Raw genomic sequence first — 56,099 nt, forward strand, 5'->3', positions numbered from 1 at the left:
CAAGCAGCCCTCGTCCTCACCCACCACGAACACCACGGACGCTACTGAGAAAACCTCAATGTGGCATTGGGTGCGTGCGATGCACCGAACGCCACATTGGGTGCGTGCGATGCACCCAATGCCACATTGGGTGCGTCAGATGCACCGAACGCCACATTGGGTGCGTCAGATGCACCGAACGCCGCATTGGGTGCGTGCGATGCACCCAATGCCACATTGGGTGCATCGCGATCGCGGCCGTGGGGGCGGTCCGTGAAGGGCTCCTTGAGGGAATCTGGTTCCGTGAGGGGCCCCTTGAGGGAATGCCGGGTCGTGAGGGGAACCCTGAGGGACTCAGAGTCCCTCAGGGTTCCCCTCACGGACGTCTTACCGTCCGGGCAGGTGGCGCAGGAGTTTCATGCTCACCGTCATGAAGCGGGCCCACACGGAACCCGGAACTCCCTTGGGCGGTCGCAGGCCCATTCCTCGTTGTACGGCGATTGACTGGGGTTCTGTGTACTTCAGCAGGCCTTCTGCGCCGTTGCGGCGTCCGGCTCCGGATTCCTTCATGCCGCCCATGGGGACGCCGACTGTTCCGAAGGTCGCTGCGTAGCCCTCGTTGACATTCACGGTGCCTGCCTTCAGGCGTGCGCCGACTTCCCAGCCTGCGCGGCCCCTTCGCGTCCATACGCTCGCGTTCAGGCCGAACGGGGTGTCGTTCGCTCGCTCGATCGCGTCCGTGACATCACTGAAACCGTAGATCGATACCACTGGGCCGAAGGTTTCCGAGGCGAACGGGGTCATTCCGGGGCGGACGTCCGTCAGGACCGTTGGCTCGTAGAACAACGGGCCCAGGTCCGGTCGGGGGCGTCCGCCGGTCAGTACTTGCGCGCCCTTCGTTCGGGCGTCTTCTACATGTGCGGACACTGTTTCCAGCTGGCTTTTGGACGTCAGCGAACCCATGCCGGCGTGGTAGTCCAGCGAGCCGCCCAGTCGGAGAGCGGCTGTTCGCGCCACGAATTCGCGCGTGAACTCTTCGCGGATGCTGTCGTGCACGTAGATCCGCTCGACCGACACGCACAGTTGGCCTGCTGACGAGAAGCACGCTGTTACCGCACCGGCGGCGGTTTTGGGGATGTCTGCGTCCGGCAGCACGATCATCGGGTTCTTGCCGCCCAGCTCTAGCGAGTAGCTGGTGAGCCGCTGTGCGATCCGGCCTGCCAGGTCTTTGCCGGTGGGGGTGGAGCCGGTGAAGCAGAGGTAGTCGCATTCTTCCAGGAGCGCGTCGCCGATTTGCGAGCCTCGGCCCAGCACGATCTGCCACAGGCCTGCGGGCAGTCCGGCTTCCTCGGCCAGTTCTTGCAGCCACAGCGCGGACAGCGCGGTCTGGTTGTCCGGTTTCTGCACAACTGCGTTACCGGCGGCGAGCGCGGGGAAGACGTCCATCGCGGTCAGTGCGAGCGGGTAGTTCCAGGGCGAGATGATGCCGACGACGCCCTTGGGGTGCCGCAGTTCGCCGGCGCGGGTAAGGCCTGGAATCACGCCCGGGGCGCGGCGCGGGGAGAGGATCTTCGCGCTGTGTTTGCCGTAGTAGGCCGCTACCAGGACGGTGGCGCTGACCTCGTCGAACGCGTCGATCCGGGCCTTGCCTGCTTCGACCTGGACCAGATCCAGGACTTCCGCTTGGCGAGCGAGTACCAGGTCGTGCAGGCGCAGGAGGAACTGCTGCCGCCGGGTCACCGGAAGGGCTGCCCATTCGCGCTGGGCCTCGCGGGCGGAGGCGAAGGCGGCGCGTACTTCGGCGTCGTCGGCCTGGGGGAGCGAGGTGATCGGCTGTCCGGTGAAAGGCGCGGTCATGTGCACTGGCGCGTTGTCGGCGCCTCCGGTCACGCGGGCTACCAGTGCGGCCGCGCGGGCCGCGGACGGAGCGCCTGCCACGCCGCCGACGGTCGCGGGCAGGGGCTGGCCGGTGAGGTTCGCCGGGGTCGTACTCGTCATCGAGCGCACCTTCTTCCGTGCGGGGCCGGGTGTTACCGACGAGTACACCATACCGGCGGTATGGAAACTAGTCGCCCGAATACAGCAGCACGGCGATCCGCTTCCACTCTTCCAGCAGCTGACGGCGTCGCCGGGGGTCGCCGCCCAGTTCGGCGTCGAGGGCGAGGCCTCGGGTGAGGTTCACGGTGAGCCAGAACAGCATCTCCGCGCGTTCTTTCGGCAGGTCGCCGGCGACTTCGCTGATGTGTCCCAGCGTCGCTCGGCCCAGTGCACGGTCGACCGGGCGGATCGCCGCGCGCAGTTCCGGGTCGGTGCGGGCGGCGACCCACAGCTCGGTGACCGCGGTGGACAGCGTGCCCGAGTAGCCCTCCCACAGCAGGTCGATCGCCGCCGCGACGCCGGACGCGCCGCCCGGCAGCGAGCCGAGCGAGGCGGCGAGCTGGGTGCGCAGCTTGGTGGTGAGGTGCTCGACCGCGGCCGCCATCAGTTCGGCTTTCGTGGCGAAGTAGTGCTGCACCGCGCCCTTCGAGACGCCCGCGCGGGTGCAGATCTCCTGCACCGACGCCCGCGAGTACCCGATCTCGACCAGGCAGTCGATCGTCGCGTCCAGCAGGGCGGTGCGCGTCTGCTCGCGGCGTTCGGCCTGGGTGCGGTGTCCCCGGGCGACCTCAGTCATCGCGGCTCCTGCTTTACGTACCGGACGGATGGGATGTACATTCCGCTCAGAACTTACCTGCCAAGCGTCATGTTTTCCAGTTCGCGGGAGGCCCAGCCGTGCCGTTGCAGACCCAGAAGAGCTCGTGGAGCACCACCGAACTCGAGGATCTCCGGGAGCTCTCCCGGTCGTTCCTGCAGAAGGAATTCGTGCCGAACCAGGAGCGCTGGGCGGCGGAGAAGAAGCTCGACCGGGAAATCTGGACCAAGGCGGGCGAGCTCGGCCTGCTGTGCCTGTCGATCCCGGAGGAGTACGGCGGGGGCGGCGGCACATTCGCGCACGAGGCCGTGCTGTACGAGGAGCAGGCTCGCGCCGGGGACAGCGCCTGGGGCGTCACCGTCCACAGTGGAATCGTGGCGCACTACATCCTGGCGTACGCGTCGGAGGAAAAGAAGCGCGAGTGGCTGCCGAAGATGGCCACCGGCGAGATGGTCGGCGCGGTCGCGATGACCGAACCGGGCACTGGTTCAGACCTCCAGAACATCAAGACCCGCGCGGTCCGCGACGGCGACCACTACGTCATCAACGGCGCGAAGACCTTCATCACCAACGGCTTTCACTCCGACCTCGTCGTGGTCGCGTGCAAGACCGACCCGGACGCCGGCGCGCAGGGCGTCTCGCTGATCGTGGTCGAGACCGACACCCCGGGCTTCCGCCGCGGCCGCGTGCTCGACAAGGTCGGGCTCAAGGGCCAGGACACCGCCGAGCTGTTCTTCGACGACGTCCGCGTGCCCGCCGCGAACCTGCTCGGCGACGCCGAGGGTCAGGGCTTCATCCAGCTGATGCTGCAGCTCCCGCAGGAACGGCTGATCATCGCCGTGACCGCGGTGGCAGGCTTGGAAGCCGCAGTGAACCTGACCATCGACTACACCAAGGAACGCACGGCGTTCGGCCGCCCAATCTTCAACTTCCAGAACACGAAGTTCAAACTCGCCGAGGCGGCGACGGAAGCAGCGGTGTCGCGCGCGTTCCTCGACCAGTGCATCGAACGGCACCTGCGCGGCGAACTCGACGTGCAGGGCGCGGCGATGGCGAAACTGTGGACGACCGAGCGGGTGAACAAGGTCGTGGACGACTGCCTGCAGCTGTTCGGCGGCTACGGCTACATGACCGAGTACCCGATCGCGCGGGCCTGGGCGGACGTGCGGATCTCGCGGATCTTCGGCGGCACCAGCGAGATCATGAAGGAAATCATCTCCCGCACGCTCTGAAGACCGTTGCTGCGAAAGGACTTACCCGTGAAGCAAGGTCCGCTCGCCGGGCTGCGGGTGGTGGAGTTGGCCGGGCTCGCGCCGGCTCCGTTCGCCTGCATGATCCTGGCCGACCTCGGCGCCGACGTGATCCGCGTCGACCGCGCCACCCCGGGCTCCGACGTGCTCGGCATCCCGAACGACCCGCTCGCCCGCGGCAGGCGCTCGGTCGGCGTGAACACGAAAACGCCCGAGGGCGTCGAATTGGTGCTGAAACTGGCCGAGAGCGCCGATGTGCTGATCGAAGGCTTCCGGCCGGGCGTCGCGGAGCGGATGGGCATCGGGCCGGAGCAGGTGCACGCGCGCAACCCGCGGCTCGTGTACGGCCGGATGACCGGCTGGGGCCAGGACGGTCCGCTCGCGTCGGCGGCCGGGCACGACATCAACTACATCGGCGTCGCCGGCGCGCTCGACCCGATCGGCCGGGCAGGCGAACGTCCGGTGCCGCCGCTCAACCTGGTCGGCGACTTCGGCGGAGGCGGCCTGATGCTCGCGATGGGCGTGCTGGCCGCGCTGCACGAGCGCACGACGTCCGGGCGCGGCCAGGTCGTGGACGCGTCGATGGTGGAAGGCGCGGCGTTGCTCACCACGAGCCTGCACGGGATGCGCGCGGCAGGCGTGTGGCCGGGGGAGCGCGGCGAAAACCTCCTCGACGGCGGCGCCCCGTTCTACGACACCTACGAGACCGCGGACGGCAAGTACGTCGCCATCGGCGCGATCGAGATGCGGTTCTGGGCTGACCTGGTGAAGGTGCTCGGGCTGGAGAACGAGGACCTGCCGATGCACGTCGACCAGAGCCAATGGCCGCGGCTGCGCAAGATCCTGGAGGAAGCGGTCGGCCGGTTCACGCGCGACGAACTGGTCGCGCGGGCGGAAGGCACGGACGCGTGTCTCACCGCGGTGCTGTCGCCGTGGGAGGCCGCCGAGCATCCGCAGAACGCGGCGCGTGGAACGTTCGTGGACATCGGCGGCACGGTGCAGCCCGCGCCGGCGCCGCGGTTCGACCGGACGCCCGCTGCTACGCCGGAAGCGCCGCACGAGAAGGGCTCCGACACTGCGGAAGTGTTGGCGGAGCTGGGTTATGACGACGTTGAGCTCTCGGCGCTGAGAGAGGCGGGCGCGGTGTCGTGAGTGGTGATCACGGTTCTCACCGCGATCACCACTTACAAGTCGGAGCGGATCACCGAGTAGAGGATGTGATCGCGCCACTCCCCGTCGCGAAAGTCGAACCCGCGCAGGATCCCTTCGCGGGTGAATCCGGCCTTCTCCAGCGAACGCTGTCCGGCCCGGTTGCCCACCTCCGTGCTGGCCTCGACGCGGTTGAACTGCGTGTGCGCGAACAGGTAGCGCACGAGCTCCCGCTGCGCCTGCGCGCCGAGGCCGTGCCCGCGCGCCTCCGGCAGCAGGACCATGCCGATGTTCCAGCAGTAGGTGTGCGGGCCGGTCCGCGTGCGATGCCACGACACCAGTCCGAGCGGACGTTCGCCGAGCGTCGGGACGAGCATGCCGTTGTCGGTGGTCAGCATGCCGTTTTCGCGCCAGAGCCGCCGGATGTAGCCGGGGTCGTGCCAGCCGAACCACTGGTGCTCGCCGACCGTCTCCGGGTCGTTGGTCAGCGCCTCCAGCAGACCGAGGTCGGACTCGCGCACGGGGCGGAGAGTCACTGCGCCGTCGTCCATCGGCGGAGCCTACCGGGGCGCCGCCCGGGACTTGATCACCCGTTGGTGACCGGCGTCACCCGGCCGTGAGCTTTCTGGCTGGATCGGGGCCCGCGACGGGCCATTCCGCCGTGTCGTCACTACAGTGGGAGCCGACTCTGCCGAGGCGGGGCCGGCGTTCGACCGGATGCCGGGTGAGCGGAGGGGAACGAAACCATGTCGAGCGGCCTGAAGAAGATCGTCGTCGTCGGAGTCGTCGCGCTCGTGCTGTTCTTCCTGATCACGCAGCCCACCAACTCCGCGGCTTTCGTGCACCGCGTGCTCGGCTGGCTCAAGGACGGCGCCGAAGCGATCGTCACCTTCTTCAAGAGCCTCTTCGCCTGACCCGCTCTTTTCCCTTCGCCGGGACGCCTCCGCGCGTCCGTCCGGCCAACTAGTCACGCATCGTCACCGGATCCCGGGATTCGGGCACTTCGCTCGACCATCCGGGTGGATTGGCCCCTGAAACCGCCTGGTCACCGAATTTCCGGGGTCCGGGGTATGGCGGAGAAAGCAGGTGCCGCCCTACGGTGCTCACATTGCGTGATCAGCCGGTTCTCCGGTCCCCCGGGAACCGGGTCACGGCGGGTATTCGGCCCGGTCACGCGTGGGGTGCCAGTCGTGGACGCGCAACGGGGCAGGCGGTCGAAAGGCCTGCCCGTCGGGGACCGATGAGGAGGCAGGGATGACCGGAGATCCCGGAGTGGACGCGTTGATCCGGCAGTGGTCGGCCGAGCGCGAGAAGACCCCTGAGGAGCAGGAGGTCGATCGCATCGCCTCGGCCTGGCTGGCCGACGCGCCGGCCGCTCCGCCGGGCATTCCCGGCCAGCGCGCCCGGTCCGGACCCGCCCGCTGGGCCCCGGTCGAGGCCGCAGACCCCGGCTACCTCGACGCGATGCGCGCCCGGCTGCCGGAGGTCCCGGAAGAACTGCTCGTCGCCGCCGCGGGCTGGTGGCAGATGGTCGGCGACGTCGCCGAAGCGCAGCAGTGGTGGGACGCCGGCATCAGCCCGCTCGACCAGCGGGCCCTGGACTACCGGGCGGCCGGTCTCGCGCCGTCCGACCTGGCGCGGCGGCTCGGCCCGATGACGGTGCTGCAGCATCTCCGCCGCGGCAGCGCGCCCGCGTGGTGCGTCGCTCGGCTGGCTCGGCAGCAGAAGCCCGCCTGATCGTTCGAGGCGGTTGGTTTTCCGCGCGGCTCGCGCGGCGAAAGAAGAAGCCTGTTTGACAGCTGTGTTGCCTGGCCGGCGAATCGGCCAGGCAGCACGGCGAGACGCCCGTCGCGGTGCGGTGGAAGCACTCCTTTGCTCGGGAGCGCCGAAGCCGCATGCGGCGGACGTTTTTCGTTGGCGGTGTCGACTGGCGGCGGCCGGACATCGCGGCAGCGATCGAAGTGCGGCGAAAGCCTGGTTGGCGAGACCGCGCGGCCGGTGGGCGGATCGCGGGATGCTGCCCGAGCGGCGGCGGGAGTTCCTTGTCGCATGGTCGGCGGGCGGATCACGGTGGTGCTGCTCGGACGGCGACGGACTTTTCTTGCCGCGTGGCTGGTCGGCGAATCGCAATGGTGTCGCCCGGACAGCGGCGGAAGTTGCTTGCCGCGTGGCCCGTTGGCGAACCGTGGTGGTGCTGCTCGGGCGACGGACGTTCTTTGCCGCGTGGCTGGTCGGCGAACCGCGGTGATGCCGCCCGGACGGCGACGGAAGTTCCTTCGGCCGGTCCGCCGAACCCGCCTCGGCATGGGGCTCGCGGGGTTTGTGCGGCGGCGGCCGTCCACCTGACGGAACCCGGATTACCCGGCTGGGTGAACCGGCGTGGCGGGGGCCATGGCGATGCGTGCGTAACGCTAACCTGCGCGGGCTCGTTGAGTGTTGCGAACCCCAAGCCATGCTGGAGGACCGGAGTTTCGTGCCCGCCACCGGACAGACCCCCGACACCGCGCCGACCGGGGACGAGACCGCGGCTCCCGCTGCCGCCCCCTCGCCCGCCCGTCGCGGTCACGGCGCCGCGCTCGCGGTGCGGCTCGCCGTCGTCGTCGCGGTGCTCTCGGTCGCGGGCGGCGGGATCTGGATCGTCACCAGGGCGTCCGCCCCGGCAGCCAGTCCCACCACGACCGACATCCCGGCGCTGAGCGTCAAGGCGGTCGACGTCAAGCCGGGTTCGATCGCGCCGGTCAGCGCCGTCGCCGCGGGCGGGGCGGCGGACCAGGGCACGGCACCGCAGTCGGCGCGCCCGACCGGCGGCGACCCGCTGCAGAGCTGGGCGGACAAGGTCGGGCCTGCCACCGGCATCCCGGCCCGCGCGGTGCGCGCGTACGGAAACGCGGAGCTCGCGATGCGCGAGGTCGACCGCGGCTGCCACATCTCCTGGGCGACGCTCGCCGGCATCGGCCGCATCGAGTCCAACCACGGCCAGTACGGCGGAGCGGTCCTCGGCGCGGACGGCCGCCCGTCGAAGCCGATCATCGGCGTCCCGCTCGACGGTTCCTCCGGCGTCCGCGCGATCAGCGACACCGACGGCGGCCAGCTCGACGGCGACCCGGTCGCCGACCGCGCGGTCGGCCCCATGCAGTTCATCCCGAGCACCTGGCGGAAATGGGCGTCCGACGCCACCGGCGACGGCCGCGCCGACCCGCAGCAAATCGACGACGCCGCCCTCACCGCCGCCCGCTACCTGTGCGCGGGCGGCCGCGACATGGCCAGCCCGGCGGGCTGGTGGGCGGGGATCCTGTCGTACAACAACTCGACGGAGTACGCGCAGAAGGTCTTCGGCCTGGCCGACGGCTACGCGAAGGCGGCGCAAAAGGTGCAAGCGGGCTGACCGCTCGCCACCCTCCCGGCCTGCTTCTCCGACCCTCGTCCGTGAGGGGAACCTTCACGGACTTGGATTCCCGCCCAGCGCACAGCTCCTCGCATCCGGCCAGCCCGACCGCCCAAGCGAGGTCGGCTCAGCATCGCTCGCCCCTGCCGACTAGCCGGGTGCGCGATGCCGAGGTCCGTGAAGGGCTCCTTGAGGGAATCAGATTCCCTCAAGGAGCCCTTCACGGACTTCCGCGGGAGCGAGGGCAGGTGACCCGTCTTGCCAGCCGGTGCCCCGAACCGCCCTGGCGAGCACCGCGACAGCGAAGCCGCCGCACACCGCGCAACAGGGAGAACCCCGATGTGGCATTGGGTGCGCTGGACGCATCCAATGTGGCGTTCGGTGCGTGGGATGCACCGAATGTGGCATTGGGTGCGCTGGACGCATCCAATGTGGCGTTCGGTGCGCGGGATGCACCGAATGTGGCATTGGGGCGTTTGCCCGAGCTGAGAACCCGGGCAAAGCAGCGAAGCCGTCCCGGCGCGCGCAGTGCTCGGGGGATCCGTCCGAAGCCAGCTCCGGCACCTCAGCCGCGGGGAATCCGGCCAGCGAGCGCCGGGTGGGGCCCCGGTCACGACCTCGCCGCCTCTCAGCAACGCTCTTCCCCGCCAGTGCTAGCGTCGATACCGTGCCTGCAGATCCCGGCCCGGCCGTGTCCCCGCTCGGGCGCCGGCTCACGATCGTCGCCACGAGCGTCGTGAGCCTGGCGTTGTGCTGCGGGCTGGCCTGGTGGCAGTGGGACCGGTTCACGTCCGCCACCGGCACCTTCCAGAACCTCGGCTACGTGCTGCAATGGCCGCTTTTCGGGCTCTTCCCGGCGTTCATGTTCTGGCGCATCAAGAAGCTGCGCGAACGCGAAGAGGAAGCCGCCGACCAGGCCGGACCGGCCGCACCGGCGCCGGTTCGCGTGCCCGCGCCGCGACCGGCCGCGGCTCCCGTCGAAGAAGACGACGAACTCGCCGCCTACAACCGCTACCTGCGCGAGCTCAACGCCCGCGACCAGCAGTCCTGAACGCCCGCGGAAGTGAGGACGCTCCCATGACGACCAGCACCGACGGTGCCGCCCCGACCCGCCAGTCGAAGGTGTCCGGCTCGCTGACGCGGTTCCGCGCCAGCGCGTACGTGACCGGCGTCGGCCTGCTCGCGCTCTGCGCCACCATGATCATCGAGTACGGCTTCGGCAACGCGACGCCCGCGCAGGTGTACTCGCCGATCCACGGCGTGCTCTACATGATCTACCTGGTGCTCACCATCGACCTCGCGATCAAGGCCCGCTGGTCGATCAAGAGCACCGTCCTGGTGCTGCTGGCCGGATGCGTCCCGTTCGTGTCGTTCGTCGTCGAGCGCCGGGTGACCCACCGCGTGCAGGCCGGGCGCGACGTCTTCTGAGCACGAAAAAACCGCGGCGCCCGAACGGGTGCCGCGGTTTTTTCGTGCTCAGCGGGTCAAGAGCCGAAGCCGATGCCGGTCAGCGACCGGACCTCCATCTCCGCGTGTTTGGCCGGGTCGCCCTTCGAGCGGCCGACGAACGTGCCGATCGCGCCGCACAGGAACGACACCGGGATCGACACCAGGCCCGGGTTCTTCAGCGGGAACCAGTGGAAGTCGACGCTCGGGAAGATCGAGTCCGCCGCACCCGACACCACCGGCGAGAACAGCACCAGCACGACGCACGCGATGAGCCCGCCGTAGATGCTCCACAGCGTTCCGGTGGTGTTGAACCGCTTCCAGAACAGCGAGTACAGCAGAGTCGACAGGTTCGCCGACGCCGCCACGGCCAGCGCGAGCGCCACGAGGAACGCGATGTTCTGGCCGTTGGCGAGGATGCCGCCGAGGATGGCGAACACGCCGATCACGACCGCGGTCAGCCGGGCGACCCGGACCTCGTCCTCCGGCTCCGCCTTGCCGCGCTTGATGACGTTCGCGTAGACGTCGTGCGCGAACGAGGCGGACGCGGTCAGCGTCAGCCCGGCCACCACGGCGAGGATCGTCGCGAACGCGACCGCCGAGATGATGCCGAGCAGCACCGTCCCGCCCACGTGCAGGGCCAGCAGCGGCGCGGCCGAGTTCTCGCCGCCGGGCGCGGCCTTGATCTCGTCCGGGCCGACGATCGCCGCCGCGCCGAAGCCGATCACCAGCGTGCACAGGTAGAACACGAACATGCACGCGGTCGCCCACACCACCGAGCGGCGCGCCTCGCGGGCGTTCGGCACGGTGTAGAAGCGCATCAGCACGTGCGGCAGCGAAGCGACGCCGAGCACCAGCGCCAGCGACAGCGACACGAAGTCGAGCTTCGTGGTCCCGTTCTTGCCGTAGGAGCCGCCGGGGGAGAGCAGGTCCTTGCCCATCGGGCTGTGGTCGGTGGCCGCGCGGAGCAGGCTCGAGAAGTTGAAGCCGTACTTGCCCATCAGGAACACGGTGATCAGCGAGGCCGCGGTGAGCAGGATGGTGGCCTTGATGATCTGCACCCACGTGGTGCCCTTCATGCCGCCGAGCAGCACGTAGGAGATCATCACCAGCCCGACCACGGTGATCACCAGCGCCTGGCCCCACTTGGAGTGGACGTCCAGCAGCAGCGCGACCAGGCCGCCCGCGCCCGCCATCTGCGCGAGCATGTAGAAGAAGGAGATCACCAGCGTCGACGTGGCCGACGCGGCGCGCACCGGACGCTGCTTCATCCGGAAGCTGAGCACGTCGCCCATGGTGAAGCGGCCGGTGTTGCGCAGCAGTTCCGCGAGCAGCAGCAGGTCGACGAGCCACGCCACGAGGAAGCCGATGGAGTAGAGGAAGCCGTCGTAGCCGTTGATCGCGATCGCGCCGGCGATGCCGAGGAACGACGCGGCGGACAGGAAGTCGCCGGAGAGCGCGACGCCGTTCTGCCGTCCGGTGAAGGCGCTGTCGGCGGTGTAGTAGCCCGAGGTGGAGGATCGGCGGTTGCCCGCGCGGTAGACCACGAACAGGGTGATCGCGACGAACAGCGCGAACACCCCGGTGTTGATCAACGGGTTGCTCGCCGAAGCTCCTTCGGCGAGTGACGTGGTGGTCGCGAGGGTCACTGAGGGGTTCCTTCCGTGACGGCGTTCTGCGCGCGGATCTCGGCCGCGCGCGGGTCCATCTCGCGGTCGGCGAAGCGGACGTACAGCGCGGTGATCGCCGCGGTGGTGACGAACTGGCCGAGGCCGAGCAGCATGCCGACGTTGACCAGGCCGAAGACGGGCGTGCTCATGAAGTCGCTCGCGTAGGCGGCGAGCACGACGTAGACGAGGTACCAGACGAAGAACCCGATGCTCATCGGGAACACGAACCGGCGGAACCGGCTGCGCAGCGAGCGGAACTGGGGGCTGCGCTGGATCTGCTCGTAGTCCGGGCCGCGCTTGCGGCGCCTGCCGCGCGGGGCGGCGTCGCCTCCTTCGCGGTCGAACAGCGCGGGCATCTGACCGGTGTCCTCGGCCGAGGCGGCCGGTCCGGTGGTGCGCGCGACGTTGTGCATGGCTGCCTCCGGCAACTTGCGCGGTGGATGGCGCCGGGCGGCGTTCGAGAAAGCGCCCGGATCGCCCTTGCGGACTGGGAGGCGGCCATAGTAACGACGCCGCCGGAACGCGGAAAAAGCCGGTTCGCGGGGGCACCGGAAATTCCTTTTCGCCCGGGAAATAGCGCGAAACGGCGCGTCCGGGCAGATCACAGGCTGATCACTCGGAATAGTGAGCACCCCTGTCACGGGGAGTTGCCGGGCCGGGTCCGGGTTGCGGCAGATGGCGGAGTGACGGGCCGGTCAAGATCCAATACGGTGACCGGTCGTAGCCGCCGGGCGGGGCGGCCGCTCCGCTTCGGCGGGCAGGTCCGCGGCCGGGCGGGGATTCCCAGGCAGAGAAGGGAGGCTGGCAAAAATCACCGGGTCGAGCGGCGCGTCGCTGCATCTCCACAACATCGGGTTCAACTTACGGGTGCACCCACCCGATGGGGGCACGGAGCGTAGTCCCATCGAGGGTGCCGCTTACCCTGTGTGGGCTAATCGGGTGACGGTCGGACGTCGGAGCCGAGAGCACCGGGTAACCGGAATTCCCGCGCCGGGCGTTCCTTGTCGAATCCGCGCCTCCGGGTTCGCGCGGTCCGACTATTTTCCCAGGTCAGCACCCCGATGTGGAACGCAATAACGCAGGCGGCGATTGGTGTACGATTCTTTGGCCCCAGCCGCCCGCAGCGATCGATAAGGCGCAGACAAGTTGATCTCGACCACCGCCGTGCAGTCCGCAAGTTGCGTCGTGCACGTGCATAGTCCCGGGAAGCCGATCGTCTCCCGGACCGGTGAAGGATCGACCAAGTCGTGCCCGCCCCCGGTCGGACGCGCGGGCAGGCGGACCGCGGGACTCCGCGCCGGGAGCGCTGAGCGCACCGGGAGCGCGGGGAGCCGCGGGAACCGCCGACGGGCCGCCACGACGCCGGACAGGGAGTCACTTTCGTGACCGTTGCAGGAGAAGGCCAAGTGCCTGTGGAGAAGCTGCTCGGCCGCCCGCCCAAGCGGCCGCGCTGGTCGTCGGGCTGGCGGGCGGCGTTGCGCTGGCGGGACTGGAGCCTGCCGGTCAAGCTGTCCGCGGTCACGATCGTCCCCATCGTGCTCGCGCTGGTCCTGGGCATCACCGCGATCGCGGGCCAGGTCTCGCGGTCGAGCGACTACCAGCGGATCGACCGGCTCGTCGGGCTGAGCACCCAGCTGCGCGCGCTCACCGACGGGCTGCAGCGCGAACGCACCCAGACCGCCGCCCAGCTCATCGCGGGCACCTCGGGCGTCACCCCCGAACTGAAGGCCGCCCGCGCGGCCACCGACGCGGCGGTCGCGCCGTTCACCGAGGCGGCCGCGCGGGTCGGGGCCGACGGCTCGAGCGTCTCCGGCGCGGTGAACTCGGCGACCGCGCAGGTCAACGAGATCGCGGTGATCCGCCAGCAGGTCGGGGCCGGCCTGCTGAACGCGGCCGAGGCGGTCGGCGACTACAACGCCGTCACCAGCGCGCTGATCGGAGCCGACACCGCGGTGTCGGCGGGCGCGAGCGCCGACGCGCTCGGCAGCACCCCGAGCGCGCTGCACGACCTCGAGGCCGCCAAAGAACAGGTGTCGGTCACCCAGTCCCTGGTGGGCTACGGCATCTCCGCCGGCACGCTCACCCCGCAGCAGCTGAGCGACGTGCGCGACGCGGAACTGCGTTTCGACGACCGCGTCGCCGACTTCAACGCCGCCGCCACCGCGCCGCAGCGCCTCGACTTCGAGAGCACGATCAAGCCGGACACCTCTTACGACCGCAAGCGGATGCTCGGCACCGTGCTCGGCGGGCAGGGCGTTTCCACCGACGACGCGCTCAAGCGGACTTCGCCGCAGGAGTGGAACAACGCCTCGAACGCGGTGGTCTCGCAGCTGACCGAGGTCTCCGGCCGGATGAGCACCGACCTCACCGCGGCGTCGTCCGGGCTGGTCGAGGACGCGGGCAGCAGCGCCGGTCTGCTGGCCGTGCTGCTGTTCGCGGCGCTCGCCGCCGCCGCCGCGGTAGTGTTCGTCATCGCCCGCCAGCTGCTGCGCTCGCTGAAGGTCCTGCGCCGCAGCGCGCTGGACGTCGCGGAGAAGGACCTGCCCGAGGCGGTCCGCAACATCCAGGAGGGCCGCGCGCAGAGCATCGAGGTCGAGCCGGTCCCGGTCCAGGTGCAGGACGAGGTCGGCGAGGTCGCGCGGGCGTTCGAGAAGGTGCACAGCCAGGCGCTGCGGCTCGCGACCGAACAGGCCGCGATGCGCGCCGGCTACTCCAGCGTGTTCGTCAACCTGTCGCGGCGCAGCCAGAGCCTCGTGCAGCGGCAGCTGCAGCTGATCGAGCGGCTGGAGCGCGACGAGGAAGACGCCGACCAGCTCGCCACGCTGTTCCAGCTCGACCACCTCGCCACCCGGATGCGGCGCAACAACGAGAACCTGATGGTCCTCTCCGGCGCCGAGCCGGGCCGCCGTTCCGGCCAGCCGGTCGCGACGCACGACGTGCTGCGCGCCGCGGTGTCGGAAATCGAGCAGTACCAACGGGTTTCGGTGCAGCACCCGCCCGCGGTGAAGATCGTCGGGTTCGCCGCGAGCGACGTCCAGCGGCTCATCGCGGAGCTGCTGGACAACGCGACCGCGTTCTCCGCGCCGGAAACCCAGGTGACGGTCGCGACGCGGCTCGCCGAGGACGGTTCGCTCAACGTCGACATCCTCGACAAGGGCATCGGCATGAACGAGTACGAGGTGGTGGAGGCCAACGGCCGGCTCACCGACTCGGGCTCGGTCGACCTCGCGACCTCGCGCCGGATGGGCCTGTTCGTGGTCGGCCGCCTCGCCGGCCGCCACCGCATCGGCGTTTCGCTGCACGGCGGCAAGGACATCGTCGGCGTGCGGGCCACCGTGATGGTTCCGCCGGAGCTGGTGATGACCGGCCTGGCCACCGTGTCGGGCGACCGCTCGGAACCCGGCCAGCTGCCCGGCCCCAAGGCGAGCCTCGCCGCCCCGCCCGTCGCGCCGGGCGGGCTGCCCCGCCGCCAGCGTGCGACCAACGGGTCGGCCGTGCCGGGTCTCGTTCCGCAGCAGGGCGGCAACTCCGAGGAAACCCAGCGCTGGCCGTCGGCCGGCGATCTCGCGGGCTTCTCCGGGGACAAGGTCGCGCGTCCGCCGTCCGACCTCGAGGTGTCCGGCACCGCGCTGTTCAGCCCGATCCCGCGCGACGACGACACGCCCGCTCCGCCGCCGCCCGCGCCGAAGCTGCCGCAGACCGTCGACGTCCCGCCGCCGCGCCCGGAGCCCGAACCGGCCACGGAAACCCGCGACGAACGCGACGGCGAACTGCCCTCGGGCAAGGACCTCTTCTCCGCGGCCAACGCGACGACGCTGAGCGACTGGTGGAACCAGGCCGCGCAGCAGGTGCCGGAGGTCCCGCCGCCGTCCGCGGCCGAGACGACGATCGAGAACACGCCGATCTTCGACGAGATGCTGTCGGCTTGGTTCCGTTCGCCCGCACAGCCCCCGCCCGCCGCCGCTCCGGCCGCTTCGCCCGCTTCGTCGGCGCCGGCGCCGGACAAGGCCGCGGAACCGGAAGCGGACGAGGAACAGCAGCAGCGCAACTGGGATTTCGCGAGCGACGAAAACTGGCGGACAGTGCAGGCACTGTCCCAGGTGGAGCCGAACTCGTTCACCAAGTCGGGCCTGCCCCGGCGCCGCCGCGGCGAACAGCTCATGCCGGGCAGCGCCGCGCCGGAACCGGCGGTGCCCCCGGCGGAAGCGCCGGGCAAGGGCCTCCTGGACCTCCCGGTCCGCGACCCGGCGGACGTGCGGGGGCGGCTGAACAGCTTCCAGCGCGGCGTCACGCGCGGTCGGCAGGAAGTTCGCGGGACCGAGCCGGAAACCACTGGCAGCACCGCGGATTCCGGAACCACGGGCGCCTCGGACGCCTCGAGCGCCACGACGTCGCCGGAGCGGGCTCGCGCCCACGACGCGGCGACCCGGCGGCGGCAGACGGTCGCGGGCGCGTTCGGCGTTCCCGCCGACCAGAACCGTCCCGGCGGGATGCCGCAGCGCACCCCGGGTTCGGCCGCTTCGTTCGGCGGCCAGCCCGGTTCCGGCGCGACGGACGCGCCAGCCGGATTCGGCACCCGGCCCGCGGACGCGGACTCGCCGGACGAGACGGCTCCCGTCCCGGCCGTGCCCCCCGCGTTCGACCCGGACGGCGGATGGCCGCGCCAGCCAGCCGCCGAGCGCACGGAACTGCCCGCGCCGCAACCGAACCGGGGCGTCCGGCCGGACAAGCCGGACAACCTGCCGACCCGCCGCAAGGGCGCGAGCAGCCTCCCGCCCGCTCCGCCGACCGCCGACCCGAACCAGGTCCCGGCGGCGGTGGCCGGGCTCGAAGCCGCGGTCTCCGGCACGGGACAGACTCCCGCGTCGCAGGCGGCACAGGCTTCGGCGAACGGCCAGACCGCGGCGCCGGAGAAGACGGACAGCCCCTCGGCGAACGGGCAGGCTTCCGCGCCCGCCGCACCGGCTGCGTCCGCTTCGCCTGCTTCGCCGCAGGGCACGGAGCAGACCTCGCTGTGGGGCACGCCCGCGGAGAACCCGGTGCCGGGCAAGGCTTCGCCGTTGACGACGTGGCGCAGTGCCACGCAGTCTCGGGCCGCCGCGCCGAACCAGCCGACGGAGAACGCGGCGCAGTCCGGCACGACGGCGGACCAGGCTCCGGCGGCTCCGGCTCCGGCGCAGGGGCTGGCCGGGGGACTGGGCCAGACCCGGGTGCCGGGGCAGAACCTTCCGGCACAGCCCGGAACGACTGGGCCGACCGCGTCGCCGAGCCAGGCGGGAACGTCCGGACAGACCGCGTCGCCGAGTCAGTCCGGAATGCCGAGCCAGGCCGGAACGCCGAGCCAAGCCGGAGCGCCGGGACCGGCCGCGACACCGGCCAAGACCGGGTTGTGGGGTCAGCCGCTGGTGCCGGGACAGGCTCCGTCGCGGCAGTCCTCCGCCGGACAGGACGCCCCGCAGCCGCCCTCGGCGCCGACCGGGCCGGCCGGTTCCGACGGTTCGGCGAGCCCCGCCCCAGATCCTGCCGAAACTACCGCTGAGTGGAATTTCGGTTCCGACGAAGGGTGGCGGACAGTCCAGTCGGTGTCCCAGTCGACGCCCGCTTCCTTCACTTCGGCAGGATTGCCTCGGCGCCGCCGGGGCGAACAACTGCTTCCCGGCAGCGCACCGCCGCCCGCCGGGTCGGCGAGCCCCCGTCCGTCCCGCGACGCGCACGACGTGCGCGGTCGCCTGAGCAGTTTCCAGCAGGGGATCCAGCGCGGCAGGCACCGCACCGCGCAGGCCGCTGAGACGAACCACGAAACATTGGAGGGTGAATGACCTCGCCGAATGCGGCCCAGCCGCAGCAGAACCAGTTCGGCTGGCTGGTGAACGACTTCGCCGACCGCGTCCCGGGCGTCGCGCACGCGGTCGTCGTGTCGGCCGACGGTCTTCTGCTGACGGCCTCCAACCGGCTGCCGCTCGACCGCGCCGACCAGCTCGCCGCCGTGGCGTCCGGGCTCGTCAGCCTCACCCAGGGCGCCGCCCGGTGCTTCGAGGCGGGCTCGGTGCGCGAGACCGTCGTCGAGATGGAACTCGGCATCATGGTGCTGATGTCCATCAGCGACGGCTCCTGCCTGGCGATCCTCGCCGCGCCCAACTGCGACATCGGGCAGGTCGCCTACGAGATGACCATGCTCGTCGACCGCGTCGGCCAGATCCTGACCCCCGAGCTGCGCGCGCAGCTGCAGGGCGCCGGGGGCTCGCTGATCGGCGAACCGGTGGGATGATGGCGCGATGAGCCAGGGGTCCGGATTGTTCGGCGAAGAGCCCGGTACCGGCGGCGAACCCCCGCGCGGGGAGGAGCCCGCCGCCGGGGACGACGGCACGTTCGCCGACGTCCTCAACGGGTTCAGCCTTGATTCGGGCCGCTCGCGCAGAAAACGGAAGAAGAGCGGCAAAGAAACGAAGGAATCCCAGTCCCCAGCGCCGCCCGCCGCGGGAGCGCACGCGGCAGCGGACCCGCCGCCGGCACCTGTGCCGCCGGCCGACCAAGGAGATGGTGTGACCTCTCTCGTCTCTCCACCGGGCAGTACGGACTCCGACGGCCCCAGACCAGGCGGGCTCTTCGACCCGGGACCGCCGAGCGGCGAGTTCTCGATGCCGTCGGCGATCGTCCGTCCCGAGCGCCACGATCGGGTGGACCCGGCCGAGGAGACGTCGATCGTGCGCCCGTACGCTCTCACCGGCGGGCGCACCCGGGCGAACTACGCGCTCGAACTGGAGACCCTGATCTCCACCAAAGACCATGTCGCCGCGGGGGGCTTCCCCCAGGCGGCGGCGGAACAGATCGAGAGCATCTCGATCATGGAATCGTGCCGGACCCCGCGTTCGGTGGCGGAGATCGCCGCGGTGCTGTCAGTGCCGCTGGGGGTGGCACGGGTGCTGATCAGCGACGCGGCCGACGCCGGCCTCGTCACCGTGCACCGGACGATCTCGGGCCAGGACGGCGCCGAAGCACACTTGATGTTGATGGAAAGGGTTTTGAGTGGACTCCGTCGGCTTTAAGGCACCGCGGGAAACCGCGCCCCCGACCATGACATCAGCGAAGATCGTGGTGGCGGGCGGCTTCGGAGCGGGCAAGACGACCTTCGTGGGTTCGGTGTCGGAAATCGTTCCGCTCACCACCGAGGCGATGATGACCGACGCCAGCCGCGGCATCGACAACCTCGACCAGACCCCGTACAAGACGACCACCACGGTCGCCATGGACTTCGGCCGCGTCTCGCTCGACGCGGACCTGATCCTCTACCTGTTCGGCACGCCCGGCCAGCAGCGGTTCTGGTTCATGTGGGACGACCTGGTGCGCGGCGCGATCGGGGCGGTCGTGCTCGCGGATACCCGGAGGTTGGCGGACTCGTTCGCGCCGATCGACTTCTTCGAGGATCGCGGGTTGCCGTACATCGTGGGTGTGAACACGTTTGACGGCGTGCTGGAGCACGACATCAATGATGTGCGCGAGGCGCTGTCCATTGATCCGAGCATTCCGATTGTGCGGTGTGATGCTCGGGATCGGGAATCTACCAAGCAGACGCTGATCACGTTGGTGGAGTATGCGATGCGGCAGTGGATCGCGTTGCGGGCGGCTAAGGCGCATCAGTAATTTTGGCGCCGACTCCGCCGTCGCGGCGGGATCGCCTTTAAGTCGGCGTGTGGAGGGGCAGTGCACCCGGCCTGGGGGCCGTGCGCACTGCCCCTCCACACGCCGACGCGATCCCGCGTTGTGGTTGGGTCAGCGCTTGGCCCGGTAGCGGAGCAGCACGACCGTGTTGTCGAAGGTGCGGGTTTCTACGAGCTGCAGTTCTGCGCGGTCGGCACCTTCAGTGAAGGGGCGTTTGTTGCCGCCCAGGATTACTGGGTGGACGCAGACCAGGTACTCGTCGATGAGGCCTCGGCGGCCTAGTTCGGCGGCTAGGGCGTAGCCGCCCATGAGGATTATGTCGCCGGTTGCGGTGGCTTTGTGGTTGGCGACTTCTTCGGTCAGGTCGCCGTTGGTGACTGTGGTTTTCCAGTCGGCCTTGGTCAGGGTGCGGGAGAAGACCAGTTTCGGTTTTTCTCGCCAGATCGGGGCGAAGGCCAGGTCGTGGGGGTGGGTTGAGATGGACTCCACGTCGGGCCAGTAGCTCGACATCATTTCCCATACTCGGCGGCCGTAGGCGAACATGGCTGCGCGGTTCGACAGTTCGTTCGCGTAGTCCGAGAGTTCCGGGCCCATGTGGGGCCAGTCGAATTCTCCGGCGGGGCCTTCGATGCAGCCGTCCAGTGAGGTGTGGACGAGGTAGACCAGGTCGGCCATGACGGGCTCGCTTCCGGTGGTGAGGGGTGGTCACCAGGAGGTCGGAGTCGTCATGGCCGACTGGACATCAGTGCGCGACAAAGTTTTCAGTATTCGTCGTGGCGGCGCCACCACCAGCTGCCGGGGGCGTCCGTGCCGCGGGGCTCTTCTTCCCAGGCCTCCTGTCGTCCTAGCGGGGTGACGTCCAGGTATCGCAGCGTGCTGATGAACTGGTCGCCGCCGCGGCCGTCGGTGAAGTAGGTGCGGTAGACGTCGTCGCCGTCGCGGAGGAAGACGCTCACGCCGAAGCCGCCGTCGATGCCGCAGTCTGCGGGGAAATCCGTGCCTGCCGCGGAAACCCAGGGGATCGTCCAGCCCATCCTGGTCCAGTAGCGTTCGATCTCCGGTGCGGTCGCGGGGGCTACGACCTTGAGGGTTACGTCGCGGGCGTTCAGGTGGGCTGGGTGGCTCATGTTGTCTACTAGCAGCGAGCAGCCGGGGCAGCCTGCTTCGTCGCCGGGGTACAGCATGAAGTGGTAGACGATCAGCTGGCGGCGGTCGTCGAAGAGATCCAGCAGGGTTTGGGTGCCAGCCGGGCCGGTAAATGCGTACTGCTTCGCGAAGGGGACCATGGGCATTCGGCGGCGTTCGGCGGCCAGTCGGTCGGCTGCGCGGGTGTGTTCTTTTTCCTTGCGCAGCAAGGATTCGCGGGCGGTGGCCCATTCTTCCGGGGAGACGATGCGGGGGAGTGCGGTGGTCATTCCATTTCCTCCAGAGTATGGGTGAGATCTTCGAAGCTGGATTGCCAGCCGTCGACGTGGCCGTCGCGCTCGGCTGCGTTCGGGAACGGGGCTTGGTGGAACGTCATCGAGGTTTTGCCTGCCAGCGCTGTGTCCTTGGCGCCGGCTCCGCCGTCGCAGGCGGGATCGCCTTCAAGTCGGCGTCTGGACGGAGCGGCGCACCCGGCCTGGGGGCCGGTCACGCCGCTCCGTCCAGACGCCGACGCGATCCCGCGGGGTACTTGGCTGGGGTGATCCGGCTGTGCCAGGTGCCGCCGGGGCGTGGGTCGGTGCGGGTTTCGGACGCGACGACGCCGTGCGGGCCGAACCAGGCGGCCAGGTGTGCCGGGTCGGTCCAGGCTTGGAACACCAGTTCTCGCGGGGCGTCGAAGACCCGCACGATGGTCAGTTCGGTCATTCCGTCCCCTCCTGAAGCTGCCGCAGGTGTTCGTCCAAGCGGTCGAAGCCGGTTTCCCAGAAGCGGCGGTACTCCGCGACCCAGCCCGCGACGTCCGCCAGCGGTGCGGCTTCCAGGCGGCACGGGCGCCACTGGCGGGTGCGGCCGCGGCTGATCAGCCCGGCTTGTTCCAGCACTTTCAGGTGTTTCGACACTGCTTGCAGGCTCACCTCGAACGGGGCGGCCAACTCGTTGACGGTGGCCTCGCCGCGAGTCAGGCGGGCGAGGATCGCGCGGCGGGTCGGGTCCGCCAGTGCGGCGAAGGTGGTGCTCAGCTGGTCAGTCGGCATCGGTGCTCAATCGCTTGGTTAATTAACTAGTAGGTTGAATATAGCGCGCACGTCAACCCTTGAGAGCCGGGTCACCTTGGGCTCGGGTTTCCAATAGTAGGAAGTCCTAGTAAATTGGGAGGATGAGCGGCAGCGACCTGTACCGTCCCGCGAACCCGGTCCGGTTCGTCACGGCGTCCAGCTTGTTCGACGGCCACGACGCCTCGATCAACATCATGCGCCGGATCCTGCAGTCCCAGGGCGCGGAGGTGGTCCACCTCGGCCACAACCGCTCCGTCGACGAGGTGGCCACGGCCGCGATCGCCGAGGACGTCCAGGGCGTCGCCATCTCCGCTTACCAGGGCGGGCACGTCGAGTACTTCAGCTACCTCGTCGAGCTGCTGAACGAGCGCGGCGCCGGGCACATCAAGGTGTTCGGCGGCGGCGGTGGCGTCATCGTGCGCGAGGAGATCGACCTGCTGCACTCGCGCGGCGTGGCGCGGATCTTCTCGCCGGAAGACGGCTACGAGATGGGCCTGCCGGGCATGATCAACATGATGATCAAGGCGTGCGACAGCGACCTGTCCGCGCAGCCGCCCGCCTCGGTCGACAAGCTGCTGTCCGGCGACGTCCAGGCGCTTGCCCGGGTGATCACCCAGCTGCAGCGCGAAAACCTGCCCGCCGAATGGTTGTCGGCGATCACCGAGGCCGCGGGGCAGAAGCACGTGCCGGTTCTCGGCATCACCGGCACCGGCGGGTCCGGCAAATCCTCGCTGACCGACGAGCTGATCCGCCGCTTCCGCCTCGACCAGGAAGACAAGCTGCGCATCGCGGTGCTCGCGGTCGACCCGTCGCGGCGCAAAGGCGGCGGCGCGCTGCTCGGCGACCGGATCCGGATGAATTGCCTCGACGGTTCGCCGGTGTACTTCCGCTCGCTCGCCACCCGTACTACCAGCGGGGAGATTCCGGCCGGGCTGAGCGAATCGATCCTGGCTTGCAAGGCGGCCGGGTTCGACCTGGTGATCGTCGAGACGCCGGGTATCGGCCAGGGCGACGCGGGCATCGTCGACTACGTGGACGAGTCGCTGTACGTGATGACGCCGGAGTTCGGCGCCGCGTCGCAGCTGGAGAAGATCGACATGCTCGACTTCGCCGACGCGGTCGCGATCAACAAGTTCGAGCGTCGCGGCGCCGAGGACGCGCGTCGCGACGTCGCGCGCCAGATGGTGCGCAACCGCGAGGCGTTCGGCTCCGCGCCCGAGGAAATGCCGGTGTACGGCACGAGCGCGGCGAAGTTCAACGACGACGGCGTGACCGCGCTGTACCAGCACCTGCGCGACATGCTCGCCGACCGCGGGCTGTCGGTGTCGGCCGGTACGCTGCCGACGGTGTCGGGCAAGGTCTCGACGGACGCCAGCACGATCATCCCGGGCAACCGGGCGCGCTACCTCGCCGACATTTCCGAAACCGTGCGCGGGTACCACGAGCAGACCGAGAAGCAGGTCGCCGCGGTCCGCAAGCACGAGCACCTGGCCGAGGCCAAGGCCGCGCTGTCCGAAGTGGACGCCAGCACGGACGCGCTGGACGGCCTCATCGCCGCCGCGGAGTCCGATGTGGACGGCGAGTCGACAAAGCTTCTCGAACGGTTCCAGGCGCTCGCCGCGGAGTACCGGCAGGACGAGCTGGTGGTGAAGATCCGGGACAAGGAGCTGCACACCCAGCTGTGGCGGGAAACCCTTTCCGGCAACCGGATCCCGCGCGTCGCGCTGCCGCGCTACACCGAGTCCGGCGAGCTGCTTTCCTTCCTGCGCCGGGAAAACCTGCCCGGCTACTTCCCGTACACCGCGGGCGTCTTCCCGTTCAAGCGCGAGGGCGAGGACCCGGCACGGATGTTCGCCGGCGAGGGCGACGCGTTCCGCACCAACCGCCGGTTCAAGCTGCTGTCGGCCGATTCCGAGGCCAAGCGGCTGTCGACGGCGTTCGACTCGGTCACGCTGTACGGCCACGACCCGGACACCCGCCCGGACATCTACGGCAAGGTCGGCACCTCCGGCGTCTCCATCGCGACGCTGGACGACATGAAGGCGCTCTACGACGGCTTCGACCTGACCGCGCCGAACACCTCGGTGTCGATGACGATCAACGGCCCCGCGCCGACGATCCTCGCGTTCTTCCTCAACACCGCGATCGACCAGAAGTTCGCCGCGTTCCGCGAGGAGCACGGGCGCGAGCCGTCGGAGGCCGAGGCCGCGCAGGTGCGCGAATGGGCGCTGAAGAACGTCCGCGGCACCGTGCAGGCGGACATCCTCAAGGAAGACCAGGGCCAGAACACCTGCATCTTCTCCACCGAGTTCAGTCTCCGGATGATGGCCGACATCCAGGAATGGTTCATCTCCCACGGGGTGCGCAACTTCTACTCGGTGTCGATTTCCGGCTACCACATCGCCGAGGCCGGGGCAAACCCGATCTCGCAGCTGGCCTTCACGCTCGCCAACGGGTTCACCTACGTGGAGTCGTACCTGGCGCGCGGCATGGACATCGACGATTTCGCGCCGAACCTGTCGTTCTTCTTCTCCAACGGGATGGACGCGGAGTACTCGGTGCTCGGCCGGGTCGCGCGGCGGATCTGGGCCGTGGCGATGCGCGAGCGCTACGGCGCGAACGACCGGTCGCAGAAGCTCAAGTACCACGTGCAGACCTCCGGCCGGTCGCTGCACGCGCAAGAGATGAGCTTCAACGACATCCGCACGACGCTGCAGGCGCTGTGCGCGCTCTATGACAACGCGAACTCCTTGCACACCAACGCGTTCGACGAAGCGATCACCACGCCTTCGGAGTCCTCGGTGCGGCGCGCGATGGCCATCCAGATGATCATCAACAAGGAGTGGGGCCTGTCGAAGAACGAGAACCCGCTGCAGGGTTCGTTCGTGATCGACGAGCTGACCGACCTGGTCGAGGAGGCCGTGCTCACCGAGTTCGACCGGATCTCCGAACGCGGCGGCGTGCTCGGCGCGATGGAGACCGGCTACCAGCGCGGGCGGATCCAGGACGAATCGCTGCTGTACGAACGCAAGAAGCACGACGGTTCGCTGCCGATCATCGGCGTCAACACCTTCCGCAACCCGAAGGCGGGGGAGGACGACGTCGAGGTGGAGCTGGCCCGCGCGACCGAGGACGAGAAGCAGTCCCAGCTTCGCCGGCTCGCCGATTACCAGCAGGGGCACCGCGAGGAGGCCCAGCAGGCGCTCAAGGCGCTGCGCGACGCGGCCACCCGCGGCGGCAACCTGTTCGACGTGCTCATGGATGCCGCGCGGGTGTGCTCGCTCGGTCAGATCACCGAGGCGTTCTTCGAGGTCGGCGGCCAGTACCGGCGCAACGTCTGACCCGTCAGGCCCGGGTGGCGGCCAGCCGCCATACCGGGGCGAGGACCCGGCCCTGCTCGTCGACGTCCAACGCGTCGAGCGCGGTCGGGTCCGGCGGTTCGCCCGCCGAGACGGCGGCGACCGCGGCGATCAAGCCCTCGCGGCTCATCGCGGTGGTGTAGACGGCGGGTTCGAGCACGCTGATCGTCCAGCCGTTGCCGACCGTTTCGCGCAGATTCTGCTCGGTGATCCGGTACGGGATCGGGAAGTTCTCCGGTACCTCGTCGGAGAAGCAGAAGATGTTCAGCTGCGCGCCTGGCTTGGTCGCGCGCACGAGCGCCGCTACGTACGCGTGCCGCTGTTCTTCGTCGAGACAGTGGTAGAGCGCGCTGTCGAGGACCGCGTCGAAGCGGCCTTCGTACCCCTCGAGCCGGGTTGCGTCGGCCTGGGCGAAGGTGATGTCCAGGCCGCGCTTCGCGGCGGTTTCGCGGGCTCGCCCGAGCGCGGTCGGCGCGCCGTCGAGACCGGTCACGCGGTGTCCGCGAGACGCGAGGAACATAGCGTTTTCGCCGAGGCCGCAACCGATGTCGAGCACGTCGCCGTGGAATCCGCCGCCCGCTTCGAGCGCGACCACCGCGGGCTGCGGGCCTGCGATGTCCCACGGGATCTTCTCCCCGATCGGGGTCTTGCCTTGGTACATCTCCTCGAAGTCGACGTCCGTCACGTCCATCCGGAGCCTCCTATTCAACGTGTGATGATTTAACGCTAGCGGACGGGGCCGGTGATCTGTCAACAGCCCGCGGGAATACTTGCCCGTTCCCCGAAGTAGAAGGAGGCATGGATTTCGGCATCTCGACGTTCGTGACCGACGAAGGCATCCGGCCCGACGTGCTCGGCGAGGCGGCGGAGGAGCGCGGTTTCGCGTCCCTCTTCCTCGCGGAGCACTCGCACATCCCGGCGAGCCGCGAAACGCCGTACCCCAGCGGGGGCGAGCTGCCGCGGGTCTACTACCGCACGCTTGACCCGTTCGTGGCATTGACCGCGGCCGCGGTGAACACCTCGAACCTGGTGCTGGGCACCGGCGTCGTGCTGCTGATCCAGCGCGACATCATCCACACCGCGAAGGAGGTGGCGTCGCTCGACCTGATCTCGCGCGGCCGGTTCGCCTTCGGTGTCGGGGCAGGCTGGAACCGGGAGGAGATGGTCAACCACGGCACCGATCCGAAGACCCGGGGCGCGCTGCTGAACGAGCAGATCGCCGCGCTGAAGGCGATCTGGACGCAGGAGCAGGCCGAGTTCCACGGCAAGCACCTCGACTTCGACCCGATCTTCGCGTGGCCGAAGCCGGTGCAGACGCCGCACCCGCCGATCCTGGTCGGCGGCTCGAGCGACGCGGCCCTGAAGCGCCTGATCGAGCACGGCGACGGCTGGATCCCGAACCCCGCGGTGACGCCGGACGAGGTGCGCCGCGTGCGCCAGCAGCTGGCTGAGGCCGGCCGCGGGGACATGCCGTCGACGCTGTTCGGCGGACCGGCTGACGCGGACGCGATCAAGCAGTACGCCGACGCCGGGCTGAACCGGTACGGGTTCATGCTGCCGACGCTGCCGGAGGCGGAAACGCTGGCGCTGCTGGACGAATACGCCCGCCTCGCCGCTGCTTTCCGGGCTGAGTGACGTTCCGTGGAGGGCTCCTTGGGGGAATCTGATTCCCTCAAGGAGCCCTTCACGGACGTTTAGCGCGGCAGGCCGAGCACGCGTTCGGCGGCGGCGGACAGCAGGACTTGTGTGGTTCCGCCCGCGATGGACAGGCAGCGGGTGAGCAGGAACTCTTGCGCCGCTGGGGTTTCCGCGGTCAGTTCCGGGGCGAGGTCGAGGGCGAATTCGGCGGTTTCCTGTCGGTGCCGTACTCCGAGCAGCTTCGCCACCGACGATTCCGCACCTGGCCCTAGGCCGTCGAGTCGTCGTAGTGTCGCTCGCAGGTCGAGCACCGAGCACGCGCTGCCTTGGCCGATCAACGCGCCGAGCCGGTCGCGGTCCACGTCCGCAGGTGCCGATTCCAGCAGCGCTTCGACGTTCTCGCCCACTGCCGAGCCGCGACCGAGTGCGACGCGTTCGTTCGCCAGCGTCGTGCGTGCCAGTTTCCAGCCCGCGCCGGGTTCGCCGACGACGTCCGCGTCCGGAACGAAGACGTCGTCCAGGAAGACCTCGTTGAACACGCTCCGCCCGGTGATCTCGCGCAGCGGCCGCGTGGTGATCCCGTCGGCGCGCATGTCGACCAGGAAGTACGTGATCCCCTTGTGCTTCGGCACTTCCGGGTCGGTGCGCGCGAGGCAGATCGCCCAATCCGCTTCGTGGGCGAGCGACGTCCACACCTTCTGCCCGGTCAGCAGCCAGCCGCCGTCCGTCCGGCGCGCCACGGTGCGCAGCGACGCGAGATCCGAGCCAGCGCCGGGTTCGGAGAACAGCTGACACCACGTCACCTCGCCGCGCAGCGTCGGCTTGGCGAAGCGTTCGCGCTGGTCGTCGGTGCCGTGCGCGAGAATCGTCGGCACTGCCCAGCCGCCGATCACCATGTCCGGCCGGCGGACGTCAGCCGTCGTCAGCGCGGCGTCGATCCGCAGTTGCGTCGCCGCGTCCGCGCCCATGCCGTACGGCTGCGGCCAGTGCGGGGCCAGCAAGCCCGAGTCCGCGAGCGCGGTACGACGGTTTTCCTCAGGCAGTGCAGCGATTTCCGCGACCAGCCGGGTCACCTCGGCGTCCTCGCCGACGTTCACTCCGAGAGTCCGCCGCTTCCCGGCCAACGCCAGGTCCGCGGCCCGCTTGCGCCACCGCTGCGAACCGCCGAGCCATTGCCGCAACGCCAACGCGCGACGCAGGTACAGGTGCGCCTCGTGCTCCCAGGTGAACCCGATCCCGCCGAGTACCTGGATGCAGTCCTTCGCGTTCTCGACGGCAGCGTCCAGCGCCACCGCCGCGGCGCTCGCGACGGCCAGCGGATCCCCGACCGACGAAGCCGCGTCCCAAGCCAGCGCCTCGGCGGCTTCGGTGCGGCACAACATCTCCGCGCAAAGGTGTTTCACTGCCTGGAAAGCGCCGATCACCTGTCCGAACTGCTCCCGGACCTTGGCGTACTCGACGGCCGTCGTCAGGCACCAGCGCGCGACGCCCGCCGCCTCCGCGACCGCGAGCGTCGCCGCGAGATCGCGGACGTCCGGCAGATCGAGGACCTCGCCCGGCAGCTCGGGCTTGACGCGGCCCAGCGAGCGGGAAAAGTCGAAGGGGGCCAACGGTTCCACTGCGTTCCCAGGCGGTACCAGGACGTACTGCTCGCCCCGACGCGCGAGCAGCCAGGACCCAGCGTCCGCGCCGGGTACGGTCGCCGATTCGTCCAGTTGCACCGCGACCTGGGCGGTTCCGTCGGCGATCTCGGCGGCGAGTTCCTTCGCGTGCTCGGCGAGCAGGAGCCCGGCCAGCGCGGTGCTCAGCAACGGCCCGGGCACCAGCGCTTCCGCCGCGGCGGCGAGCCCGGCCGCGAGATCCGCGACGGTTCCGTCCGCGCCGTTCACCGACGCGGGCAACGCGATGCCGGTGAGGCCCAGCGCGGCGAACCCGTCCGGCAGGCCGGCGCCGACGGTTTCGGCCGCACGCACAGCGGCGACCGGATCGTGTGCCGCCGCCCAGGCCTGCACGGCGGCAGCGAGCGCGGTTTGTTCCTCGGTGAGCGCGACCGGCATCGGTCTCCTCCTCGCGGGGTACAGAGCTACTGGCGAGTGTAGAACGTGTTACAGTTTTTCCGCCAGGTGGTCGAGAGTTGAACCTTTCTCCAGGGCAGGTACGCTTAGCCGGAAACTGGAACGAGTTCCGCAAAGGCAGAGGGGAATGCGATGCCGGGGAAGGCGAAGACGCCGGCGGCGAAAACGCGGGCGAACGGCCTCGGCGCGATGGGCGAGGAACTGGGCTCCGCGGCCCAGCGGGACCGCCGCCGCCGCATCATCGACGCGACGCTCTCGCTCGCCTCCAAGGGCGGCTACGACGCGGTGCAGATGCGCGCGGTCGCCGAGAAGGCCGACGTCGCGCTGGGCACGCTGTACCGGTATTTCCCGTCGAAGATTCACCTGCTCGTGTCAGGTCTGGCGCAGCAGTTCGAGGCCGCGCACGAGAAGATCCAGCGCAGCGCGATCCCCGGCGAAACCCCCGCCGAGCGGCTGATGTTCGTCCTGGGCCGCAACACCCGCCTGATGCAGCGCGATCCGCACCTCACCGAGGCGATGGTGCGCGCGTTCATGTTCGCCGACACGTCCGCGGCCGCCGAGGTCGAACTGGTCGGCAGGCTGATGGAGGACATGTTCGCGAGCGCGATGGGCATCGACGACCCGACCGAGGCGGACCGCGACATCTTCCACGTGGTGGCCGACGTCTGGATGGCGAACCTGGTCGCCTGGGTGACCCGCCGCGCCTCGGCCGCGGATGTGGCCAGCCGCCTGGAGCTTTCGGTCCACCTGCTCCTGGACAAGTAGCCGTACGTGAGGGGAACCCTGAGGGACTCAGAGTCCCTCAGGGTTCCCCTCACGTACTTTGCGGCCCCCGCCCCCGCCCCCGCCGCCGGCCCAGCCGCTGCCGCCGGTGCGCCCCAATGCCACATTGGGTGCGTCAGACGCACCGAACGCCACATTGGGTGCGTCGCATGCACCCAATGCCACATTGGGGCGCTGGGCCCGCCGCCAACCGCACCGGCGCATCCGGCTGACCGCGCACCCGCGCGACCCCCGAACGCGATGTCGCCGCCAGGCGACGAGCAGAACTGTCGGACCCACGCGTTACCGTGCCCAGGTGGAGTTCGACCAGACCACCCAAGCCACCTACCTCCCCTCGGATCCCCCGCGAGAGGGAGTTCTGGCGCTGTGGGGCGACGAGATCGAGGGGGACACCCCGATCCAGCTCGTCCTGCCCGGCGGCGGGAAGTTCGCCCGCACCGAGGTAGTGGCGCGGCTGGTGCCGCTGGCGAACGCCATCCCGCGGCTGCTCGTCGTGCCGGACGAGACGAGTCCGGCGCTGGCCGCGTGGTCGGCTGTGGTCAACGCGGGGGTGAATCTCGTGGCGCGCGGGCGGTTGCGTCCGGCGTCCACTCCGAGCGGGCTGGGGACCTGGCGAGTGGGTCCGCTCGACGCCGCCGACGAGGAACTCCTGCGCGGGCTCGCGGCCGCGTTGCCGCCCGAAGCGCATGCGTTGCCGTTGTCCGGAGTCAAGCGAATCCGGCTGCACTCGCCGGAATCGCTGGTTCGCGCGGTGTGGGACGCGGCGGCGGACGTGCTGGTGCGCAGTCCCGCGGCGGCGGTCGGATCCGGCGGGGCGGCGTTCGCGGAATCGCAGCCCACGCTGCTGGATCCGGACGGCGCGGCGTGGCTCACCGAGCTCGAAGCCCGACGTCCGGACGGGGCACAACTGCTGTTGCGGATCGAAGCGACTGACGAGGAATTCGCCGGGGTCCTCGCCGTTCGCTCCACTCTCGAGCCGAGCCTGGTGGTCGAAGCGGCCACGCTCTGGGACGCTCCAGAAGCAGTTCTGCACCGGCTCGGCGACCAGGTGGAAACGCAGCTTCTGCTGGGGCTCAGGCGGGGTGCGCGGGCCTGGCCGCCGCTGGGTCGAGTCCTGTCCGAACCTGCGCCGACCACGCTTCCGTTGTCTGACGACGACGTAGTCGACCTGCTCGGCGCCGGTGCTCGAGATCTGGGCGGCGCGGGCATCGAAGTCTTGTGGCCCAAGGATCTTTTCGCTGGCGAAGTCCGGGCGAAGGCGAGCGTGACGCAGGCCCCGGCGAGCGAATCCGGTCCGGCGTTCCCGCTCAACGGCCTGCTGGAATTCCGCTGGCGGCTCAGTCTCGGCGGCAGTGAACTCACCGACGAGGAGGTCGCGGCGCTCGCCGAGGCGAAACGTCCGCTGGTCCGGTTGCGCGGCCAGTGGGTGAAGCTCGATCCCGCCCTGCTGGCGCGGATGCGGGCCCGGCGTTCGCGCCTGACGGGTGCCGAAGCGCTGGCCGCCGCGCTCACCGGCGAGCTGGAGGTGGACGGAGAACGAGTCGAGTTCGCCCCGCAGCCAGCGTTGTCCGGGCTCGCCGAACGGCTGCGCGAAAGGGATCCCGCGCCCGTCGAGGAACCGGCGGGACTCACCGCGACGCTGCGTCCGTACCAACGGGCCGGGCTGGGCTGGCTCATCGCCATGACCGAACTCGGTCTTGGCGCCTGTCTCGCCGACGATATGGGGCTAGGCAAGACAATCCAGCTCATCGCACTGCACCTGCACCGACGCGCGCAGGCCGCGGGGCCGACGCTCGTGCTGTGCCCGACGTCGCTGCTGGGCAACTGGGAACGAGAGTTCGGCAAGTTCGCGCCGGACGTGCCGGTGCGCCGGTTCCACGGCGGCGGCCGGCATCTCGACGACCTGGCCCCGGACGAGGTCGTGCTCGCCACGTACGGAGTGCTGCGCCGCGACCGAGAGCTGTTGTCCGAAGTGGACTGGGGCATGGTCGCCGCGGACGAGGCGCAGCACGTCAAGAACCCGTTGTCCGCCACGGCGAAAGAACTGCGACAGGTGCCGGCGGCGGCCCGCGTGGCGCTCACCGGCACGCCGGTGGAGAACCGGCTCACCGAACTGTGGTCGCTGCTCGACTGGACCACGCCGGGGCTGCTCGGCCCGCTGGAGAAGTTCCGGCGCACCGTCGCGCGGCCGATCGAACGGGACCGGGACGAGACGGTCACCGGACGGCTGGCCGCGACGGTCCGGCCGTTTCTGTTGCGCCGCCGCAAAACCGACCCGGACATCGCGCCGGAACTGCCGCGCAAGACCGAGACGGACCGGTACGTCCCGCTCACCGCCGAGCAGACCACGCTGTACGAGGCGGTGGTGCGGGAGAACCTCGCGCAGATCCGCGAGGCGCAAGGGGTGCAGCGGCGCGGCCAGGTGCTGAAGCTGCTCACCGAACTCAAGCAGATCTGCAACCACCCGGCGCACTACCTCAAGGAAAGCACCGGGGCGCTGAGCGGACGGTCGGGCAAGCTCGCCGCGTTCGAGGAGCTGCTCGACGTCATCCTCGACGAGGGCGAGAGCGTGCTGGTGTTCAGCCAGTACGTGCGGCTGTGCCGGCTGCTGGAGCGGCGCCTCGCCGAGCGCGGCCTGCCGACCGCGCTGCTGTCCGGCGAGGTCGGGCCGAACCAGCGCGACGAGATGGTGGCGGCGTTCCAGTCCGGCGAGGTGCCGGTGTTCCTGCTGTCGCTCAAGGCGGGCGGCGTCGGGCTCAACCTCACCCAGGCCACGCACGTGATCCACTACGACCGCTGGTGGAACCCGGCGGTGGAGGACCAGGCCACCGACCGCGCGTACCGGATCGGCCAGGACCGGCCGGTGCAGGTGCACCGGCTCATCGCGGAGGGCACGCTGGAGGAACGCGTCGCCGCGGTGCTGGAGACCAAGCGCGGGCTGGCCGACGCGGTCGTCGGCGCGGGGGAGGACTGGATCACCGAGCTGTCCGACGACCAGCTCGCCGATCTCGTCCGGCTCGGGAGCGGCTGATGCCGCCGCGGCGGACGTTCGGGCGCCGGTGGTGGGGCCGGGCGTGGGTGGAAGCGCTGGAGCAGCGCGCCAAGCTGGACCCGAACCGGCTGCCGCGCGGGCGGACGTACGCGCGCAAGGGCGTCGTGGACCAGCTGGCGATCAGCGCGGGCGAGATCACCGCGTGGGTGCGGGGAAGCAGGCCGGACCCGTATCGCGTCGCCATCCGGATGCGCGAGTTCAGCGCGGGGGAATGGGACAAGCTGCTCGACGTCGCCGGTCGCCGGCTCGGGCACGCCGCCGCCCTGCTCGACGGGGAACTGCCGGAGGAGCTGGCCGTCCAGTCGCGCGAGGCCGGTGCCGACCTGCTGCCCGGCCCCGGCGATCTTCGGCCGCGCTGTTCCTGTCCGGACAGCGCGAATCCGTGCAAACACGTGGCGGCGGTGTACTACCTGGTCGCCGACGAGGTGGACGCCGATCCGTTCGTGCTGTTCACCCTGCGCGGGCGCGGCCGGGACGAGGTTTTGGCTCAGCTGCGCGAATTGCGGACCCCCAACGCCGCCCGCCCGGCTCGCGCGCCGGACGTCGGGCTGACGCCGAAGAAGGCATACGCGCGGCGGATCGCCCCGCTGCCGCCGTTGCCCGCGATCCCCGGCGAACCCGGCCCGCCCGCCGTGCTCGACCTCGACCCGCCCGCTCGCACCGGCCTGACGTCCGCCGCGCTCACTGCGCTGGCGGCGGACGCCGCGTCGCTCGCGTTCGGCCTGTTGCACACCCGGGATGCCTTGGCGGACTTGACTTTCGCCGAAGACCTGGCCCGTCGTGCCGCCCGGCCGGGGGCGGACGTGTTCGGGCTGGCCGCTGCCGCCGAGGTCGCGCCGTCGGAGCTGATCGTGTCCGCACAGGCGTGGCGGGAAGCGGGCCGGAGCGGGCTGGCGGCGCTGCGGGACGTGTGGAGTCCAGGCCCCGGCCCGTTGGCGGTAGCGCGGGCGGAACTGGCGGAATTGCCGGGGGAGGTGAAGGTGTGGCGTAACCGGGTGACGGTCGGGCCGGTGCAGCTCCGGTACGGGCGCGACAGCCGGTGGTACCGCTTCGTGCGAGTCGCGGGCCAATGGTGGCCGGACGGGCCTCCGGCCGAGCAGCCGGTCGATCTCGCCTACCCGGCGGAGGGCTGAAGCACGTGCGCTCAGCGAAACGAGACGGTCCGTCTCGTTTCGTGCTACCGTCTGCGGCATGACGAGAACCTGGGTGATCACCGGAACAAGCCGCGGCCTGGGCCGGGCGCTGGCGATTGCCGCCGCGGAAACGGGCGACCGGGTGCTGGCGACGGTTCGGACGCCGGGGAGTGCGCCGGAGCACCGGAATGTCGTCGAGCACGTGCTCGACGTGCGTAACCGGGCCGCGGCGCGGGAAACCGTGGAACGGGCAGTGGCCGAGTCCGGCCGGTTGGACGTGGTGGTGAACAACGCCGGGTACGGGCTGGTCGGCATGGCCGAGGAGGTAAGCGAGGACGAAGCGCGAGACATCCTGGAGACGAACGTGCTGGGCGCGCTGTGGCTGACCCAAGCCGCGCTGCCGGTGCTGCGTGAACAGCGGTCGGGTCACGTCGTGCAGATCTCCTCGGTCGGAGGTGCCGGTTCCGTGCCGGGATTCGGGCTTTACAGCGCGAGCAAATGGGGGCTGGAGGGAATGAGCGAGGCGATCGCGCAAGAGGTCGCGGAGTTCGGCGTGCGGGTGAGCATCGTCGAGCCGGGCGGGATGGACACCGAATGGGCGACCGGCAGCATGCGGTTCGCCACCCCGAACCCGGCGTACGACGGGCTGCGCGAGCGAATGTTCGGCACGACTACCGTTCCGTGGGCCACCACCGGCACCGGCGGCGGCACCCCGCCCGCGGACATCGCCGCTGAAATCCTGCAGCACATCAACGACCCGTCTGACCAACGACTGCGAGTCCTCGCCGGAGCCGATGCCCCCGCGATGGTCGCGACCGCACTGTCGAGACGGCTGACGGATTACCGTCAGGACAAGCGTTTCTCCGACGCGGAGATCTGACGTGGCCCGCGCCAGCACTCGAGCCCGCGTGCACGCCGCGGTGCTCTCCCTCGCCGCCGAGGCCGGTTTCGGCGGCCTGACCATGGAGGGCATCGCGGCCCGGGCGGGCGCCGGGAAGCAAACGCTGTACCGCACGTGGTCTTCGCCCGCCGCGGTTCTGCTGGATGCGCTGCTGGAACAAAGCCTCGACGCCTCCGGCGAAGTCGCCATCCCGGACACCGGCGACCTGCGGGCAGACTTGGAAACCTTGGTCCACGGCATGATCGCCGAGTTGACCGATCCCGCGACCGACCGCCTGCTCCGCGCGGTGACCGCCGAACTGCAGACCGACCCGGCGATCGGCTCCGAAGTCCTGGACCGCCTGCTGGGCCCGCAACTGCGCGCGATCGGCGACCGCCTGGCCCGGGCTGGGGTCGACTGCCCGGCGGACGGCGCGGAACTGTTGCTGGGCCCGGTTTTCCACCGCTGGCTGCTGCGCACCCGGCCGTTCACGGAGGACTGGCCCGCCGCCCACGTGGAGCGGGTGCTGCGCGCGGTTTCGTTCGGCTAGCTTCGCGAACGTGGCAAGAAAGACAGTGCGACCCGACCCCGGCAGCTGGGCGCGGCAACGCCCGCTCATGCTCGACCGCTGCCAAGCCTGGAACGCCGAGCTGGAAGCCCGCTTCCCGGCGCGAAACGTCGTCGTGGAGCTGCACCCGGAGTCCGCACCAGCGCCGACCACCCCGTGGAACTGGTTCCTCGCCTTCGACATCGACGGCACCGAATTCGAAGCGCTGGTCGTCCCCGACCTCTCGGCGGCCGTCTTCGAAGACAGCACCGGCGTCTTCGACGATCACGTCAAGTTCGAAGACATCCCCGCCTACCTCGCCCGCCGGCTGAACCAAACCCGGTCAGCTACCGGCTGACTCAGTCCCCCGAAGCTCCACACAGCACCCGCCGTCCCGAGGCGCGACCCGGGCCGTCGACACCCCGGGCACCTCCAGTCCCTCCACGACCCCGGTCAGGAACCGGTCCGTCATCCCGCACACCAGGTCCGGCGCGCGAGCGGCCAGCGGCTGGAACGGGCAGTTGCGCATCCGCAGGCACACCGGCGTCTCGCGGTTCGGCTCGAAACCGTGCCGGGCCAGGACCGTGCTCGTCAGCGTCAGCCCGCGTTCCGTGCCAAGGCGGCCCGGGCGGGAGCGTTCGCGTTCGGCGGCACCGGCCGCGGAGCCGTGCGCTCCGGCCTCGCGCAGGGCGGCGTCCCGGGCCGGTTCCCCGGGGGCCGCTGAGGCGACCGCGTCCACCAGGATCGCGGCCAGGACGTCCGGGTGCCGGGGCGGGATGGTGATCGCGAAGTCGGTCGCGGCGGGCTCGTAGACCTTCGGGGCGCGGCCCACCTTGCGGACGCCGCCGACGGTCTCGTAGCGGGCGCGCAGGAGGCCGGCCGTCACGAGTTTGTCCAGGTGGAACGCCGCCAGCTTGCGCGAGATGCCGACCGCCGAGGCCGCCTCCTCGCGCGTCACCGGGCGGCAGGCGTCGCGGATGAACGCGTACATCCCCCGGCGCAGGTCCTCGTCCAGCGCCGCTACCGCGCGGATGGTCGCCAGGTCACTCGTCACACACCCACGATAACGCCCAGCGAGGTTCTCCGAACCCGCTACCCGGCTTGTTCACCTGGTCACATTGACTCCGCGAGGTGATAAGACCAAGATTTATCGGCGAAACCACGTCCTGCCAGCCCCGACCGCCCGAGGATCGCCCATGCAGTCGTCCGGAACCGCCCTCCGCGTCGTCCACGAGCCCGATCCCGGCCTTGACCTGGCCGCTGCCGAAACCGCGGCGGGGGACTTCCTGCGCGCGCTCGGCGTCAGCCTCGACTCGGAGAGCCTGCGCGGCACCCCGGGCCGGATGGCGCGCGCGTACGCCGAGCTGTTCACGCCCCGCGAGTTCGACCTCACCACGTTCCCCAACGACGAGGGCTACGACGAGCTGGTGCTGGCCCGCGACATCCCGGTCCGGTCGGTCTGCGAACACCACCTGCTGCCGTTCATCGGCGTCGCGCACGTCGGGTACCTGCCGGGCGAGCGGATCCTCGGGCTGTCGAAGCTCGCGCGGATCGTCGAGTACTTCGCGTGCCGTCCGCAGGTGCAGGAGCGGCTGACGAAGCAGATCGCGGGCTGGCTCGGCGACCAGCTGTCGCCGAAGGGCGTCGGCGTGGTGATCGAGGCCGAGCACACCTGCATGACCCTGCGCGGCGTGCAGGCGACCGGCTCGTCCACGGTCACGTCCACCCTGATGGGCACGCTCCGCGAGGACGCCCGGTCGCGTCAGGAGTTCTTTTCGCTGACCGGCGTCAACGCCTGAGCGCGAGCCCAGTCGAGGAAGTGTTCGACGCCGCGCACCACGTGCGTGCTGCGGATTGACGGGAACACGTCGAACGCGTGCTGCGCGCCGGCGAGTTCCGCGTACGCCACCGGATGGGCGGATTTGGCGCGCAGCCGGGCGACGAACTCCCGAGCCTCCGCGACCGGCACGAGCGAATCGTGCTTGCCGTGGATCACGAAGAACGGCGGCGCGTCCTCGGCGACCCGGTCCAGCGGGGACGCCGCGAGGTAGTCGTCCAGCCGGTGCTCCGGCGCGAACACCCGCCGCGCCATCAGGCTTTCCAGCCGGTACCGGCTTTCCTCCTCGCCGGTCGACGCCGCGATGTCGTACACGCCGTAGTGCGGCACGCAGGCCTGCACGCTCGTGTCCGCCTCCTCGAAACCGGGCTGCAGCGCCGGGTCGTTCTGGGTCAGCGCGAGCAGCGCGGCCAGGTGCCCGCCCGCCGAACCGCCGGTGACCGCGACGAACCGAGGATCGCCGCCGTACTCCGCGATGTGCTCGCGGATCCAGGCGAGCGCTTGCTTGGCGGCGACGATGTGCGCGGGCCAGCGCGACGCGGGGGAGAGCGGGTAGTTGATCGCCACGCAGACCCAGCCTCGGCGGGCGAGGTGGCGCATCAGCGGGAGGCCCTGCTGTTCCTTGTTGCCGATCGTCCACGCGCCGCCGTGGATCTGCAGCAGCACCGGCGCGTCGCGGACGGTTTCGCGCGGACGGTAGACGTCCAGCAGGAAGCGTTTGCCGCCAGGGGCGTAAGCGACATTCCGGTCGCGCACGACGTCCGGTTCGTGGATCCGGAACGGCATCAGCAGCCGTCCCCACGGCGTCGAGAAGTCCGACGGGTTCGCGAGCTGCGCGGCGTAGTCCTCGCCGAGCGCTTCGACGAGCGCGGACTCGACCTCGATGCGCGCCTTCTGCGAGGTGGCGATCAGCGAAGCGAAACCGGCCGCGGACAGCGCCGCCAACGCCAGCCCGGCGCGGTCGCTGCGGCGGCGCAACCCGTGGCGCGCGACGTGCTGCACGGTGTCGGCCGCGGTGAGGGCGAGCAGGTGCGGCGCGAGTTCGCCGGTGAGCCAGCCGGCGAAGAACACCGGGATCGAGGTCGGCCGCGGTTTCGGCGGCCGCAGCGCGAGGGCGGAGAGGCCGAGCTGCGCCGCCCGGCGGGTCACGAAGTCCGGTTTCACCTGCCCGATGCTACCTCCGCCGAGCGCCCCGGCCAGGGTTCTGCCTTACGCTGGCAGGCATGCAGCGACTGAGCGGGCTGGACGCGAGCTTCCTCTACCTGGAGACGCCCTCGCAGGTCCTGCACATCTGCGGCCTGCTGACGCTGGACGGTTCGACCATGCCCGGCGGCTACGCGTTCCCCGAGTTCAAGCGCCGCCTCGCCGAACGCGTCGCGGTGATCCCGGCGTTCCGCCGCAAACTCCACAATCCACTCTGGAACCTGAACCACCCGGTGTGGGTCGAGGACGAGGATTTCGACCTCGACAACCACGTGCACCGGATCGGCCTGCCCGCGCCGGGCGACGACCGCGAGCTCGCCGAGATGTGCGCGCACATCGCCGGGCAGCGGCTCGACCGCGCGCATCCGCTGTGGCAGTGCTACGTCATCGAGGGCCTGTCGGACGGACGCCTGGCGGTGCTGCTGAAAATGCACCACGCGAGCGTCGACGGCGTGGGCGGGGCGAGCTTGATCGGCTACCTCGCCGGGCTCGAACCCGACGCGCCGCTGCCCGAGCTGCCCGCCGGCGAGCGGCACAACGACGGCCTGCCCACCCGGTTGCGGCTGCTGCGCGAGAGCGCCGATTCGCTGCTGCACCGGCCGTTCGAGATCGCCCGCTTGCTGCCGGAGCTGCTGGGGCTGGTGCCGAAGTGGGCGATGAAAACTGTGCGCGGCAAGGGAATGCCGGTGCCGTTCACCGCGCCGCGGACCTCGCTGAACGGGACCATCACCGGACACCGTTCGGTCGCGTTCGCGCAGCTGGACCTTGATGCGGTGAAGCAGGTGAAGGACGCTTTCGGCGTCACCGTGAACGACGTGGTGCTCGCGCTGGTTTCCGGCGCACTGCGGCAATTCCTGCTCGGCCGCGGCGAGCTGCCGGGCGATCCGCTGGTGGCGACCGTTCCGGTGTCGGTGCACGAACGCACGGAACGCGAGCACGGCAGCAATCGCGTGTCCGCCTTTTTCGCTTCGCTGCCAACGCATGTGCCCGACCCGGCGGCGCGCGTGTTCTTCCTGGCCGAGGCGAACCGGCGGGCGAAGGACCACCATTACGACATCGACGCGGACATGCTCGCCGACTGGGCTCAATTCTCCCCGGCGACGGTGTTCGGGCTGGGCGTGCGCGCGTATTCGGCGCTGCGCCTGGCCGAACGGCATCCGGTGGTGCACAACCTGATCATTTCGAACGTTCCCGGTCCGCCGACGCCGCTGTATTTGCTGGGGGCGCGGATCACCGGGTTGTATCCGCTGGGGCCGGTTTTTCACGGGGCGGGGCTCAACATCACGGTGTTGTCCAATGACGGCAAGGTGGGTGTGGGGTTGCTGGGGGCCAAGGAATTGGTGAAGGATTTGTGGCCGCTGGCGGACGCGTTGCCGGAGGCACTGGACGAGTTGAGCAAGGCCGCTCCGGCTTAGCGTCGCTTCTTCTTCGCCGTGTAAGGGATGTCGGCGAACTTCAACGTCGCGCGCAGGCTCCGGACCGCTCGGTCCAGCCGCAGCAACGCGACCTGCGAGAGAGTGAACAGCTGGTCCACCTCCCATGCTCGGCCCGCGGCAGCGAGCACGACAGTGTCCGGCGCGCCGCCCAGCGCCCGGCCAGGGTCCAATGTGGACACCTTGTCGGCCAGTTGCGCCAACGCGTCCGGCTCGTCATGCAGAGCCTCCGCGGACACCAGTGCCTGCGTGTAGAGATGGCTGGCCGCCGTCGCGCGGCCTAGCCATTTGACGTGGATCAGCTCGTCCTCAGGTCCCAGCAAGTCGCACAGCTCGAATCGCGGATGCAGGGGTGTGCTCGCGAAATCCTTGTCCAGGCACAGATACCCCGGCGCAAGCGCGGCGACCCGCTGGCAATACCGGTGTTCGTCATCAGGCTGACCGCTCGGCTTCCACGTGATGTCCGGCCAGATGTGCTTGCGTGCCAGCAGATCGCGTACCTGATCCCGCATCTGCGCCACGTAAGTCTCGCCGATCCGGTACCAGCGCGCCTGATGGAAGACGTACCGCGTGTGCTCGACAGTCGTCTCGAACACCAGCCAGCGAGCGGCGGGCAGCGGCGCTCCGGTGGGTTCCGCGCCCGCCTCGTCGGCGCAGGTCGTGATGCGGCCCGCGCGCAGGGCTTTCAGCCGCCGCTCAACGGGAATCGCCGCGAGGCGCGTGGTCAGGTGGTCCAGTTCCAGGCGGCCGGGCACGTGGATCGGGCCGCCGGGGCCGAGAGCGGCGATGCGGAACGAACCGGCGTTCTCCGCGTCGTTCGCGGCGCTCGACGGCCACGCCAGGCCGAGTGCGTCGCTGCCGCCGAGCGCTTCGGCGAGTTGCCGTTCCAGCTCGGGGACGAGCGGGTGGTGCCGGTCCATCGGGCGGGTCTGGGCGATGAAGCGCAGTGCGGAATCCGCGTCCGGTTGGGCGACGACGGCGCCGACGGCGTCGAGATCGGCCAGGAACGCTTCGGGATCCTTGGCGAGCGGTGCCCACAGCGAGGTGCCGACGCGGATGCGGTAGCGCTTGCCGGTCACCCGGCCGTAGGTGAGGTCGGTCAGGTCCGCTGAACCGGCGAGCCGGTGGACGAGATCGCCGTAGGGTTCGAGCCGGAACGCGGACAGTTCGCCGCCGCCCGGGATCGAGATTTGCGTGGCCCGCGCGGAAACGTCCAGCGCGGCGCTCGCGACGAGCCCGAGGTCGAACGGGTCGAGACGGCGGATTCCGAAGCGCAGCCCGAAACCCTGCTCGACGTGTTCGTCGTTGAGCACGAGATGTCCCGCGCCCCAGGTGACCGCGTAGGTCCACGGCGGGCGCGGCACGAGGAGCACGGCGAACGGCAGCGTCGAGGGCAGGTCGAGCGGGCCGCCGCCGAGGGCTTCGGCGTGCTGCAGCCATTGCGGGGCCTCGGTGCGGAACGCGCCCGCGACCAGTCGCGCGCGGGCGCCGGGCAGGTCGACCGGGCGGTCGGCGCTGATCTGCTCGGGGGACAACGGGGTCAGCAGGTCGGTTTCCGCCGCGGAACCGTCGAGGCGGAAGAGGGACGCCGGGCGGCTGGGGGCAGGCATGACCACCACCGGAGGACGTAATTCGAGGACGTCCGTTCAGCCTAGGCGGCGCAGCGGTCCAGCTGGTTAATCACGGAGCGCGAATGGCGTGCGAAATGGTGAAATTCCGCTGAATCACCCATTCACGGGACGCGGGCACGGCTGATGATAGGGTTTCCTTTCGGGATGCGCCACAGCGGGTTTTTCGAGGCCAGGCAACGGGTGGGTAATCCCGTGATGGCCGTTTACTGGACACGGAATTGCGGTTTCGATAAATCATCCGGATTCCGCGAAAGAACCTGTTCGCTGGGCACGGCTGCGCTGTCCGGGGCGGTATCCCCGCGTTTCGGTGACCCACGGTGAGCGATTCGGCGGACGAGCCCCGCGGCGAATGGGCTAGCCGGGTCGGCGGCCCGCCGAGGGACGGTTCGCGCTGCCGCGCGTGCCCGACTACCCTGGCTGAGTCGTTTCCGGTCGGCCCGCCTGCGGGGGCAGCATGATGACAGTCCCGATGTTCGCGCACGGCGACCGTCTCACGCGTCGGGACCTGGAGACGATCTCGGATGAACGCCGCCGGTACGAACTGGTGGACGGGACGCTTCTGGTGAGCCCGTCCCCGCGTCCGCTGCACCAGCGGGTGGTCGCGCGCCTTCTCGCCGCGCTCACCCCGGTGTGCCCTGCCGACTGCGAGGTCCTCCCCGCGCCGGTGGACGTGGTGCTCGACGAGTTCACCGTGATGATCCCGGACGTCGTGGTCGGGCGGCGCGAGACGTTCACCGAACGCGCGCTGGTCGGCGTCCCGGTGCTGGCGGTCGAGGTGGTGTCGCCGTCGAGCAGGCACATCGACCGGTTCCTGAAGCCCGCCCGGCTCGCGCTCGCGGGCTGCCCCTACTACTGGGTGATCGAGCCGAACGAGCCGACGCTGAGCTGCTACCGGCTGGCGGACGGCGAGTACGTGCTCGACGGCGAGGCGACGGGCGACGACGTGGTGCGGCTGGAGGCGCCGTACCGGCTGGAGCTTCGGCCGGCGGATCTCGTCTCGACGTACTGAGGCGGTCGTGCGTGGCAATCGCGGTTCTCACCGGGATCGCCGCGCACGAGACGCAACCCTAAGCCGAGTCCGCGATCCGCTCCTGCCCCGAGACAGCGGCCTGCACCGAAGTGCAAGCCGCCATCAACGCCGCCACGAACTGATCCGCCGCGAACACGCACGCGGTATGCCCAGCCGGAATCTCATAAGTCGCCGCCCCCGGGATCCGCCGCGCCAGACTCCGCTGATGTGCGGGCGCGATGAACCCGTCCCGCGAAGTCACCACAACCGCCGCGGGCAGGTCGAGCGTGTGCAGCCACGGGGTCGAATCGAAGCGCCCGATCTCGTCCAAAGCCACCGCGATCGCCCACGGGCTCGTCGAGCGGAATTCCTCCAGCGCCCATCGGTGGTCCTCCAGCCGGGCGAGGCGTTCGCGGCGGGGTTCGCCCGGGACCAGGCCGATGCGGGCCTGGTCGCGCAGCAGGTGCAGGGTGCGGCCGAACAGGTCCAGTGCCACGCGTTGCCGGATGCCCCGGCGGAAGTTGCTCGCCGTCGAGCACAGCACCAGGCCGGTGACGCGGTCCGGGTAGCGGTGGGCGGTCAGCTGGCCGACCATGCCGCCCATCGAGTAGCCCGCGACCAGGAACTCGTCGATCCCCAGCGCGTCCGCGACCGCCGCCACGTCGTCCGCGCAGTCGTCGAGGCTGAACTCGTGGGTGCGGATGCCCTGGCCGTGCCAGCGCTGGTCGAACACGACGACCCGGTGGTTCTTGGACAGCCGCTCCAGCGCGGGGTACCAGGTGAGCAGGCCGGTGCACGCCACCGAGTGCAGCAGGATCACCGCGGGCGCGTGCCGCGGGCCGACGTCCACCACGACGGTCTGGCCGCGGCCGGGCAGGGACAGCGGCTTCGGGTCGGGCACGCCCGCGGTGGGCGGGATGGTCGCGAGCTTCCTCGTTGCCTGCCAGCCGACGTCGCCCAGCGCTGATTTGAGAACTTGTTCCGCACCCACGTCGGCGTGCCGCCCCTCTCCGCTCCGCGGTCGATCTGCTGCCCGGACCCCGGTCCTGGGGGTTGCCGAGCCAGCCCATACCGGCTAAAAATAGAACGTGTTCCACCTAGGTGGAGGGAGACCGGAGTGGACTTCACCCCCGACGATACGCAGGGCGAGATCAGCTCGCTCGCCGCGCAAGTGCTCGGGAAGGCCGACGAGCCCGCCGACCAGTGGCGAGCGCTGGCCGACGCGGGACTGCTCGCGCTGCCCTTGCCCGCCGACCTCGGCGGAGACGGGCTCGGCGTCGACCACGTCGCCCCGGTGCTCACCGAGGTGGGCCGGGCCGCGGCGGCCGTGCCCGCGTACGCGGTGCTGGCGCTCGGCATCCTGCCGATCGAGGCGCTCGGCACCCCGGAGCAGCGTGCGGAGTTCCTGCCGCCCGCAGCGGCGGGGGAGAGCATTCTCACTGCCGCCTTGCACGAGCCGTCCGCACCGCTGACCTCCATCCCCGGGACCAGCGGTGCGGCGGCGGACGGCGCATGGGAAGTGACCGGCGTCAAGACACACGTGCCGTACGCCGCTGAGGCGACACGGATCCTCACGCCGATCGCGCTGCCGGGAGGTACCGGCGTCGCGCTCGTGGATCCGCGAGCTGACGGTGTCGAAGTGCTGCCCGCGTACAACGCGGCCGGGACGCCCGAATACACGGTGCGATTCGATGGCGCGAAGGTGAGCGAAGCCGATTTCCTGCGTGACCGCACGGCGGGCCATGCGTTGCAAACGCTGCACCGCTACGCGTTGGCAGGCGCGCTCGCGCTAGGCGACGGATTGCTCGCCGGAGCGTTGGCGCTGACCGCCAAACATGTCGGCGAGCGCACGCAGTTCGGCCGTCCGCTTGCGACTTTCCAGGCGGTGGCCCAGCAAATCGCGGACGTCTACGTCGCTTCCCGCACCGTGCATCTGGCCGCGCTGTCGGCGGTCTGGCGGCTGGCGTCCGGATTGGACGCGGACACCGAGCTGGACATCGCGGCGTACTGGCTGACCGAGGAAGCGCCGTCCGCGCTGGCGATCTGTCATCACTTGCACGGCGGCGTCGGCGTCGACCGCACCTATCCGCTACATCGGTATTCCTCGGCGGTGAAGGACCTCGGCCGCGCGGTCGGGGGAGCGGCGCACCGGCTCGGCCGGCTGGGCGAACGAGTGGCGGGATGAACATGCACATCGAACTGACGGCCGCGCAACAAGAACTGCGGGCGCAGCTGCGCGAGTACTTCGCGGGCCTGCTGACCGCCGACGAGCGCCGGGCGTTGCTGCGCGAGCGGCACGGCCAGGTGTACCGCGACGTCGTGCGCCGGATGGGCCGCGACGGGAAGCTCGGCGTGGGCTGGCCCAAGGAGTACGGCGGCGGCGGTTTCGGCGAGATCGAGCAGCACATCTTCGTGGACGAAGCCGCTCGCGCGGATGTCCAGCTGCCATCGGTGACCCTGCAGACGGTCGGGCCGACCTTGCAGGCCTTCGGTACTGAGGAACAGAAAGCGATGTTCCTGCCGAAGATCCTGGCTGGAGAAGTGCACTTCGCCATCGGCTACACCGAGCCGGAAGCCGGGACGGACCTCGCCTCGCTGCGCACGCGTGCGGTGCGCGACGGCGACGATTACGTGATCAACGGCCAGAAAACCTTCACCACCGGCGGCCACGACGCGGACTACGTGTGGCTCGCCGTGCGCACCGACCCGGACGCGCCGAAGCACAAGGGCATCTCGATCCTCATCGTCGACACCCGCGACCCCGGCTATTCGTGGACGCCGATCATCACCTGCGACGGCGCGCACCACGTCAACGCGACGTTCTACGAGAACGTCCGCGTGCCGGCGAACATGCTGGTGGGCGAGGAAAACCGCGGCTGGCGGCTGATCACCACGCAGCTCAACCACGAGCGCGTGATGCTCGGTCCGGCCGGGCGCATCGGCGGCCTGCACGACCGCGTGTGGGCGTGGGCGGCGGCGCGCCGGACCCCGGACGGCGCGGCGCTGCTCGACCTTCCGGACGTGCGCGCGGTGCTGGCCGAGACGTTCGCGGTCGCGCGGGTCAACGAACTGCTGAACTGGCAGGTCGCGGCGGCCGCGGCGCACGGGTCGGTCGAGATCGCCGACGCCTCGGCGACGAAAGTGTTCGCCTCCGAGCGAATCCAGCGGATCGGGCGGCTGCTGGAGGAGCTGGTCGGGCGGCACGGCGACCTCGCCGACCCGGACACCGCCGAACTCGCCGAATGGCTCGACGTGCTGGCGAAACGGAACCTGGTGCTGACGTTCGGCGGAGGCGTCAGCGAGATCCAGCGCGAATTGATCGCCTCCGCCGGACTGAAACTGCCGAGGGTGCCGCGATGACGATCGAGGAAGCCGCCGCGAAAATCGCCGCACAGGGCGAAAGCGCACTGAGGTACGCGCGCGATCCGGTGAACCAGGCGATGGTGAACAACTGGGTCGAGGCGATCGGCGACGCCAATCCGGTCTACACCGACGAGGAGTTCGCCGAGACCAGCGTCCACAAGGGACTCGTCGCGCCGCCGGCGATGGCGCAGGTGTGGACGATGCCGGGGCTGCACGGCGTGCGCGGCGACGACGACCCGCTCGGCGCGATCCTGCAGGTGCTCGACGACGCCGGGTACACGTCCATTGTGGCCACCAACTCCGAGCAGACCTATCACCGGTATCTCCGGCCCGGCGAACACGTTTCGACCACGAACGTGCTGGAGGACGTCACCGGCCCGAAGCGCACCGGGCTCGGCGAGGGCTGGTTCGTGACCACCCGGACGAATTGGTACGTCGACGGGGAACTGGTGGCGGACATGGTGTTCCGCGTGCTGAAGTTCCGCCCGCGCGAACCGGAGCCGCCGCCGTCGCCGGTGCTGCGGCCGGTGATCAGCCACGACACCCAGTTCTTCTGGGACGGTCTGCGCGAGGGCGAACTGCGCATCCAGCGCTGGGGCGAGGTGCTGCGGCATCCGCCCGGCCCGATGCCGCCGGACGGATCGCTCGACACGACGCCGGACTACGTCGTCGCCAGCGGGCGCGGAACGGTCTACAGCTTCGTCGTGCACCACCATCCGGCGGTTCCGGGCAAGCGGCTGCCGTTCGTGGTCGCGCTCGTGGAACTGGAGGAAGGCGTGCGGGTGATGGCCGAACTGCTGGACGCCGAACCGGACGAGGTCCACATCGGACTTCCGGTGACCGCCGCGTTCGTGCGCGTCGACGACGACCTGACCCTGCCCGCGTGGAAGGTGGCGCGATGACTGCCGCAGTCGGGGCCGAACTGCCGCCGATGGTGCTCGAGGCGACGCCGACGTTCGTGATCAGCACGGCATTGGCGACCCGGGACTTCCAGGACGTGCACCACGACCGGGACGCCGCGGTCGCGCGCGGGTCGAAGGACATCTTCCTCAACATCCTTACCGACACCGGCCTGGTGCAGCGGTACGTGAGCGAATGGGCCGGTCCGCGGGCGCTCATCCGCTCGATCAAGATCCGGCTCGGCGTGCCGTGCTACGCCGGGGACACGCTCGCCTTTTCCGGCCGGGTCACCGCCCGCGAGGGCAACGACGTCGAGCTCGAAGTGTCCGCTGTGGACAGTTTAGGCGCGCACGTGACCGGCACGGTTTCGCTGACGCTGCCGGAGGAGGGCGCATGACGTTCACCGGAACCACCGCCATCGCCGGGATCGGCGCGACGGAGTTCTCCAAGGATTCCGGACGCAGCGAACTGCGGCTGGCGGCCGAATGCGTGAGCCACGCACTGGCCGACGCCGGACTGAAACCGTCCGATGTGGACGGAATGGTGTCGTTCACCATGGACGGCAACGCGGAAATCGCGCTCGCCCGCGAACTGGGCATCCCGGAGCTGACGTTCTTCAGCCGCGTCCATTACGGCGGCGGCGCGGCGGCGGCGACCGTGCAGCAGGCGGCTATGGCAGTCTCCAGCGGGATCGCCGACGTCGTGGTCGCGTACCGGGCGTTCAACGAGCGCTCCGGAATGCGGTTCGGTCGTGTGTCGGCGGCTGCGGCCCAGCAGGTGAATACGTCCGGTGTGGACAATGCGTTCCACTACCCGATGGGCATCGCGACCCCGGCCGCGACGGTGGCCATGGTCGCGCAGCGGTATCTGCACGAATACGGGGCCACCAGCGAGGATTTCGGCAAGATCGCGGTCATCGACCGGGCGCACGCGGCGACCAATCCGAACGCCTGGTTCCACGGCCGCCCGATCACGCTGGAGGAGCATCAAGCTTCGCGTTGGGTCGCGGAACCGTTGCACCTGCTCGATTGCTGCCAGGAAAGCGACGGCGGCGTCGCGCTGGTGATCACCAGCCTCGAACGCGCGCGCGACCTGCGGCAGGCACCGGTGACGGTGGCCGCGGCGGCGCAGGGGAGCGGGCCGGACCAGTACGTGATGACCAGCTACTACCGCGACGATCTCGCCGCGCTGCCGGAAATGGGCGTGGTCGGACGGCAGCTGTGGGGCCAGTCCGGGATCGGACCGTCCGATGTGGACGTCGCGGTGCTGTACGACCACTTCACCCCGTATGTGCTGATGCAGCTGGAGGAACTGGGGTTCTGCGGCCGCGGCGAGGCGAAGGACTTCATCGCGGGCGACACGCTGACCATCGAGGGGAAGCTGCCGCTCAACCCGCACGGCGGCCAGCTTGGCGAGGCCTACATCCACGGCATGAACGGCATCGCCGAGGCGGTCCGGCAGCTGCGCGGCACAGCGGCGAATCAGGTCGCCAACGCCGGTACCGCGGTGGTCACGGCCGGAACCGGCGTCCCGACGAGTGGGCTGGTCTTGACTCAGGCTCGCTGAGGAGGCTTCGGTTCATAGCGCATCGCCACCGCTCCGGAGGAGAACTCCTTCCGGTCCACGAGCTTCAGGTCGAGGTGCTCCGGCAGCCCGGCGAACAAGGTCGGCCCGCGTCCCGCGATCCGGGGGTGCACGATGAACTCGTACTCGTCGATCAGCCCCATCGCGGCCAACGCGAGCGGCAGGTGCCGGCCGCCGGTGTACAACCCCTTGCCGGGCTGGTCTTTGAGCCGCAGCACCGCTTCCCGCAGATCGCCGCGCACGAGTTCGGCGTTCCAGTCGACGCGCTCGAGCTTGCTGGACACGACGTACTTCTTGGCCGCGTCGATCGTCCGGCCGAACGGCTCCATCCAGTCCGGCCGTTCGGCGGACTGCCCGGACGGCCGCCACGCCGCCTCCATCATTTCGTAGATCACGCGGCCGAAGAGGAGAGCGTCGGCGCGGGCGATGATTTCGGTCGAATGCCGGTGCATCTCCTCGTCCGGCGCGATGCCGGCGAGGTGGTCGCAGCAGCCGTCCAGCGTGACGTTGATGGAGTACCGAAGCGGGCGCATCGGCCGAATATAGCGGCCTGAGCTGGGCTTGTCGGCCCGCGCATAGTCCTTGTGGGTCAACGCGGATCACCTCATTGCTGGCTGGTGCCTCCGGCCTCGCGCGTGTCACGGTGGTAAGGCCCGTGTGACGCAGCGTGTCCGGATGAGTGAGGTGCCGAGGTGAGTGTGCCGCTGGCCTGGCTGTTCACCGCGCTGTTCGCGTTGCTGGCGCTGCCGTGCGTGCTGCGGCTGGTGAAGCTCGACTACGTCAGCCTCGGCCATCGAGTGCGCAACGGCGACCTCGCCGAGCTGCTGCTGGTGGTGGCGATGGTCGCGATGCTGTCCCCGGTCGGCGGTCCGATCCCGGCCGCGGGCTGGCAGGCCGTGCTGGTGCTGACCGCGGGCTGGTTCGCTTTCTCCGCCTGGCGAGGGCGCGCCGAGGGACACAGCTGTGTGCACCACGCGCTGTCGGCGGCGGCGATGCTGTACATGGTCACCGCGATGCCGCACGGCGGCATGGTGCACGGGCCGTGGATGACGATGTCCACAATGGACACCAGGCTGGCGTGGCCGGTGGTCGCGCTCGGCGCGGCGGCCTACTTCGCGGTGGACGCGGTCCGCTCGGGCGTGGTGGCGATGCGGTCGCGCGGCACGACGGTGCCGGGGCACGCGTCGCGCACGCTGTGCCGTGCGGCGATGGGCGCGGGCATGGGAGTCATGCTTCTCGCCGCGGTCTGACTCAACCTGGCGGGAATCGGCGCGGCTGCTCGAATCGGGTGCAGTCAGCGTGAATCAGCCCGGCGAACCAGCCAGTGTGAATCAAACCCGGCGGGATCAGCCTCGGTGGACTAGTCCCGGCGGATTAGTCCGGCGGAATTAGCCCAGCCGCTGAGCTTCGCCGTTCCGGCGGGGATTCTTGCACGCGGAGGGTGCTCGGCCAGCTTTGGCAGGGCGTCAGCAGGCATGGGTGTCGTGCTGCTCGCCGCCGTGCGAATCAAACCCGGCGGGATCAGCCAGCGTGAATCAGCTCGGCCAGCGAACCCCGGCGAGTCAGCCCGGCGGGCGAGCCCCGGCGAATCAGCCGAGCCGCTGGACTTCGCCGTCCGGCGGCAGTTCCGCCAGCGTCGGCAGCGTGTCCGCCGGATGCGCGGCGACCCACTCGCGAGCGGCGGCCACGTCCCGGCCCAGCGCGTCGATCAGCTCCTGCGCGGAACCGAACCCCTGCTGCTCCCGCAGGTGCTTGCCGAGCCAGACGGTGAGGCGTTCGCCGTACAGGTCGCCCTCGAAGTCGAGCAGGAAGGCCTCGACCAGCCGGTAGCCGTCGGCCCCGTAGTAGGTCGGGCGGCGGCCCACGGACACCGCGGCGGCCACGCGCGTGCCGTCCGCGCGCTCCGCCCAGCCGGCCCACACCCCGTCGCCGAGTTCGCCGCGCTGGTCGCGCAGCGCGATGTTCGCGGTGGGGAAGCCCAGCTCGCGGCCGCGCTTGTCGCCCGGCTCGACTGGCCCGCGCACCACGAAGAAGGTGCCGTCTCGCTCGTCCGCCATGGGACAACCGTATAACGGTCCCGATGGTCAGCGGGGCGTGAGCACTGTGTCGGCCAGCACAGGCGCGTCGCCGCGTTCCGGCGCGGTGGTCGTGACCAGCAGACGTCCGGTTTCGCGCCACACGCGCACGCGCAGGTTTTCGCCGGGGAACACGACGCCGGCGAACTTCGTCCCGAATGCCGAGACGCGCTCGGGATCGCCGTCGAGGAACGCGTCGACCACGGCCTTCGCGACCACGCCGTACGTGCACAGCCCGTGCAGGATCGGCCGGTCGAACCCGGCGGCCTCGGCGAACGCCGGGTCGGCGTGGAGCGGGTTGCGGTCGCCGCACAGCCGGTACAAAAGCGCCTGCTGCGGCAGGGTCGGCACGTCGAGCACGGCGTCCGGTTCGCGGTCGGGCCACTCGATCTTGTCCGACGGCCCGCGTTCGCCGCCGAAGCCGCCCTCGCCGCGGGCGAAGATGCTGGACCGGGCTGTCCACAATGGAGCGCCGGACTCGTCGGCGACCTCGGTCTCCTGCACCAGCACCGCGGCCTTGCCCTTGTCGAAGACGTCGGCGATCCGGGTCCGCGCGACCGCCTTGCCCTCGACCGGGATCGGCCGGTGCAGTTCGACCTCCTGCTTGCCGTGCAGCACTTTCGCCAGGTCGACGTCGACGCCGGGGAACTTCAGCGCGGGCGGCTCGAAGGTGCGCAGATTGGCCGCGACGGTGGCGAAAGTCGGCAGCACGCGCAGGTCGCGCTCGTAGGTGTAGCGCAGTTCGCGCTCGGCCACCGGATCCGCGCCCGCGCCGACGGCCAGGTGGTACAGCAGCACGTCGGACGGCGTCCAGGCGAAGTTGACCTCGCCGAGATCGGCTCCGATCGCGACCGCGGGGTCGATGGGCACGGGTTCTCCACTCACTCGTAGCTGACGGACACCTCGTCGGTCAACGGTACCGACTGGCAGGCCAGCACGATCCCGTCGGCGATGTCGTCGGCGTCCAGCACCTCGTTGTTCAGCATTTTGACCTCGCCGGAGACGATGCGGCACGCGCACGCGCTGCACTGGCCCTCGCGGCAGGAATACGGCGCGTCGAGCCCCTCGGCGAGCAGGTGGTCGAGCAGCTTCCGCTGCCGCGGCCAGGTGACCTGCCGGGTCTCGCCGTCGAGGTCGACGGTGAGCGCGGTGGTCTCGCCGCCGGTGTCTTCCTCAGGTTCCGGCTCGCTCTCGAAGGGATTCCCGGTGAGCGAATGGAACTTCTCCACGTGCACGCGTTCCCGTGGCGCGCCGAGTTCGCGCAACGCGTCCTGTGCGGCGGCCATGAACGGAGCCGGGCCGCAGAGGAACGCTTCATGCTCCGCGTAAGGCTTGGCGAGCGCCCGCAACGCGGTGACAGTCGGCAGGCCCTGCAGGCTTTCCAGCCAATGCACCACAGTGAGCCGGTCGCCGAACCACTCGGCCAGTTCACGCAGTTCCGCGGCGAAGATCACCGACTGCTCGTCGCGGTTCGCGTAAACCAGCACCACCTGACCGTCGCCCTTTTCCAGCGCGGACTTGAGAATCGACATCACCGGCGTGATCCCGCTGCCCGCGGCGAACAACAGGAAGTCCGAGTCCAAAGAGGACGGACAGAACACGCCGGACGGCCGTAGCACCTCGATCGTCGCGCCCGCCCGAAGCTCGTCGCAAACCCAATTCGAGCCGTAGCCGTCGACGGTTCGCTTCACCGTGACCTGGACCCGGCCCTCGTGCGGCGCACTCGAAAGCGAGTAGCACCGCGCGACGGAACCCGTTTGGTCGCTGGGAATCCGCAGGGTGAGGAATTGCCCGGGGGAGTAGGCGAACCGCTCGAGATGCTCGTCCGGAACCGTGAACACAATGGACCGGGCGTCCGCGGTTTCCTCGATCACCTCGGTGACGGTGAGCGTGACGACGTCATTCATTGCGCACCTGCCCGAAATTGCCGTCCCGCACCGCGGTGTCGATGCTGTCCGCGAGTTTCTCGCAGGTGTCCAGCAACGCGGTATTGCCGCCGGAAGCGGCGTGCGCGGCGAACACCGGGCAGCTGGTCGCGGCGTCGGTGGTCCACTGGATGCTGGTGTGCTTCAGGCTGTTCTTCTTGACCAGCACACAGGTTCCGCAGCTGCGGCACTCGTGCGGCCGCAGCCCGGAGGTGAGGAATTCGGTGGCTTCGGCCGTCACACCCCAGCCTCCTCCGACTGAGCCGCCGCCTCGGCCTCCGCCCGCTGGCGCGCGAGATTCTCCTGCACCTCGGCGGCCCACACCTCGTTCGCCTTCGTGGTGTCCACTTCGAACTCGAACCGGCGCGTCATGTCCTCGGTGACGTCCGCAGCGTCCACGTAGAACTGGTCGTACCAGCGGCGCAGCTGGTAGACCGGGCCGTCCTCCTCGCACAGCAGCGGGTTGTCGATCTTGGTCTTGTTCTTCCAGATCTCCACGTCCTGCAGGAATCCGACGCCGATGCCCTTCGCGAGCTTCCCGGCGATCTTGTCCGCGTGCTCGTCGGAAATGCCGGGCATCTTCTTGACCATGATGCCCCACTGCAGCACGAACGACGTCGGCGAAACCGGGTAGTGGCAGTTGATCAGCACGTTCTCGATTTCGAAGCCCTGGAAGGAGTTCGCGAGCCAGTTGATCATGTAGGAGGGGCCGAAGTACGACGCCTCCGAGCGGAGCAGGTTCTCCTCGCCGCCGTAATTGGACGCCATGCCCATGTCCGGGCGGCCCTTGGTGTTGAGGTACTGGGTCGCGATGTGGCCCTCGAACACGTTCTTGAAATACGTCGGGAAGGCGTAGTGGATGTAGAAGAAGTGCGCCATGTCCACCACGTTGTCGATGATCTCGCGGCAGTTGGCGTTCTCGATGAGGATCGAGTCCCAGGTCCAGTTGCTCCACTCGTCGCTGTACGCGCCCTCGACGCGCGGGATCACGACGTTCTCCGGCGGCGGGTTGCCCTCCGGGTCGTGCCAGACGAACAGCTGCTTGTTCTCCTCCAGCACCTGCCACGCCCGCGTGCGCGCCCGCAGCGGAACTCGCTTGGCGTAGGGGATCGACTTGCACTTGCCGTTGCCGCCCCAGCGCCAGTCGTGGAACGGGCAGGCGATCTCGTCGCCCTTCACCGAACCCTGCGTCAGGTCGCCGCCCATGTGCCGGCAGTACCCGTCGAGCACGTTCAGCTTCCCGGCGGTGTCCGCGAACACGACGAGCTTCGTGCCGAACGCCTGGACCGCGTGCGGCTTGCCGTCGCGGAAGTGCTCGGCGAGCCCGAGGCAGTGCCAGCCGCGGGCGTACCGCGCCGGGGGCGCCCCGGCGTCGATCGTGCGGATCTCGGATCCATCGGTCTTCGGCGTCACTGCCTGCCTCCCGTGCCGGTCTGATCTTCGTTCGCCAGCGCCTGTGCCGCAAGGTAGCCGAACACCATCGCCGGGCCGATGGTCGCGCCCGGTCCGGCGTAGGTCCGGCCCATCACCGGCGCGCCGGTGTTGCCCGCCGCGTAGAGGCCGGGCACGACTGTGCCGTCCTCTCGCAGGACGCGGGCGTTTTCGTCAATCCGCAGCCCGCCCTTGGTGCCCAGGTCGCCGGGCACCACGCGGACCGCGTAGTACGGGGCCTTGGCGAGTTCGCCGAGGCTCGGGTTGGGGCGGTTGCGCGGGTCGCCGTAGTAGTGGTCGTAGGCGCTGAGCCCGCGTTGGAAGTCGTCGTCCACGCCCTTGCGCGCGAAGCCGTTGAACCGCGTGACGGTCTGCTCCAGGGCATCGGCGGGCACGTCGATCTTCTCGGCGAGCCCGGCCAGCGTCGCGGACTTCGCCACGATCCCGGCTTTGTACCAGCGCCCGGGCAGCGGCTGCCGCGGGCCGAGGCCGGTGAACAGGTAGCGGTCGCGGTAGCGCTGGTCGAACACCAGCCACGCGGGGACGTGCTTGCCGGGGCCGTCGCCGTCGCCGTACATCGCGTGCACGGCCTCGACGTACGGTGCGGATTCGTTGACGAACCGCGTGCCGCCGGCGTCGACCATCAGGCATCCGGGCCGGGAGCGCTCGGCGAGCGCGAACCACGGGCCGCCGGTGAGCGGGAACGACGGGCCCCACCAGGCGTCGTCCATCAGGTCGGTGGCCGCGCCGAGCTTGAGCCCGGCGTTGATGCCGTCGCCGGTGTTCGCCTCCGCGCCGACGGTCCATTCGGTGCCGATCGGCGCGCGCTGGTACTTGGTGCGCATCTCTTCGTTGTGCTCGAAGCCGCCGCAGGCCAGCACCACTCCGCGACGCGCGCGGAACAGCGTCTCTTCGCCGTCGCGACGCGCCACGATGCCGGTGACGACGTCGTTTTCCACCTGCAGATCGACCAGCGGAGTGTCCAGCAGAACTTCGACGCCAGCGTCCCGCAGGCCCTTCCGCAGCCCGGCCGCAAGCGCTTGCCCCATGGACAGCGGCTGCTGTCCGCGGACCCGCCCGACCAGCCATTTCATCCCGAGCGACAGCATCCGGGCGAACCCGCGCGGATGCCGGGCGATCAGGCTCAGCCAGCGGTAGTCCGACTGGGTGATCGGCACGCCGAGCGGCGGCGCGCTGTACGGCGGTTCGAGCTGCGCGAGGTCCGCGCCGAGCAGCTTGCCGTCGAGCGCCTTCGGCTCCACGGACCGGCCGCCGGGACGTCCGCCGGGCGCCTCGGGGTGGTAGTCGCTGTACCCGGGAACCCACTGGAACTCCAGCGGCGTGTTCCGCGTGACGAACTCCAGCACCTCAGGACCGTGGTCGAGGAAGGTCGTGCGCAACCGCTCCGGCACGACGTCGCCGACGATCGATTCCAGGTACTGCCTCGCGCGTTCGGGCGGTTCTTCGATGCCCGCGGCCCGCAGCGCGTGGTTGCCGGGCAGCCAGACGCCCCCGCCGGAGCGGGCGGTCGAACCGCCGAAGCAGGCTGCCTTTTCCAGCACCACCACGGAAAGGCCGCGATGGGCGGCGGCGAGCGCGGCGGTCATCCCGGCGGCGCCGCTGCCGGCCACCACCACGTCGTACTCGTCCGACATGCCACCTCACATGCAACGTGTTATCGGATAAAGCTGGCCTGCTCGGGGCCACTTCCGTCACCATAGACGAGAACGTGTTCCAGTTCTAGGGTGGCGGACTATGGACGAGCTCGGGGCGGACGTCGTGATCATCGGAGCCGGCGCGGCCGGCGTGTGCGCGGCCATCGAAGCGGCCGACGCGGGCGCCGAGGTGCTGCTGGTCGACCGGTTCTCCGGCGGCGGGGCCAGTCGCGTGAGCGGCGGCGTGGTCTACGCCGGGGGAGGGACGCCGCAGCAGCGCGCGGCGGGCGTCGACGACAGCGTGGACGCGATGTACGCGTACCTGCGGATGGAAACCGGCGACGTCGTGTCGGAACGGACGTTGCGGCGGTTCTGCGAGGAAAGCGTCGACATGGTGTCGTGGCTGGAGCGGCAAGGCGTGCCGTTCGAGGGCAGCATGTGCGACTACAAGACGTCGTATCCCAGCAACAAGCATTACCTGTATTACTCCGGCAGCGAACTGTCCGGCGGCTTCCGCGACGTGGCGAAACCCGCACCGCGCGGACACCGGGTCAAGGGGCCGGGCACGTCCGGGAAGCTGCTGATGAAGCAGTTGCTGGCGGCGGCTCGCGAGCGCGGGGTGCAGGTGCTGCCGCAGACGCAGGCGACGAACCTGATCACTGACGACTCCGGCACGGTCACCGGAGTGCTCACGCGCAGTCTGCGGGACGCGCCTTCGTGGGTGCGGGCGCGGCATGCGCGGCTCGCGGATTGGGCGGCCAAGCCGGGCATTTACGTGCCTCCGCTGCGTCGGTCGCTGCATCAGCGGGTGGAGCGGATTGAGCGCAAGCACGCGCGTGAGCTGCGGATTAGTGCGCGGCGGGGCGTGGTGCTGGCGGCTGGCGGGTTCATCGTGAACCGGGCGATGGTGCGCGAGCACGCGCCCGCGTATCGCGGCGGGCTGGATCTCGGGACCTCCGCCGACGACGGTTCCGGTATCCAGATGGGGGTCGAGGTCGGCGGGCGCACGGCGGAGCTGGACCGGGTGTCGGCGTGGCGGTTTCTGACGCCGCCGTCGGCGTTTCTCGGCGGGCTGCTGGTCGGCGCGGACGGACGGCGGATCATCGACGAATCCCGGTACGGCGCGGCGATCGGCGAGCGCATGATCGCCGAGCA

General features: G+C 70.0%; 52 protein-coding genes (1 of these 52 running past the window's edge). 29 read left to right on the plus strand and 23 right to left on the minus strand.

Going from position 1 to position 56,099, the window contains the following annotated elements:
* Window positions 1-366 precede the first annotated feature (366 nt).
* Together ACFORO_RS45665 and ACFORO_RS45670 are read right to left on the minus strand one after the other, a co-directional pair.
* Window positions 367-1,977, minus strand: a complete 1,611-nt coding sequence (locus tag ACFORO_RS45665) for a succinic semialdehyde dehydrogenase (RefSeq protein ID WP_377870751.1) — start codon at window positions 1,975-1,977, stop codon at window positions 367-369.
* Window positions 1,978-2,044: 67 nt separating this feature from the next.
* Entirely contained in the window at window positions 2,045-2,653 is a 609-nt protein-coding gene (locus ACFORO_RS45670; RefSeq protein ID WP_354751179.1) for a TetR/AcrR family transcriptional regulator, read from the minus strand.
* 98 nt (window positions 2,654-2,751) lie between these two features.
* Here ACFORO_RS45670 and ACFORO_RS45675 point away from each other — a divergent pair, with 98 nt between their 5' ends.
* Window positions 2,752-3,903, plus strand: a complete 1,152-nt coding sequence (locus ACFORO_RS45675) for an acyl-CoA dehydrogenase family protein (RefSeq protein WP_116206670.1) — start codon at window positions 2,752-2,754, stop codon at window positions 3,901-3,903.
* 27 nt (window positions 3,904-3,930) lie between these two features.
* On the plus strand, window positions 3,931-5,073 hold the full coding sequence (locus ACFORO_RS45680; protein WP_377870750.1) for a CaiB/BaiF CoA transferase family protein: 1,143 nt from the start codon (window positions 3,931-3,933) through the stop codon (window positions 5,071-5,073).
* A gap of 32 nt (window positions 5,074-5,105) precedes the next feature.
* On the opposite strand, the gene ACFORO_RS45685 is transcribed toward ACFORO_RS45680, so the two are convergent.
* Window positions 5,106-5,621: a GNAT family N-acetyltransferase gene (locus ACFORO_RS45685; RefSeq protein WP_377870749.1), complete on the minus strand. Its 516-nt coding sequence runs from the start codon at window positions 5,619-5,621 to the stop codon at window positions 5,106-5,108.
* A gap of 195 nt (window positions 5,622-5,816) precedes the next feature.
* Here ACFORO_RS45685 and ACFORO_RS45690 point away from each other — a divergent pair, with 195 nt between their 5' ends.
* The 5 genes from ACFORO_RS45690 (at window position 5,817) to ACFORO_RS45710 (ending at window position 9,883) form a co-directional block, all read left to right on the plus strand.
* Window positions 5,817-5,984 carry a hypothetical protein gene (locus ACFORO_RS45690; protein WP_162836029.1) on the plus strand — a complete coding sequence of 56 codons (168 nt, stop codon included), beginning with the start codon at window positions 5,817-5,819 and terminating at the stop codon, window positions 5,982-5,984.
* A gap of 340 nt (window positions 5,985-6,324) precedes the next feature.
* Window positions 6,325-6,807: a hypothetical protein gene (locus tag ACFORO_RS45695; protein WP_037713183.1), complete on the plus strand. Its 483-nt coding sequence runs from the start codon at window positions 6,325-6,327 to the stop codon at window positions 6,805-6,807.
* A 715-nt stretch (window positions 6,808-7,522) separates the two neighbouring features.
* Window positions 7,523-8,455 (plus strand): lytic transglycosylase domain-containing protein, encoded by a 933-nt coding sequence (locus tag ACFORO_RS45700; protein WP_377870747.1) that lies wholly within the window; start codon window positions 7,523-7,525, stop codon window positions 8,453-8,455.
* A 667-nt stretch (window positions 8,456-9,122) separates the two neighbouring features.
* The gene (locus ACFORO_RS45705) at window positions 9,123-9,506 is read left to right on the plus strand and encodes a hypothetical protein (RefSeq protein WP_377870746.1); all 384 of its coding nucleotides are present in this window, start codon (window positions 9,123-9,125) and stop codon (window positions 9,504-9,506) included.
* 26 nt (window positions 9,507-9,532) lie between these two features.
* On the plus strand, window positions 9,533-9,883 hold the full coding sequence (locus ACFORO_RS45710; RefSeq protein ID WP_344267793.1) for a DUF3817 domain-containing protein: 351 nt from the start codon (window positions 9,533-9,535) through the stop codon (window positions 9,881-9,883).
* A 56-nt stretch (window positions 9,884-9,939) separates the two neighbouring features.
* Here the strand turns inward: ACFORO_RS45710 and ACFORO_RS45715 are convergent, their stop codons facing one another.
* Entirely contained in the window at window positions 9,940-11,550 is a 1,611-nt protein-coding gene (locus ACFORO_RS45715) for a solute symporter family protein (RefSeq protein WP_377870745.1), read from the minus strand.
* Window positions 11,547-11,984, minus strand: a complete 438-nt coding sequence (locus ACFORO_RS45720; RefSeq protein WP_354751130.1) for a DUF485 domain-containing protein — start codon at window positions 11,982-11,984, stop codon at window positions 11,547-11,549. Before ACFORO_RS45720 ends, ACFORO_RS45715 begins: the two co-directional genes overlap by 4 nt.
* A 993-nt stretch (window positions 11,985-12,977) precedes the next feature.
* On the opposite strand from ACFORO_RS45720, the gene ACFORO_RS45725 reads away from it, so the two are divergent.
* Genes ACFORO_RS45725 through ACFORO_RS45740 form a run of 4 tightly spaced genes read left to right on the plus strand, consistent with a single transcriptional unit; the run spans window position 12,978 to window position 19,212 of the window.
* A complete protein-coding gene (locus ACFORO_RS45725; RefSeq protein ID WP_449224230.1) occupies window positions 12,978-17,390 on the plus strand; it encodes a nitrate- and nitrite sensing domain-containing protein in 4,413 nt (1,470 codons plus the stop codon).
* Window positions 17,387-17,839 (plus strand): roadblock/LC7 domain-containing protein, encoded by a 453-nt coding sequence (locus ACFORO_RS45730; RefSeq protein WP_037809909.1) that lies wholly within the window; start codon window positions 17,387-17,389, stop codon window positions 17,837-17,839. The genes ACFORO_RS45725 and ACFORO_RS45730 overlap by 4 nt, the downstream gene beginning before the upstream one ends.
* A gap of 7 nt (window positions 17,840-17,846) precedes the next feature.
* Window positions 17,847-18,617 (plus strand): DUF742 domain-containing protein, encoded by a 771-nt coding sequence (locus tag ACFORO_RS45735; RefSeq protein WP_344267783.1) that lies wholly within the window; start codon window positions 17,847-17,849, stop codon window positions 18,615-18,617.
* Complete coding sequence (locus ACFORO_RS45740) at window positions 18,598-19,212, plus strand: GTP-binding protein (protein ID WP_354751128.1); 615 nt, start codon at window positions 18,598-18,600, stop codon at window positions 19,210-19,212. The genes ACFORO_RS45735 and ACFORO_RS45740 overlap by 20 nt, the downstream gene beginning before the upstream one ends.
* A gap of 129 nt (window positions 19,213-19,341) precedes the next feature.
* On the opposite strand, the gene ACFORO_RS45745 is transcribed toward ACFORO_RS45740, so the two are convergent.
* The 5 genes from ACFORO_RS45745 to ACFORO_RS45760 all read right to left on the minus strand — a co-directional run bounded on the left by ACFORO_RS45745 (window position 19,342) and on the right by ACFORO_RS45760 (window position 21,410).
* The gene (locus tag ACFORO_RS45745; protein WP_377870743.1) at window positions 19,342-19,905 is read right to left on the minus strand and encodes a dihydrofolate reductase family protein; all 564 of its coding nucleotides are present in this window, start codon (window positions 19,903-19,905) and stop codon (window positions 19,342-19,344) included.
* Window positions 19,906-19,991: 86 nt separating this feature from the next.
* Window positions 19,992-20,645: a DUF899 domain-containing protein gene (locus tag ACFORO_RS45750; protein WP_377870742.1), complete on the minus strand. Its 654-nt coding sequence runs from the start codon at window positions 20,643-20,645 to the stop codon at window positions 19,992-19,994.
* On the minus strand, window positions 20,642-20,866 hold the full coding sequence (locus ACFORO_RS46695; RefSeq protein ID WP_449224228.1) for a hypothetical protein: 225 nt from the start codon (window positions 20,864-20,866) through the stop codon (window positions 20,642-20,644). Before ACFORO_RS46695 ends, ACFORO_RS45750 begins: the two co-directional genes overlap by 4 nt.
* The gene (locus tag ACFORO_RS46700) at window positions 20,863-21,081 is read right to left on the minus strand and encodes an SRPBCC domain-containing protein (RefSeq protein WP_449224229.1); all 219 of its coding nucleotides are present in this window, start codon (window positions 21,079-21,081) and stop codon (window positions 20,863-20,865) included. The genes ACFORO_RS46695 and ACFORO_RS46700 overlap by 4 nt, the downstream gene beginning before the upstream one ends.
* A complete protein-coding gene (locus ACFORO_RS45760) occupies window positions 21,078-21,410 on the minus strand; it encodes an ArsR/SmtB family transcription factor (protein ID WP_377870740.1) in 333 nt (110 codons plus the stop codon). The genes ACFORO_RS46700 and ACFORO_RS45760 overlap by 4 nt, the downstream gene beginning before the upstream one ends.
* 122 nt (window positions 21,411-21,532) lie before the next feature.
* Between ACFORO_RS45760 and icmF the strand changes: the two genes are divergently transcribed.
* Window positions 21,533-24,772, plus strand: a complete 3,240-nt coding sequence (gene icmF, locus ACFORO_RS45765) for a fused isobutyryl-CoA mutase/GTPase IcmF (protein WP_377870739.1) — start codon at window positions 21,533-21,535, stop codon at window positions 24,770-24,772.
* Between the two features lie 4 nt (window positions 24,773-24,776).
* On the opposite strand, the gene ACFORO_RS45770 is transcribed toward icmF, so the two are convergent.
* Window positions 24,777-25,481: a class I SAM-dependent methyltransferase gene (locus ACFORO_RS45770; RefSeq protein ID WP_377870738.1), complete on the minus strand. Its 705-nt coding sequence runs from the start codon at window positions 25,479-25,481 to the stop codon at window positions 24,777-24,779.
* A 107-nt stretch (window positions 25,482-25,588) separates the two neighbouring features.
* Here ACFORO_RS45770 and ACFORO_RS45775 point away from each other — a divergent pair, with 107 nt between their 5' ends.
* Window positions 25,589-26,425, plus strand: coding sequence for an LLM class F420-dependent oxidoreductase (locus ACFORO_RS45775; protein WP_377870736.1), 837 nt, complete (start codon window positions 25,589-25,591; stop codon window positions 26,423-26,425).
* 59 nt (window positions 26,426-26,484) lie between these two features.
* Here ACFORO_RS45775 and ACFORO_RS45780 read toward each other — a convergent pair whose 3' ends face one another.
* A complete protein-coding gene (locus tag ACFORO_RS45780) occupies window positions 26,485-28,485 on the minus strand; it encodes an acyl-CoA dehydrogenase family protein (RefSeq protein ID WP_377870735.1) in 2,001 nt (666 codons plus the stop codon).
* A 150-nt stretch (window positions 28,486-28,635) separates the two neighbouring features.
* Here ACFORO_RS45780 and kstR point away from each other — a divergent pair, with 150 nt between their 5' ends.
* The 6 genes from kstR to ACFORO_RS45810 all read left to right on the plus strand — a co-directional run bounded on the left by kstR (window position 28,636) and on the right by ACFORO_RS45810 (window position 35,256).
* The gene (gene kstR / locus ACFORO_RS45785; RefSeq protein WP_037809922.1) at window positions 28,636-29,268 is read left to right on the plus strand and encodes a cholesterol catabolism transcriptional regulator KstR; all 633 of its coding nucleotides are present in this window, start codon (window positions 28,636-28,638) and stop codon (window positions 29,266-29,268) included.
* A gap of 313 nt (window positions 29,269-29,581) precedes the next feature.
* Window positions 29,582-32,317 carry a DEAD/DEAH box helicase gene (locus ACFORO_RS45790; RefSeq protein ID WP_377870734.1) on the plus strand — a complete coding sequence of 912 codons (2,736 nt, stop codon included), beginning with the start codon at window positions 29,582-29,584 and terminating at the stop codon, window positions 32,315-32,317.
* Window positions 32,317-33,471: an SWIM zinc finger family protein gene (locus ACFORO_RS45795; protein WP_377870733.1), complete on the plus strand. Its 1,155-nt coding sequence runs from the start codon at window positions 32,317-32,319 to the stop codon at window positions 33,469-33,471. Before ACFORO_RS45790 ends, ACFORO_RS45795 begins: the two co-directional genes overlap by 1 nt.
* A gap of 58 nt (window positions 33,472-33,529) precedes the next feature.
* Window positions 33,530-34,351, plus strand: a complete 822-nt coding sequence (locus ACFORO_RS45800; RefSeq protein ID WP_377870732.1) for an SDR family NAD(P)-dependent oxidoreductase — start codon at window positions 33,530-33,532, stop codon at window positions 34,349-34,351.
* A gap of 1 nt (window position 34,352) precedes the next feature.
* Window positions 34,353-34,901 carry a TetR/AcrR family transcriptional regulator gene (locus tag ACFORO_RS45805; RefSeq protein ID WP_377870731.1) on the plus strand — a complete coding sequence of 183 codons (549 nt, stop codon included), beginning with the start codon at window positions 34,353-34,355 and terminating at the stop codon, window positions 34,899-34,901.
* 10 nt (window positions 34,902-34,911) lie between these two features.
* Window positions 34,912-35,256 carry a hypothetical protein gene (locus ACFORO_RS45810; protein ID WP_377870730.1) on the plus strand — a complete coding sequence of 115 codons (345 nt, stop codon included), beginning with the start codon at window positions 34,912-34,914 and terminating at the stop codon, window positions 35,254-35,256.
* Here ACFORO_RS45810 and ACFORO_RS45815 read toward each other — a convergent pair.
* Window positions 35,242-35,952, minus strand: coding sequence for a helix-turn-helix transcriptional regulator (locus tag ACFORO_RS45815; RefSeq protein ID WP_377870729.1), 711 nt, complete (start codon window positions 35,950-35,952; stop codon window positions 35,242-35,244). The two genes, ACFORO_RS45810 and ACFORO_RS45815, sit on opposite strands and share 15 nt — an antisense overlap.
* 142 nt (window positions 35,953-36,094) lie before the next feature.
* Between ACFORO_RS45815 and folE the strand changes: the two genes are divergently transcribed.
* Window positions 36,095-36,697, plus strand: coding sequence for a GTP cyclohydrolase I FolE (folE, locus tag ACFORO_RS45820; RefSeq protein ID WP_354749297.1), 603 nt, complete (start codon window positions 36,095-36,097; stop codon window positions 36,695-36,697).
* Here the strand turns inward: folE and ACFORO_RS45825 are convergent.
* Window positions 36,661-37,899 carry an alpha/beta hydrolase gene (locus ACFORO_RS45825; RefSeq protein WP_377870728.1) on the minus strand — a complete coding sequence of 413 codons (1,239 nt, stop codon included), beginning with the start codon at window positions 37,897-37,899 and terminating at the stop codon, window positions 36,661-36,663. The genes folE and ACFORO_RS45825 overlap by 37 nt on opposite strands.
* Before the next feature lie 59 nt (window positions 37,900-37,958).
* Between ACFORO_RS45825 and ACFORO_RS45830 the strand changes: the two genes are divergently transcribed.
* Window positions 37,959-39,353 (plus strand): WS/DGAT/MGAT family O-acyltransferase, encoded by a 1,395-nt coding sequence (locus ACFORO_RS45830; protein WP_377870727.1) that lies wholly within the window; start codon window positions 37,959-37,961, stop codon window positions 39,351-39,353.
* Here the strand turns inward: ACFORO_RS45830 and ACFORO_RS45835 are convergent.
* Complete coding sequence (locus ACFORO_RS45835) at window positions 39,350-40,981, minus strand: TIGR04141 family sporadically distributed protein (RefSeq protein ID WP_377870726.1); 1,632 nt, start codon at window positions 40,979-40,981, stop codon at window positions 39,350-39,352. The two genes, ACFORO_RS45830 and ACFORO_RS45835, sit on opposite strands and share 4 nt — an antisense overlap.
* Window positions 40,982-41,471: 490 nt before the next feature.
* Here ACFORO_RS45835 and ACFORO_RS45840 point away from each other — a divergent pair, with 490 nt between their 5' ends.
* On the plus strand, window positions 41,472-42,011 hold the full coding sequence (locus tag ACFORO_RS45840; protein ID WP_377870752.1) for a Uma2 family endonuclease: 540 nt from the start codon (window positions 41,472-41,474) through the stop codon (window positions 42,009-42,011).
* Between the two features lie 58 nt (window positions 42,012-42,069).
* On the opposite strand, the gene ACFORO_RS45845 is transcribed toward ACFORO_RS45840, so the two are convergent.
* The gene (locus tag ACFORO_RS45845; RefSeq protein WP_354749304.1) at window positions 42,070-43,002 is read right to left on the minus strand and encodes an alpha/beta fold hydrolase; all 933 of its coding nucleotides are present in this window, start codon (window positions 43,000-43,002) and stop codon (window positions 42,070-42,072) included.
* Between the two features lie 126 nt (window positions 43,003-43,128).
* Here ACFORO_RS45845 and ACFORO_RS45850 point away from each other — a divergent pair, with 126 nt between their 5' ends.
* From ACFORO_RS45850 to ACFORO_RS45870, 5 genes are read left to right on the plus strand one after another with little or no spacing between them, the layout of a single operon-like run.
* Window positions 43,129-44,196 (plus strand): acyl-CoA dehydrogenase family protein, encoded by a 1,068-nt coding sequence (locus ACFORO_RS45850; RefSeq protein ID WP_377870724.1) that lies wholly within the window; start codon window positions 43,129-43,131, stop codon window positions 44,194-44,196.
* A 2-nt stretch (window positions 44,197-44,198) separates the two neighbouring features.
* On the plus strand, window positions 44,199-45,371 hold the full coding sequence (locus tag ACFORO_RS45855; protein WP_344268519.1) for an acyl-CoA dehydrogenase family protein: 1,173 nt from the start codon (window positions 44,199-44,201) through the stop codon (window positions 45,369-45,371).
* Complete coding sequence (locus ACFORO_RS45860; RefSeq protein ID WP_377870723.1) at window positions 45,368-46,276, plus strand: bifunctional MaoC family dehydratase N-terminal/OB-fold nucleic acid binding domain-containing protein; 909 nt, start codon at window positions 45,368-45,370, stop codon at window positions 46,274-46,276. The genes ACFORO_RS45855 and ACFORO_RS45860 overlap by 4 nt, the downstream gene beginning before the upstream one ends.
* Window positions 46,273-46,671, plus strand: a complete 399-nt coding sequence (locus ACFORO_RS45865) for a MaoC family dehydratase (RefSeq protein WP_377870721.1) — start codon at window positions 46,273-46,275, stop codon at window positions 46,669-46,671. The genes ACFORO_RS45860 and ACFORO_RS45865 overlap by 4 nt, the downstream gene beginning before the upstream one ends.
* Complete coding sequence (locus ACFORO_RS45870) at window positions 46,668-47,840, plus strand: lipid-transfer protein (RefSeq protein ID WP_377870720.1); 1,173 nt, start codon at window positions 46,668-46,670, stop codon at window positions 47,838-47,840. The genes ACFORO_RS45865 and ACFORO_RS45870 overlap by 4 nt, the downstream gene beginning before the upstream one ends.
* On the opposite strand, the gene ACFORO_RS45875 is transcribed toward ACFORO_RS45870, so the two are convergent.
* Complete coding sequence (locus ACFORO_RS45875; RefSeq protein ID WP_377870719.1) at window positions 47,828-48,391, minus strand: dihydrofolate reductase family protein; 564 nt, start codon at window positions 48,389-48,391, stop codon at window positions 47,828-47,830. The two genes, ACFORO_RS45870 and ACFORO_RS45875, sit on opposite strands and share 13 nt — an antisense overlap.
* Window positions 48,392-48,550: 159 nt before the next feature.
* Here ACFORO_RS45875 and ACFORO_RS45880 point away from each other — a divergent pair, with 159 nt between their 5' ends.
* Window positions 48,551-49,108, plus strand: a complete 558-nt coding sequence (locus ACFORO_RS45880; protein ID WP_377870718.1) for a DUF5134 domain-containing protein — start codon at window positions 48,551-48,553, stop codon at window positions 49,106-49,108.
* 339 nt (window positions 49,109-49,447) lie between these two features.
* Here ACFORO_RS45880 and ACFORO_RS45885 read toward each other — a convergent pair whose 3' ends face one another.
* Genes ACFORO_RS45885 through kstD form a run of 6 tightly spaced genes read right to left on the minus strand, consistent with a single transcriptional unit; the run spans window position 49,448 to window position 54,944 of the window.
* Window positions 49,448-49,915, minus strand: a complete 468-nt coding sequence (locus tag ACFORO_RS45885) for a riboflavin kinase (protein ID WP_354749317.1) — start codon at window positions 49,913-49,915, stop codon at window positions 49,448-49,450.
* A 27-nt stretch (window positions 49,916-49,942) separates the two neighbouring features.
* Window positions 49,943-50,803: a MaoC/PaaZ C-terminal domain-containing protein gene (locus ACFORO_RS45890; RefSeq protein WP_377870717.1), complete on the minus strand. Its 861-nt coding sequence runs from the start codon at window positions 50,801-50,803 to the stop codon at window positions 49,943-49,945.
* Window positions 50,804-50,814: 11 nt separating this feature from the next.
* Window positions 50,815-51,840, minus strand: a complete 1,026-nt coding sequence (locus ACFORO_RS45895) for a 2Fe-2S iron-sulfur cluster-binding protein (protein WP_377870716.1) — start codon at window positions 51,838-51,840, stop codon at window positions 50,815-50,817.
* Window positions 51,833-52,099, minus strand: a complete 267-nt coding sequence (locus ACFORO_RS45900) for a hypothetical protein (protein ID WP_377870715.1) — start codon at window positions 52,097-52,099, stop codon at window positions 51,833-51,835. Before ACFORO_RS45900 ends, ACFORO_RS45895 begins: the two co-directional genes overlap by 8 nt.
* Window positions 52,096-53,271, minus strand: a complete 1,176-nt coding sequence (locus tag ACFORO_RS45905; protein WP_377870714.1) for a Rieske 2Fe-2S domain-containing protein — start codon at window positions 53,269-53,271, stop codon at window positions 52,096-52,098. The genes ACFORO_RS45900 and ACFORO_RS45905 overlap by 4 nt, the downstream gene beginning before the upstream one ends.
* A complete protein-coding gene (kstD, locus tag ACFORO_RS45910) occupies window positions 53,268-54,944 on the minus strand; it encodes a 3-oxosteroid 1-dehydrogenase (protein ID WP_354749325.1) in 1,677 nt (558 codons plus the stop codon). Before kstD ends, ACFORO_RS45905 begins: the two co-directional genes overlap by 4 nt.
* A 100-nt stretch (window positions 54,945-55,044) precedes the next feature.
* Here kstD and ACFORO_RS45915 point away from each other — a divergent pair, with 100 nt between their 5' ends.
* Window positions 55,045-56,099, plus strand: the 5' portion of a protein-coding gene (locus tag ACFORO_RS45915; RefSeq protein ID WP_377870713.1) for an FAD-binding protein. The gene runs 532 nt beyond the window's last position; only the first 1,055 of its 1,587 coding nucleotides appear in the window; its start codon is at window positions 55,045-55,047; its stop codon lies beyond the right edge, outside the window.

It is taken from the genome of Amycolatopsis halotolerans, from assembly GCF_042647905.1.
Lineage (GTDB): Bacteria > Actinomycetota > Actinomycetes > Mycobacteriales > Pseudonocardiaceae > Amycolatopsis > Amycolatopsis halotolerans.

What these genes read in the sequence shown, in the direction of transcription:
- ACFORO_RS45835 (WP_377870726.1), bottom strand. Translation starts at nt 40,981, where the DNA reads ATGCCTGCCCCCAGCCGCCCGGCGTCCCTCTTCCGCCTCGACGGTTCC.
- ACFORO_RS45700 (WP_377870747.1), top strand. Translation starts at nt 7,523, where the DNA reads ATGCTGGAGGACCGGAGTTTCGTGCCCGCCACCGGACAGACCCCCGAC.
- ACFORO_RS45780 (WP_377870735.1), bottom strand. Translation starts at nt 28,485, where the DNA reads ATGCCGGTCGCGCTCACCGAGGAACAAACCGCGCTCGCTGCCGCCGTG.
- ACFORO_RS45730 (WP_037809909.1), top strand. Translation starts at nt 17,387, where the DNA reads ATGACCTCGCCGAATGCGGCCCAGCCGCAGCAGAACCAGTTCGGCTGG.
- ACFORO_RS45710 (WP_344267793.1), top strand. Translation starts at nt 9,533, where the DNA reads ATGACGACCAGCACCGACGGTGCCGCCCCGACCCGCCAGTCGAAGGTG.
- ACFORO_RS45735 (WP_344267783.1), top strand. Translation starts at nt 17,847, where the DNA reads ATGAGCCAGGGGTCCGGATTGTTCGGCGAAGAGCCCGGTACCGGCGGC.
- ACFORO_RS45870 (WP_377870720.1), top strand. Translation starts at nt 46,668, where the DNA reads ATGACGTTCACCGGAACCACCGCCATCGCCGGGATCGGCGCGACGGAG.
- ACFORO_RS45875 (WP_377870719.1), bottom strand. Translation starts at nt 48,391, where the DNA reads ATGCGCCCGCTTCGGTACTCCATCAACGTCACGCTGGACGGCTGCTGC.
- ACFORO_RS45800 (WP_377870732.1), top strand. Translation starts at nt 33,530, where the DNA reads ATGACGAGAACCTGGGTGATCACCGGAACAAGCCGCGGCCTGGGCCGG.
- ACFORO_RS45830 (WP_377870727.1), top strand. Translation starts at nt 37,959, where the DNA reads ATGCAGCGACTGAGCGGGCTGGACGCGAGCTTCCTCTACCTGGAGACG.
- ACFORO_RS45750 (WP_377870742.1), bottom strand. Translation starts at nt 20,645, where the DNA reads ATGACCACCGCACTCCCCCGCATCGTCTCCCCGGAAGAATGGGCCACC.
- ACFORO_RS45760 (WP_377870740.1), bottom strand. Translation starts at nt 21,410, where the DNA reads ATGCCGACTGACCAGCTGAGCACCACCTTCGCCGCACTGGCGGACCCG.
- ACFORO_RS45855 (WP_344268519.1), top strand. Translation starts at nt 44,199, where the DNA reads ATGCACATCGAACTGACGGCCGCGCAACAAGAACTGCGGGCGCAGCTG.
- ACFORO_RS46700 (WP_449224229.1), bottom strand. Translation starts at nt 21,081, where the DNA reads ATGACCGAACTGACCATCGTGCGGGTCTTCGACGCCCCGCGAGAACTG.
- icmF (WP_377870739.1), top strand. Translation starts at nt 21,533, where the DNA reads ATGAGCGGCAGCGACCTGTACCGTCCCGCGAACCCGGTCCGGTTCGTC.
- ACFORO_RS45770 (WP_377870738.1), bottom strand. Translation starts at nt 25,481, where the DNA reads ATGGACGTGACGGACGTCGACTTCGAGGAGATGTACCAAGGCAAGACC.
- kstD (WP_354749325.1), bottom strand. Translation starts at nt 54,944, where the DNA reads ATGTCGGACGAGTACGACGTGGTGGTGGCCGGCAGCGGCGCCGCCGGG.
- ACFORO_RS45795 (WP_377870733.1), top strand. Translation starts at nt 32,317, where the DNA reads ATGCCGCCGCGGCGGACGTTCGGGCGCCGGTGGTGGGGCCGGGCGTGG.
- ACFORO_RS45720 (WP_354751130.1), bottom strand. Translation starts at nt 11,984, where the DNA reads ATGCACAACGTCGCGCGCACCACCGGACCGGCCGCCTCGGCCGAGGAC.
- ACFORO_RS45665 (WP_377870751.1), bottom strand. Translation starts at nt 1,977, where the DNA reads ATGACGAGTACGACCCCGGCGAACCTCACCGGCCAGCCCCTGCCCGCG.
- kstR (WP_037809922.1), top strand. Translation starts at nt 28,636, where the DNA reads ATGCCGGGGAAGGCGAAGACGCCGGCGGCGAAAACGCGGGCGAACGGC.
- ACFORO_RS45685 (WP_377870749.1), bottom strand. Translation starts at nt 5,621, where the DNA reads ATGGACGACGGCGCAGTGACTCTCCGCCCCGTGCGCGAGTCCGACCTC.
- ACFORO_RS45775 (WP_377870736.1), top strand. Translation starts at nt 25,589, where the DNA reads ATGGATTTCGGCATCTCGACGTTCGTGACCGACGAAGGCATCCGGCCC.
- ACFORO_RS45865 (WP_377870721.1), top strand. Translation starts at nt 46,273, where the DNA reads ATGACTGCCGCAGTCGGGGCCGAACTGCCGCCGATGGTGCTCGAGGCG.
- folE (WP_354749297.1), top strand. Translation starts at nt 36,095, where the DNA reads ATGCAGTCGTCCGGAACCGCCCTCCGCGTCGTCCACGAGCCCGATCCC.
- ACFORO_RS45840 (WP_377870752.1), top strand. Translation starts at nt 41,472, where the DNA reads ATGTTCGCGCACGGCGACCGTCTCACGCGTCGGGACCTGGAGACGATC.
- ACFORO_RS45745 (WP_377870743.1), bottom strand. Translation starts at nt 19,905, where the DNA reads ATGGCCGACCTGGTCTACCTCGTCCACACCTCACTGGACGGCTGCATC.
- ACFORO_RS45695 (WP_037713183.1), top strand. Translation starts at nt 6,325, where the DNA reads ATGACCGGAGATCCCGGAGTGGACGCGTTGATCCGGCAGTGGTCGGCC.
- ACFORO_RS45895 (WP_377870716.1), bottom strand. Translation starts at nt 51,840, where the DNA reads ATGAATGACGTCGTCACGCTCACCGTCACCGAGGTGATCGAGGAAACC.
- ACFORO_RS45885 (WP_354749317.1), bottom strand. Translation starts at nt 49,915, where the DNA reads ATGGCGGACGAGCGAGACGGCACCTTCTTCGTGGTGCGCGGGCCAGTC.
- ACFORO_RS45670 (WP_354751179.1), bottom strand. Translation starts at nt 2,653, where the DNA reads ATGACTGAGGTCGCCCGGGGACACCGCACCCAGGCCGAACGCCGCGAG.
- ACFORO_RS45690 (WP_162836029.1), top strand. Translation starts at nt 5,817, where the DNA reads ATGTCGAGCGGCCTGAAGAAGATCGTCGTCGTCGGAGTCGTCGCGCTC.
- ACFORO_RS45860 (WP_377870723.1), top strand. Translation starts at nt 45,368, where the DNA reads ATGACGATCGAGGAAGCCGCCGCGAAAATCGCCGCACAGGGCGAAAGC.